The 57,671-nt window shown below is 70.0% G+C and carries 43 protein-coding genes and 4 pseudogenes (1 of these 47 running past the window's edge); 30 read left to right on the forward strand and 17 right to left on the reverse strand.

Annotated elements, in window-relative coordinates; all coding sequences use genetic code 11:
- Positions 1–220 precede the first annotated feature (220 nt).
- Entirely contained in the window at positions 221–1,036 is an 816-nt protein-coding gene (locus B085_RS0103950; RefSeq protein WP_018557260.1) for a DEAD/DEAH box helicase family protein, read from the reverse strand.
- 131 nt (positions 1,037–1,167) lie between these two features.
- On the opposite strand from B085_RS0103950, the pseudogene B085_RS47995 reads away from it, so the two are divergent.
- From B085_RS47995 to B085_RS0103975, 5 genes and pseudogenes are all read left to right on the forward strand, one after another.
- Positions 1,168–2,523 (forward strand): annotated as a pseudogene (locus B085_RS47995) (RHS repeat-associated core domain-containing protein); the annotation flags it as partial.
- Positions 2,524–3,698: 1,175 nt separating this feature from the next.
- Complete coding sequence (locus B085_RS41110; protein WP_158689646.1) at positions 3,699–4,370, forward strand: hypothetical protein; 672 nt, start codon at positions 3,699–3,701, stop codon at positions 4,368–4,370.
- Between the two features lie 758 nt (positions 4,371–5,128).
- Positions 5,129–5,548 carry a hypothetical protein gene (locus B085_RS48000; RefSeq protein ID WP_158689647.1) on the forward strand — a complete coding sequence of 140 codons (420 nt, stop codon included), beginning with the start codon at positions 5,129–5,131 and terminating at the stop codon, positions 5,546–5,548.
- Positions 5,549–5,795: 247 nt separating this feature from the next.
- Positions 5,796–6,320 carry a hypothetical protein gene (locus B085_RS49090; RefSeq protein WP_018557264.1) on the forward strand — a complete coding sequence of 175 codons (525 nt, stop codon included), beginning with the start codon at positions 5,796–5,798 and terminating at the stop codon, positions 6,318–6,320.
- 170 nt (positions 6,321–6,490) lie between these two features.
- Positions 6,491–7,066 carry a hypothetical protein gene (locus B085_RS0103975; RefSeq protein WP_018557265.1) on the forward strand — a complete coding sequence of 192 codons (576 nt, stop codon included), beginning with the start codon at positions 6,491–6,493 and terminating at the stop codon, positions 7,064–7,066.
- A 157-nt stretch (positions 7,067–7,223) separates the two neighbouring features.
- Here B085_RS0103975 and B085_RS41115 read toward each other — a convergent pair whose 3' ends face one another.
- Together B085_RS41115 and B085_RS49095 are read right to left on the reverse strand one after the other, a co-directional pair.
- Positions 7,224–7,523: a hypothetical protein gene (locus B085_RS41115; RefSeq protein WP_234018487.1), complete on the reverse strand. Its 300-nt coding sequence runs from the start codon at positions 7,521–7,523 to the stop codon at positions 7,224–7,226.
- 268 nt (positions 7,524–7,791) lie between these two features.
- Positions 7,792–7,959 carry a hypothetical protein gene (locus B085_RS49095; RefSeq protein ID WP_158689648.1) on the reverse strand — a complete coding sequence of 56 codons (168 nt, stop codon included), beginning with the start codon at positions 7,957–7,959 and terminating at the stop codon, positions 7,792–7,794.
- 281 nt (positions 7,960–8,240) lie between these two features.
- On the opposite strand from B085_RS49095, the gene B085_RS46470 reads away from it, so the two are divergent.
- Positions 8,241–8,486, forward strand: coding sequence for a hypothetical protein (locus B085_RS46470; RefSeq protein ID WP_078619742.1), 246 nt, complete (start codon positions 8,241–8,243; stop codon positions 8,484–8,486).
- A 286-nt stretch (positions 8,487–8,772) separates the two neighbouring features.
- Here the strand turns inward: B085_RS46470 and B085_RS0103990 are convergent, their stop codons facing one another.
- The 3 genes and pseudogenes from B085_RS0103990 to B085_RS45410 form a co-directional block, all read right to left on the reverse strand.
- Complete coding sequence (locus tag B085_RS0103990) at positions 8,773–9,291, reverse strand: YfbM family protein (RefSeq protein WP_018557267.1); 519 nt, start codon at positions 9,289–9,291, stop codon at positions 8,773–8,775.
- Between the two features lie 198 nt (positions 9,292–9,489).
- A pseudogene (locus B085_RS41120) lies at positions 9,490–9,774 on the reverse strand (transposase); the annotation flags it as partial.
- A gap of 179 nt (positions 9,775–9,953) precedes the next feature.
- Positions 9,954–11,411: a toll/interleukin-1 receptor domain-containing protein gene (locus B085_RS45410; protein ID WP_158689649.1), complete on the reverse strand. Its 1,458-nt coding sequence runs from the start codon at positions 11,409–11,411 to the stop codon at positions 9,954–9,956.
- Between the two features lie 92 nt (positions 11,412–11,503).
- On the opposite strand from B085_RS45410, the gene B085_RS0104005 reads away from it, so the two are divergent.
- Positions 11,504–11,947 (forward strand): HIT family protein, encoded by a 444-nt coding sequence (locus B085_RS0104005; RefSeq protein ID WP_037731272.1) that lies wholly within the window; start codon positions 11,504–11,506, stop codon positions 11,945–11,947.
- 1 nt (position 11,948) lies between these two features.
- Here the strand turns inward: B085_RS0104005 and B085_RS0104010 are convergent, their stop codons facing one another.
- The 3 genes from B085_RS0104010 to B085_RS45415 form a co-directional block, all read right to left on the reverse strand.
- Positions 11,949–12,413, reverse strand: a complete 465-nt coding sequence (locus B085_RS0104010; protein WP_234018489.1) for a hypothetical protein — start codon at positions 12,411–12,413, stop codon at positions 11,949–11,951.
- A 35-nt stretch (positions 12,414–12,448) separates the two neighbouring features.
- The gene (locus B085_RS0104015) at positions 12,449–13,246 is read right to left on the reverse strand and encodes a hypothetical protein (protein ID WP_158689650.1); all 798 of its coding nucleotides are present in this window, start codon (positions 13,244–13,246) and stop codon (positions 12,449–12,451) included.
- Between the two features lie 313 nt (positions 13,247–13,559).
- The gene (locus tag B085_RS45415) at positions 13,560–15,338 is read right to left on the reverse strand and encodes a serine/threonine protein kinase (RefSeq protein ID WP_051101946.1); all 1,779 of its coding nucleotides are present in this window, start codon (positions 15,336–15,338) and stop codon (positions 13,560–13,562) included.
- Between the two features lie 535 nt (positions 15,339–15,873).
- Here B085_RS45415 and B085_RS0104030 point away from each other — a divergent pair.
- From B085_RS0104030 to B085_RS0104045, 4 genes are all read left to right on the forward strand, one after another.
- On the forward strand, positions 15,874–17,016 hold the full coding sequence (locus B085_RS0104030) for a peptidoglycan-binding protein (protein ID WP_234018490.1): 1,143 nt from the start codon (positions 15,874–15,876) through the stop codon (positions 17,014–17,016).
- 267 nt (positions 17,017–17,283) lie between these two features.
- Positions 17,284–17,634, forward strand: coding sequence for a hypothetical protein (locus B085_RS0104035; protein WP_018557272.1), 351 nt, complete (start codon positions 17,284–17,286; stop codon positions 17,632–17,634).
- A 149-nt stretch (positions 17,635–17,783) separates the two neighbouring features.
- Complete coding sequence (locus B085_RS0104040; RefSeq protein WP_018557273.1) at positions 17,784–18,377, forward strand: L,D-transpeptidase family protein; 594 nt, start codon at positions 17,784–17,786, stop codon at positions 18,375–18,377.
- A 380-nt stretch (positions 18,378–18,757) separates the two neighbouring features.
- Positions 18,758–21,466 (forward strand): DEAD/DEAH box helicase, encoded by a 2,709-nt coding sequence (locus B085_RS0104045; protein WP_018557274.1) that lies wholly within the window; start codon positions 18,758–18,760, stop codon positions 21,464–21,466.
- Here B085_RS0104045 and B085_RS46475 read toward each other — a convergent pair.
- A pseudogene (locus tag B085_RS46475) lies at positions 21,391–22,800 on the reverse strand (acyl-CoA mutase large subunit family protein); the annotation flags it as partial. The gene B085_RS0104045 and the pseudogene B085_RS46475 overlap by 76 nt on opposite strands.
- A 303-nt stretch (positions 22,801–23,103) precedes the next feature.
- Here B085_RS46475 and B085_RS41135 point away from each other — a divergent pair.
- Both B085_RS41135 and B085_RS41140 read left to right on the forward strand, forming a co-directional pair.
- Entirely contained in the window at positions 23,104–26,025 is a 2,922-nt protein-coding gene (locus tag B085_RS41135; RefSeq protein ID WP_158689651.1) for a hypothetical protein, read from the forward strand.
- 26 nt (positions 26,026–26,051) lie between these two features.
- A complete protein-coding gene (locus B085_RS41140; protein ID WP_018557280.1) occupies positions 26,052–26,435 on the forward strand; it encodes a hypothetical protein in 384 nt (127 codons plus the stop codon).
- Positions 26,436–26,446: 11 nt separating this feature from the next.
- Here the strand turns inward: B085_RS41140 and B085_RS0104075 are convergent, their stop codons facing one another.
- Entirely contained in the window at positions 26,447–26,815 is a 369-nt protein-coding gene (locus B085_RS0104075; protein ID WP_026250652.1) for an ArsR/SmtB family transcription factor, read from the reverse strand.
- A gap of 85 nt (positions 26,816–26,900) precedes the next feature.
- Here B085_RS0104075 and B085_RS0104080 point away from each other — a divergent pair, with 85 nt between their 5' ends.
- The gene (locus B085_RS0104080; RefSeq protein WP_018557282.1) at positions 26,901–27,668 is read left to right on the forward strand and encodes an SDR family NAD(P)-dependent oxidoreductase; all 768 of its coding nucleotides are present in this window, start codon (positions 26,901–26,903) and stop codon (positions 27,666–27,668) included.
- Positions 27,669–28,312: 644 nt separating this feature from the next.
- Positions 28,313–28,921 carry a hypothetical protein gene (locus B085_RS0104085; protein ID WP_018557283.1) on the forward strand — a complete coding sequence of 203 codons (609 nt, stop codon included), beginning with the start codon at positions 28,313–28,315 and terminating at the stop codon, positions 28,919–28,921.
- Positions 28,922–29,036: 115 nt separating this feature from the next.
- Here the strand turns inward: B085_RS0104085 and B085_RS0104090 are convergent, their stop codons facing one another.
- Together B085_RS0104090 and B085_RS49100 are read right to left on the reverse strand one after the other, a co-directional pair.
- Positions 29,037–30,518 carry an NAD(P)-binding domain-containing protein gene (locus B085_RS0104090; protein WP_018557284.1) on the reverse strand — a complete coding sequence of 494 codons (1,482 nt, stop codon included), beginning with the start codon at positions 30,516–30,518 and terminating at the stop codon, positions 29,037–29,039.
- A 43-nt stretch (positions 30,519–30,561) separates the two neighbouring features.
- Positions 30,562–30,738 carry a hypothetical protein gene (locus B085_RS49100; protein ID WP_018557285.1) on the reverse strand — a complete coding sequence of 59 codons (177 nt, stop codon included), beginning with the start codon at positions 30,736–30,738 and terminating at the stop codon, positions 30,562–30,564.
- Positions 30,739–31,236: 498 nt separating this feature from the next.
- Between B085_RS49100 and B085_RS0104100 the strand changes: the two genes are divergently transcribed.
- From B085_RS0104100 to aepY, 4 genes are all read left to right on the forward strand, one after another.
- Positions 31,237–38,283, forward strand: coding sequence for a type I polyketide synthase (locus tag B085_RS0104100; RefSeq protein ID WP_026250653.1), 7,047 nt, complete (start codon positions 31,237–31,239; stop codon positions 38,281–38,283).
- 22 nt (positions 38,284–38,305) lie between these two features.
- Positions 38,306–39,346 (forward strand): ketoacyl-ACP synthase III family protein, encoded by a 1,041-nt coding sequence (locus tag B085_RS0104105; RefSeq protein WP_018557287.1) that lies wholly within the window; start codon positions 38,306–38,308, stop codon positions 39,344–39,346.
- A 91-nt stretch (positions 39,347–39,437) separates the two neighbouring features.
- A complete protein-coding gene (locus tag B085_RS0104110; protein ID WP_026250654.1) occupies positions 39,438–40,118 on the forward strand; it encodes a DedA family protein in 681 nt (226 codons plus the stop codon).
- On the forward strand, positions 40,115–41,218 hold the full coding sequence (aepY, locus tag B085_RS0104115; protein WP_018557289.1) for a phosphonopyruvate decarboxylase: 1,104 nt from the start codon (positions 40,115–40,117) through the stop codon (positions 41,216–41,218). Before B085_RS0104110 ends, aepY begins: the two co-directional genes overlap by 4 nt.
- A 78-nt stretch (positions 41,219–41,296) precedes the next feature.
- Here the strand turns inward: aepY and B085_RS0104120 are convergent, their stop codons facing one another.
- Both B085_RS0104120 and B085_RS0104125 read right to left on the reverse strand, forming a co-directional pair.
- The gene (locus B085_RS0104120) at positions 41,297–41,698 is read right to left on the reverse strand and encodes an ArsR/SmtB family transcription factor (RefSeq protein WP_018557290.1); all 402 of its coding nucleotides are present in this window, start codon (positions 41,696–41,698) and stop codon (positions 41,297–41,299) included.
- A 111-nt stretch (positions 41,699–41,809) separates the two neighbouring features.
- The gene (locus tag B085_RS0104125; protein ID WP_018557291.1) at positions 41,810–43,375 is read right to left on the reverse strand and encodes an MFS transporter; all 1,566 of its coding nucleotides are present in this window, start codon (positions 43,373–43,375) and stop codon (positions 41,810–41,812) included.
- 830 nt (positions 43,376–44,205) lie between these two features.
- Here B085_RS0104125 and B085_RS0104130 point away from each other — a divergent pair.
- The 6 genes from B085_RS0104130 to B085_RS0104155 all read left to right on the forward strand — a co-directional run bounded on the left by B085_RS0104130 (position 44,206) and on the right by B085_RS0104155 (position 52,143).
- Positions 44,206–44,925, forward strand: coding sequence for a glutamine amidotransferase-related protein (locus B085_RS0104130; protein ID WP_037731208.1), 720 nt, complete (start codon positions 44,206–44,208; stop codon positions 44,923–44,925).
- A gap of 112 nt (positions 44,926–45,037) precedes the next feature.
- The gene (locus tag B085_RS0104135; RefSeq protein WP_018557293.1) at positions 45,038–47,584 is read left to right on the forward strand and encodes a molybdopterin-containing oxidoreductase family protein; all 2,547 of its coding nucleotides are present in this window, start codon (positions 45,038–45,040) and stop codon (positions 47,582–47,584) included.
- 51 nt (positions 47,585–47,635) lie between these two features.
- Positions 47,636–48,958, forward strand: coding sequence for a 3-phosphoshikimate 1-carboxyvinyltransferase (gene aroA / locus B085_RS0104140; RefSeq protein ID WP_018557294.1), 1,323 nt, complete (start codon positions 47,636–47,638; stop codon positions 48,956–48,958).
- Positions 48,955–50,490 (forward strand): 2,3-bisphosphoglycerate-independent phosphoglycerate mutase, encoded by a 1,536-nt coding sequence (gene gpmI, locus B085_RS0104145; protein ID WP_018557295.1) that lies wholly within the window; start codon positions 48,955–48,957, stop codon positions 50,488–50,490. The genes aroA and gpmI overlap by 4 nt, the downstream gene beginning before the upstream one ends.
- Complete coding sequence (locus B085_RS0104150) at positions 50,487–50,894, forward strand: hypothetical protein (RefSeq protein WP_018557296.1); 408 nt, start codon at positions 50,487–50,489, stop codon at positions 50,892–50,894. The genes gpmI and B085_RS0104150 overlap by 4 nt, the downstream gene beginning before the upstream one ends.
- A 187-nt stretch (positions 50,895–51,081) precedes the next feature.
- The gene (locus B085_RS0104155) at positions 51,082–52,143 is read left to right on the forward strand and encodes an inorganic phosphate transporter (RefSeq protein WP_018557297.1); all 1,062 of its coding nucleotides are present in this window, start codon (positions 51,082–51,084) and stop codon (positions 52,141–52,143) included.
- Positions 52,144–52,320: 177 nt separating this feature from the next.
- Here B085_RS0104155 and B085_RS46480 read toward each other — a convergent pair.
- A pseudogene (locus tag B085_RS46480) lies at positions 52,321–52,611 on the reverse strand (ArsR/SmtB family transcription factor); the annotation flags it as partial.
- A gap of 97 nt (positions 52,612–52,708) precedes the next feature.
- Positions 52,709–53,065 carry an ArsR/SmtB family transcription factor gene (locus B085_RS0104160; protein ID WP_018557298.1) on the reverse strand — a complete coding sequence of 119 codons (357 nt, stop codon included), beginning with the start codon at positions 53,063–53,065 and terminating at the stop codon, positions 52,709–52,711.
- 152 nt (positions 53,066–53,217) lie between these two features.
- Between B085_RS0104160 and B085_RS0104165 the strand changes: the two genes are divergently transcribed.
- From B085_RS0104165 to B085_RS41145, 5 genes are all read left to right on the forward strand, one after another.
- A complete protein-coding gene (locus B085_RS0104165) occupies positions 53,218–54,618 on the forward strand; it encodes an NAD(P)-binding domain-containing protein (protein ID WP_018557299.1) in 1,401 nt (466 codons plus the stop codon).
- 73 nt (positions 54,619–54,691) lie between these two features.
- Entirely contained in the window at positions 54,692–55,138 is a 447-nt protein-coding gene (locus tag B085_RS0104170; protein ID WP_018557300.1) for an ArsI/CadI family heavy metal resistance metalloenzyme, read from the forward strand.
- 7 nt (positions 55,139–55,145) lie between these two features.
- Positions 55,146–56,372, forward strand: coding sequence for an MFS transporter (locus B085_RS0104175; protein ID WP_018557301.1), 1,227 nt, complete (start codon positions 55,146–55,148; stop codon positions 56,370–56,372).
- Between the two features lie 69 nt (positions 56,373–56,441).
- On the forward strand, positions 56,442–56,807 hold the full coding sequence (locus B085_RS0104180) for an ArsR/SmtB family transcription factor (protein WP_026250657.1): 366 nt from the start codon (positions 56,442–56,444) through the stop codon (positions 56,805–56,807).
- Between the two features lie 474 nt (positions 56,808–57,281).
- A protein-coding gene (locus B085_RS41145) for an FAD-dependent oxidoreductase (protein ID WP_018557303.1) crosses the window boundary here: on the forward strand, positions 57,282–57,671 show its 5' portion. The gene runs 1,008 nt beyond the window's last position; 390 of the gene's 1,398 nt are visible here — the first part of the coding sequence; it begins with the start codon at positions 57,282–57,284; its stop codon lies beyond the right edge, outside the window.

Raw genomic sequence — 57,671 nt, forward strand, 5'->3', positions numbered from 1 at the left:
CGAGTACCACCGGCCCCGCCGGGAGCGCGGGTCGGGCACCGAGTCGAAGTAGGGACGCAGGTCGGCGATCCGACCGGCATCCAGTGGCCCCAGCTTCACCAGCACGGCAGGGATGGGAGAAGATACAGCGGCAGGCACGGGCCACCTCGTGATCATCGGGCTTAGACACCACAATGATCACGAAGCCCGTGCCTGTCCTGCTATGCACCCCAACCGGTCACTACCCGACCAGCCGCACTACCCCGGAACTTGCAACAGCCCTGTCGGCAACCGCCTGAGCGAGCGGATACTCGAAGATCTTCTTCCCGTAGACCGGCTCGGAGTCCATCGAATTCGCCGACGCCTCCACATCCGGCTCCGCAGACCGGCGGCGGCGCGGGCGGCGTACGTCCGCCGACTCCGCCAAATCCGGACCGCCAAAAATGCGTGGAGTGGCGGTCATGTAGAGACGACGATCAGCCTTGATGCGGGCGTTGTCATTGATCACCGCCCACTTCTTGTCCGCGCGGCCGGCGATCCGGTGGGCCTCGTCCATGACCGCCAGATCGAACGGCGGCACCGAGCGGCCGGTACGCTGCGCCGCCTCGACCTTGTCCAGAGAGTCATAGGTACAGAACACCGTCACGGCGTCCAGGACACCGGTGCCGGCCGCGGAGAGGACGGCTGCCAGGCCGGTGGCGTCGCCGGTGGAGCCGACATTCGCCTCGGCCAGACCTGGGTGAGCCCGGGTATCCATCGAACACACCGCCACCATCGCCTCGGCCCGGCCGTCCCTCCGCCACGCCAGCGCCGTCTGCGCAATCAGATCCAGCGTCGGCACCACCACCAAGGTGAGCCGGGATGCGAGCGTCCCGGCCAGGCGGATGCCAACCAGGGTTTTACCCGTACCGCACGCCGAGACGTACAAGCCCCGCGTGCCCAAGCGGTGGAGATGCCGCACCGCACGATCCAGGCCAGCCTGCTGATCCGGGCGCAACACAACCCGCCTGGTCGGGTCGGCAGCAGGATCGGGAACGGCGGAGGCCACGGTGCTCATAGGGGGCATTCTCCCGGGTCCAAGAGCGGGGTGTCCGCGTACCCGTTGAGATATTCCTGCGGCGGCATCCCCTAGCCATCAGGCCTGCCGATCAGTTGATGGCCGCTCCGCGCAGCCGTTGGAGGGCTGCCAGCGCCTTCTCGCGCACATACGCGTCCGGGTCCTCGCCGAGCCGCTCGAGGACCGCCACCGTCCCGCGATCGGACGGTCAGGTCACCACGCACTCAGGCTGGTCCGACCAGACCTACCGCTACGACGCCATCGGCCGTCTCACCACCGTCGAAGACACCGCAGAGACCATCTGCACCCGCCGGTCCTACGGCTTCACCAGCCGATCCAACCGGCAGACCCTGACCACCGCCACCGCGGCCCCAGGCCTGGACTGCCCCACCAGCGGCGGCACCACTACCACCTCCACCTACGACAGTGCTGATCGCATCATCGCAACCGGCTACACCTACGATGCCTTCGGCCGTACCACCGCAGCCCCCAGCAATGGCACCATCGGCTACTACACCAACGACCTTGCCTACCAGCAGACCAGCGGGACTACTCGTCAGACCTGGCAGCTCGACGCCGGCCTGCGGTTCCGCTCCTGGAAGGTCGAAACCGGCAGCGGTAGCACCTGGACCCAGACACAGTCAAAGCTCAACCACTACGACAGCGACAGCGACAACCCCCGATGGATCACCGAAGACACCGTCACCGGCACGCTGACCCGCAATGTCGAATCCGCCAGCGGTGACCTTGCCGCCACAACCGGCAAGACCGGCGCCACCATCCTGCAGCTCACCACGATCCACGGTGATGTCGCCCTCCAACTCCCGCTGGACACAAGCAAGGCCCCCGTCGCCCTCGACAGCGACGAATACGGCAACCCCCGTGCCGGCCAAGCAGCAACTCGCTACAACTGGCTGGGCGCCAAACAGCGCTCCACCGAGACCCTCACCGGCCTCACCCTCATGGGCGTCCGCCTCTACAGCTCCACCACCGGGCGATTCCTCAGCCTCGACCCGGTCCACGGGGGAAACGCCAACGCGTACGAATACGTACACGGTGACCCCATCAACAACTACGATGTCGATGGGAAGCGATGCTGGAACCCATGGAGTGAAAGCTGTCGAAGCAAGAACAACACCGTCAGCTACCTCTATTCGGTCGGCTCCATCTGCTTCTCGTGGTGCCCGTACGCTGGCGTGGTTGGCCGTACGGTCCGCGCGTACCGTCACGGCAAGCGCGCATGGCACTACGGCCGCGCGGCTTGGCGGATCCACAAGCGGGTGGGAACCCGAGGGCTTTGGAACCACTCCAAGAGCTGGGCGCAGCGACAGGGCTGTGTCCGTAATGCTGGCGGTTTTGGAGCCTGCGCCTGGTTGGCAGTTGGCGGGGTCACTGGCATCACGGAGGGCTGGGGCCACGCCAAAAATGTGTGGAAACTCGGGCGAGGTAAATACAGGGCAATCAGAAGCGGGCGATGGTGGAGATAAGCTGAAATAACCTCCAGCATGTAGATTCGCCCGCCTGGGCGGGGGGTGCCGTATCGTCATCCGGCACCCCCATCCAGGCGCATTCAACACCAGCCAAGTACGTGAGATTGGAAAAATATGTCTACTGTCCGTCGAGGAGTCTCTTGGAAGCTCCTGGCAATATGCGCCGCGGGTGCCGTGTGGAAGTTCCTTGAGGAAATTTTTCGCGACGGCGCGATCTCGCCTCTCGCTACGGCCGCTTACTTTGCCGCCTTCTCATTCCTTGCCGGCGCCTCAGCTTTCGAGTTTCGGCGCCGTAATTCCTCGGCTGGTGCACCGCACCGGAAAAATGACAGCGACAACTGACGCTGGCCCCGCAGCACTGGCCCGGCATACCCGCGCGGCAGCGCAGGGCGCAAGCCGACCGAACTGCAGTCTGCTTCTCTAACCAACTGGGGGCCTCAGGCGTGGAATCGGCGACGAAGACGACGCCCGCCCAGGCCGTCGACCCGGTCAGCTGGTACACCACGACCGGCGTCACGTACGCCGCGACCGACGTGGCCAGCCCGTCGCACGCCCGCAGGGCGTGCACCCGGGCCACCACCGAACTCCACCTCGTCGCGCGATGCGCCCTCGGGGCCGCGGTCGCCATTTGCGTTGTGCGCCATGACCGCCGCTCTCAGGCCGCTACCGGCACGGGAGCGGCGGGCTGGCGGGTGCGGGTGCAGGTCACCGGGATCGACGTCCTTCAGGCCGGCGAAGCAGAGGCGGGGCGGAGCCCAATGTGCCGCCCGGGCGGTGAGCGTGGTCAGGTCACGGGCCGCCCGGCGCGACGCCCGCCGCCCGGTACCAGGGCCCGGCACGGCATTCGACGCCCGCGTCCCGCCACAAGAAACGCCCCCCGGCACCGCATTGCCAGCGTCGATCGTGCCTCGAGACGGCACCGTCACCGATGTCGGCACGGGCCCTGTCAGAGGGGCGCTCTCGCCAGTGAAGGGGTGACGCGATATGCGCGGGCTTCAGCGATCGGTGACGGCTAGGTTGTCGCCGTGCATCCCATCCGGTTCGAGGCCGTCCCACGCCACGGCATCCACATCTTCCACTACCTCCCGGGCGACGACATACCTGTGTCCAGGCACTGGCCAGGGCTGTTCGGAGAATGGCCGCAGAGGCAGACACCGTTCTCCGAATGGGCGGTGAACAACAACAACATGGAGGAAGTCGCCGTCTACGTGGGTCTGATCTGGCGCCTCACGGACGGGCTGGCCCGCTATGCGATTCCGAGGTACTACCGCGACGACGCCACACAGACGCTGGGACGCGAGCCGATCATGGTGGATTGGGAGTACGACGTCGACGCCGAGCAACTGACCCCCCTGTCGCGGGACAACGGCTTCGTTCCCGGGCGCTCCGCGCTCACGATCTGCCCTCAGCCCACCGCGTGGGAGGTGGAGAACGCCAGTCGCGCGGGCCTGTTCCCGCTGGCGACCCTGCGGGACCTGGTGTCCGCGCTGCACGCCGTGCTCTTCGACGCCTCCTCGGAGATGACCGTGTTCGCCATTCCCCCAGGCGCCGAACGCCTCGAGCGCCTCACCGCCGCGTTGCGGGGCCCAGTACGCCCGGCCCTAGGCGACGTCCTCGAAGACGACGGGATCTTCCTCGACCTCACGATCGGCTCCGATCTCGGCAACTACGACTCGATCATCGTCGCGTCGAGTACTGATCTGCTGAGCCCGCTGACCAACCTTGCTGCGGACTGCGCGCAGCGTGTCGAGTCGTACGAACAGCGGCTGGATGAACTCCGCAGTGTCCCTGATTTTCTGCGGGCGATGCCCCAGCTCGCGGGTGTGGATCTGGACGCTTCCTGAGCACGACCCTCTCCTGCAGCGGCGGCGAGCGCTGAGCTGTCCGCCCCGCCGCAGGAGCGGACGCTTACTGCCGAGAAGGCTCGGCGGCATACCGGAACGTTGCGGGCCCTGTACCGGTTGGTGCGGGGCCCACGGACGGTCCGGTGGGGCGTCAGAACGCGCCCAAGCCGGATAGAGCCCAGCTCCCTTCGTACGGCGGCCGCCCAGGAGCCATAGCGGCATCTCCACGGCGGGCCCCCGGGGCGAAGACGCCGGACCCCGTGCACCGCATCGTGTTCTGGCCCGCCGCCGCCGTGGTTGGACCAGGGCGTACCGCGCGAAGCCGCTCGGATCGCGTTGCCCGCACCGTCCCACGGGACAGCGCGGCACCGTCGCGACCGTCCCGTCCTGTCTGTCGGTGCGGCCCGGCCTTTGTCGGAGCCGCCCGATACGGTCACCGACGTGAGCAGACACCAGGCCTTCGGTGCCGACCGGCGCCTCGCGTGCCGCAATCCACGACCATCTGGCAGGGCAACCGCATGAGCATCGTTCCCGCACGTGACGTCGCCCGGCCGACACCTGCGTCGCGGCGGCCGAAGAACTCGACCGTTCGCCATGGGCAACCGTCGTGCGCGGACTACGGCTGCCGCCTGGTCGTATGCCGGCAAGCGGCGCGACGAGCGCGCCGTCAGCGGGACGCGGAGCTGCGCGAGCGAGGAAGCGCCCGGGTGGCCCCCGGGCCGGCCATCGCGTGGGCGCAGCGACTGCAGGTGCGGGGCATGTCAGCCCAGGACATCGCCGACCGTTCCGGAGTCTCGGTTACCTTGGTCCGTCGTCTGCTGCGCGCGGTCAGCCGACCGATCGCCCGCACCACCGCCGACGCCGTGCTGGGGGTGACCCTGCCGCCGCGGCATCTGCCGACCACACCGGGCCTGACCAGTGCTGGCGAGGCGTCACGGCTGCTGGCCGATCTGGAACGCGCCGGATGGCCCGCCACGTTGCTCGCCCGGCGTCTTGCCGTGCATCCGCGCACCATCGCCGAGATCCGCTTCGCACGCCGCACACGGATCCACCTCGACCTCGACGTCCGCATCCGCGAGCTCCACCGGCACCTGATCCCCCTCGATCCGGTCAGTGAGGGCGTACGCGCCGTCGACGCCGCCCGCATCCGCACCCTGGCGCAGCGCCGCGCCGCGTAACCGCCCAAGACGTCCGCTGCGGGCTGCTGCCAACGATGGCCGGAGTACGTCTGCGAGGCCCGGAGCCAGCCGCGATCCGGCTGGGTGCCGCTCACCGGGGGCGTGCCGCAAGGCGGCACGCATACGGGGATTGCCCGCCGTCGGCTCCCGCCTGGCGGACCGGGCTGCGATGCCAGGGCCGCCAGAAGCGGCTGGGGCGATAGACGGAAGCACACCATCACCGTGCCGAACGCCCTGTGGAGCCCCCGTGAGAGCGAGCGTCGTACCCGTCCCCACCATCGCGGACCTGGCCATCCGGGCGCTGCCCTGGGACCCGGCCGAGCACCTGAACCAGGCAGCCCGCCGCATGCGCGGGCGGCAGAGCCGGACGCTGGGCTTCCCCGGCAACGCCAACGTCGACCTGAGCGCCTACGGTTCGCGGCTGAGTGTGCTGTTCAACAACGTGGGCGACCCGCAGTCCACCGACGCCTCCAACATCGGCGCCAAGACGTACGAGCTCGCCGTGTTGGAGTACTTCGCGCACGTCGCCGGTGCCGACCCCGCCCAGGTCTCGCGCGTGAAGCGCCAGGGACCACTGTCCTCGGCCTTGAGGAACTCGGCGCACCAACCGGCGATCTGCCAGCCGAGCGTGCGCTCTGGCAGCTTCCAGGAGCCGTCAGGCTCCTTCAGCCACGTCGGGCCGAGGAAGCTCGGTTCGAGGGCATCGATCTCTTTTGCTGTGAGGGCTGGAATGGGGCTCACCTCCCCTCGACGCCAGTGCCCCGGGGCCTAGGCCCGTGTGTCTTCTGTGAAGGCATCACCACAGAGACCGCTTCATGGCATCCTCGCCCGCGTGAACACCCCACCTGGTTCGCAGGCAACGCGAGGTTAGCCGTCGACTCTCGCGGGGCAGGACTTTTGTCATGTCCCCCGAAGGAACGGGGGCGAGAAGCACACCAAGCCATGATCGGAGAGAATCGCATGCCCATAGCAAAGCGGATCAGGGCCGCAGCAGTGACGTCCAAGCGCGTTCGCCCGCGGATGGTAGGTCTCTCTGCGGGCGTGACCATAGCAACGGCTGCCCTGCTCGGCACGGTGGTCGCACCCGCCCAGGCGTATTCGCCCAACCCGTCGGCTTCTATCAGTTATCGCGACACGGACAACTGTACGTGTACGCTCAGCGACCCGTTCGACGGGACGTACTTCCAGTACGACGCTGGAGGTTACGCCGCGAAGATTGAACTGCGCGACGCCTCCGGCTCGTATATCAGCAAGGTAGAGTTCCATCCCTACGACGAGAAACTCTGGGTGTACGACACCAAGAACGACGGAGACTCGGTCTACGTGAGCGTTTATTGGTGGGATGCGAGCGGCAACCCCCACGCGGTCGGCCCCAACATAACTCCGACTGGCACCGACGCCGTGGTGGACTACGTGGTTTACAACCTCGACATCGCTGAAGGCACACCGGTGTCGATCGATGTGTACGACGGCAGCGGGTACTCGGACTACATTACGTCCGCCGAGGTCGTAGCCTGATGGTTGGGCCGCCCGAAGGGCGGCTCACCTATTCGGCGAGTCCGAGATCCTTCTTGTAGTCGGCAATCGCGAGCACGGCCGCGGACTGCTCCTCCGGCTCGGGCTCATGCAGTTCGATGCGCACACGGCGTCGATCGCCCTCGGCGACGAGGAGTCGCTAGAAGGCTGAGTAGATGGTCTGGAGCATCTGACCCGACCGCTTCCCCGACTTCTTGTAAACGGAGAGGTCTTCGCACAGGGAGTAGGCGAGAGCCCAGTCCGACTGCTGGTAGAAGTCGGCCTGCCCGGACTCCTTCAGGGAGTCCCACAGGCGCTTCGCGATCGGGTGCCAAGTGCGGTCAGCGTTCGGCACCTTCGTAGGCCGGGCGACGCCTCGCGTCACCGGCTGGACATCACTGCCCTTGCGTTCGCGTGGGCGGGCGAGGTCGGCCTCGCGGTTCGGTACTGGTCCAGGCACGGTCACCTCCCGTCCGCTTTACTACTGCTGTGGACCAAGGCATAACCGGACTGGCCGGCGCCGCGATCGGTGGACCTATCGGAGTCCTCGGCACACTCGGAGCTGCTCGGCCTTCCGGCCGCTCTCAGCACGAACAGTGGCGTCGTCAACAGCGGGCAGGTCCACAGACCGCCCGAGTCGCCGCAAGCTTACGGGCCCCGATCTCTCGCCCCATGGCAGCTCCCGCCCAAAGCCGCTCCCCCGGCCCTCGCTATTCAGCTGCCTCCGCTTATCTCCCGCCACGCCGCTTTTTGACCTGTCTGCGGATCACACATATCACGACAATGGTGAGGACAAACACCAGCACCCATGTGTCGAAACAGTTCCACTCGCTGTTGCCGTAGACGTGAAATCCTCCACCGGGACGGTGGATTGCGGCTTCGAACATGGTGTTCATCAAGGTCATGATCAGGGACCTTAGATCAGGCCAGAGTGCCGCACCAGGGCGAGGACGCCGATCGCGCATGTGGTTGCTGTACAGCAGTGACGTACAGCAACCACCGCAGCCGAAGGCGACCGGCAACAGCCGCAAGCAACCGGCTGACATGCCTGGCAGACCTCAGCGACCGTCGCGCCCATAGTTCGCATCGAGGGGGTCGTGCGGTCGGGCTGCGCATGGCACGGTGCGGCCATTGCGCTGCGTGCGTCGGGCATCCGCGTTAAGGGGACACTGATCCTATGGCCCTACCCAAAACGCATCATTGCGCTTCCTGCTCGGTCGGTGGCGCGCAGGAAGAGGTCATCCACGAAGACCTCGTCGTCGGAGCACCGCTGTCCATGGAGGATCTCACCGAGGCGCAGCGCCTCGACCGGTTCGCCCGCAAGTACGCCCACGACGGTTGCGAGGTCAGAGAAGTCCGACGAGTCCCGCACGACTGCTTGAGCGGCTACGCGTGGTCCGTCCTCTTCGTCGAGAGTTCCTGACTAAGGCATCACCGGGTAGCCCCGGAAAGATGCCTGGCAGGAGGAGCCGGCCCGATGGACAGCTTCGGACTTTCTCGCAGCGGCCGGCGATGCCGCGCCCTCCCTGGGTGTGGCAGAGCCTTGACCGTGCCCGTTGTGCGCCCGATCGAGCAGTGAACCGGGGTCAGTCGGGGTCAGCCTCGGGCCGCACCAAGGAAACACAAGCCGCCGTTTTGCCAGTTCAGCAACGGTTCTACGCCCGCCTACCGGTGATTCCCAAGCTCAGCGTCCCGAATGAGCGTATCTTTCAGTCGAGCCACACGAGCATTGCATCATCCGCCACAGCGGCAGACTCGAAGAACTGCGTCAGGCCGTCGTACCAGTGACGCCCCCACTCAAGCGCTCCGGGCTCATCCCATCCGTGGGGATACGCCCCGGCCAGGGGATACACATCAGCCTTGGCCAGGTCGGCCGGAGTGACGCCGTTAACGAGCTGGTCGTACGTGGTGGCACGCAGCGCCCGCGCTGCAAGACGCACCCGCTCCGAGGGCAGGTACCTCGGCGGCCCGTAACCCCAGTCCTCATCCTCGGCAAACGGCTCCTCACCATGGATGACGTCCACCGGGAAGTCGGCACGCGTCAAGAGGAAGCCCAGCATGTCCCAGGTCTTGGACGTGCTGAAATGGCGCGCCTCGGTCGGCGCAGGTTCTGCCTCCTCCTCGGCGTCCTGAACCTTTTCGGCGAAATCCAGCGCCCAGTAAGGGTCCTGAATTGCCCGGTCGAGCTCAACAGCCGTAACGCGCAGGTACTCACCGATCTTGCTCATGGCCGGAGACTAACGGTGGCAGGACACGAGCAGCAGCCACCAGTGCGGTAAGACTTTCTCTACTTCATCAAGCACCCGGCGTCGCTCACGCTCCGCCGGGCGCGCGGCCCGCGTCCGGCCGTGCCCACGCTCCTAATGGGGACGTAAGTGTTGGGGATGACCGGCACGTGGTGAGCCGTATTCGCTCCTGAGGCGCCGACGCTTGCGCTCGCCTGTAGCGTCGTCGACGCGGCGGTCGTTCACCCGCGGGGCCCGCACCTCGACCGGGCCGGCCGCGGTCACCACAGTGCGGGACCGGTGGTGGCCGTTGCGGACCACCAGCCGATGCCCGCGCTCGTCGGTCTCGGCAGCCAACTCAGCTATGTACTGGTTGACTTCCGCCTCCAGTGCGGCGGCGAGCATGCGGCGGGCGCCCTCGCGGACGATCTCGTCGATCAGGGAGCCGGACTGTGTGGAGCCTTCTTCGGTGACTACGCTGAGCACGGGCGTGCCTTCCCGACCCGCGCTGCGAACGCGGGCCTACTCGGAGACCTTACGGATCATCGGGAAGGTACGCCTTCTGCATGCCCTCCCGCGACCGATCCACAAGTCCTGAGCATTGCTCGGGAGCTGCAAGACTGGTTCTCATTGGGGAAGCGGAGTGTCCCCGATGCCCCTTACCCCTAGCGTTTCCTCGCCGTCACCAGCCGCGTACGGGACGGGGAAGTCAGCGTGTCGACCCGCGCCGCTACCAGTGCGAGTCGGCGCACCGCCTCTGCGTGGAACCTCCGGCGCTGCCACCGCTGGTAGCGGTACGCGCACTCCATGGTCGTCCAAGCCAGCGCGAACCCCACGATCCCGGCCGCCACGGGCGCCGCGTGCAGCCGTACTCCGCCCCCGTCTTCGAGTCCGCTTCCGAGGGGCACAGTCCAGGCGAGTGTGAGGGCGACGGTGAGCGCCAACCACAGGACGTACCCGCTGAAAACCCAGGGCTGCGCCTCACGCAGCCATTGCAACCGCCCATACTTCGCCGTCCGCCCTTGAGTCGCTACCGCCGCCTGCAGCTCTCCGAGCGCGAAGGATGCCCGGTCCCGCTGCTCTCGCCTGATTGGCGCGCTCCACTCTTGCGTACGCACGTCGAGCCGAGCGATCTCCCGCCGGACCGTAGCCACCGGTGCTGTCGCGGGCATCGCCTCCGGCCACGACATCCACCGTTCACGGTCCTTCTTGAGGGAGCGCATGATGTGGGCTGCCATCGGGCCGACAGCGATGCACATGCCCAGCATCAATACGACGGCGAAGCTGGGACTCTGCCCCCACACCTGGCTCAGGATTAGCGTCGCGAAGAACAGGAGGAAGACCGGTATCGGATAGGTCGCCCGGAGGTAGTTCTTCTGCGTTGCGTCCTGCAGGTCCCGTTCCCACGCCTGGACGGGGCGACGCATGAGGCCGCAGGACAGCAGCACAGCGACCAGGACGACGCCCATCAGTCCAAGGGACGCCAGGGCCAACCGCAGGGAGACCGGATCGCGGCCCGGTTCTTTCGACAGCCCTCCGGCCGTCGCAGCCCACGGCATGAGGACACAGAGCGCGGCGGAGATGAGGCCGGTGGCCCAGCCGAGCAGCCGGCCGGGCCGTCGTGGCGGCCGCTCTTCGGAGCGGATCGGCGTCCACTCCGGTGCCACCAGCCTCTCCAGCTTGACGATCAGCTTCTCTACGGCAGCGTCCCAGTCATCCGAGGTGACGCGATGCGCCTGCCGTAGGGAGAGTTCGCGGATCGACAGGGGAAGCAGCTCGGGCGGTGGTGGCTCCGCAGCGTCGAGGAGCAGGGGGATCACGGTCTTCTCGGCGGCGAGCGCCAGTTCGATCTCGTGCCGCACCCAGTCGCCGGCGCGGTCGAGGCATCGCTCGCCCGCCGAGTCCCGCGCCTCCAGCCAGCCCTCCGAAATGGTGACGAGCAGAACTTCGCAGTCATGCACTCCGCGTCTGAGGTCATCTGGGTAGCGATTACCGGGCGGCATCGACGAGGTGTCGAGGAAGACCTGCGTGGCGCCGAAGTGACGGCTGAGCCGTTCATGCAGCCGGTGCACCGCATCTGTGGCACGCGGACCTCTGCGGTAGTTGATGAAGACGCCTCCCACGGCGATGTCGCCCCTCCTCGTCCGTTTCTTCTGCCAGGGTGATGACCGGGGACTGCTTCGAAGAACTCCGAACCTCGAAGGCGAGGACGTCCATGCACCCGTGCCCGTTCTGTTCCATCGCAGTCGGCTGCGGCCCGGCGCGGTTGATCTTCGAAGACGAGCACACTGTGGTGTTCTTCCCGCTGGTCCCGGCGACCCTCGGCCATACGCTTGTGGTGCCCCGCATCCATGCGCCGGACCTGTGGGCCATGGCGTCGACGGAAGCAGAACAGCTGCTTGCGACCGCGCTCCATGTCGGAGGCGCCTTGCGTGACCACCTCGCCCCCGAGGGCATGAATGTTATCCATTCCGCCGGTTCCGCGGCTTCTCAAACGGTGTTCCACGCCCATGTCCATCTCGTTCCACGGTGGCGAGGTGATGCCATTGGCCCGCTGTGGCCGGAAGAGGGGGCGGGGGTCCGGGACGCGGACGTGCTCGACGTATTGGCCGGCGAGGTGGCCGCACTGCTGCGTCCGCCCACGCCACCAAGGGTGTGATTCAGCGGGCTATGAGGACGATAGCGAAATGGGCGATCAGCAGGGAACCGTAGAGCAGCACCAGTGTCTGAGAGAAGGCAGCCTTTGCGAGTGTCACCCTCGCCAGGTACGGTCCGACGTTCAGCGACAGCATCTCCACGGTGCTCTCGGGCGTGCGGGCGTCTTCGTACAGCGCCCGGAACAGTCGTTCTTGACGCAGGAAGTACGAGTCGAGATACCAGAAGCCCAGCAGAGGAACAACTCCGCCCAGCGCAATCTGCCAGCTGAGCCGCCCAGCTGACAGTGCCAGGATGGCCGCAGTGAGCGTCATCGCCCAGCCTTTGAGCAGGAACGAGTTGTTGCCCAGCCTGGTGACGATGGCCTGGATGAACTCCAGGTGCTTGATCCGGTCTGCGCTCAGCGGAGAGCCGCTGGTGGCGGTGGTGGCACTGACATCCGCTTCGTCGCTGCCGATGCTCACTGACACGGTCCCCCTCCATCGGACATGCCCACGTCGAAAGACTATCGCGGGGCCGGCGCCCCGGACTCCGTCCCGCCAATGAGGGTTCGGCCCGACTCTCCGGCCGGTTCTGCGTCCCACGTAAGGCCATGGCCGCGTCCTCTGAGCCGGACCAACTCGACGGCGCTTAGGGTCACGGTGATCACGAGCCCAGTGAGCGCAAACGGGTCCTTGAGGTTGTCGGGGGTGGCAACGATGCCTCCGGAGAACCGGTCCACGACGATCGCACCCACTGCCACAAACGGCGCTGCGAGAGAGGGGAGGGCTGGATGGGCGTTGCCCGCGTTGAAAATCGTGCCCGCGACGCTGAAAGGAGCGAGCAATAGGAAGGTCCCTGCGGGAACCAGGACCAGGATCGCGGTGACGAGGCTCACGAATGCGTTGCCGTATCCCTCGATCGCGTTCATCGACCAGGCCACCACACCAGTAGTCGCGCCCGCCAGGGCAAGGACAGAGAGCGGGCCAGGGACCGTGACCTCCCCGCCGTCAATGAAAATCAGGCGGACCAGCCGGGGTCGACGTCTGCCAGGCGGGCCGATGAGGACATACACGCCTGCCAGGACGACCAGGACGATGCTCGCGACGATCGCCAACAGCCCGTACTTGACGATGACGGCGTCCACCCACTCGAAGAACCCACCGGTGGCAAGCCCATAGCGATAAGTCAGGGTCAGCACGACGGCAGCAGTAACGATCGTGCGCGCAAGCGCGAACCCAGAAAAGGACGTTCGGAGGAGCAGAGTCACGATGGTGAGCCCCACGAGCAACCATGTGCCCACGATCTGAATCAGCCACAGCACGATGGCCCCTAACGCTCCGAGCATGGAGCACCTTCCTATGAGTTGATTGCTTCGGCGACCGTATCGGAAAGGTCAGACCAGTGACCTGCTCGACGAAGGTCGCAGGACGGGTACTCGGACACCTCACAGATGGGCAGGGAACGGACTCGGCAGCTATGAGGCTGGCGGAGCGGCAGCGTCGACCGCAGCGGGATGACGCTTGCCGCGCCTTCGGGTGGAGGCGGCGGTCTCTGCCTTGGCGCGGGTTTGGAATCCGACCTTGTGGGTCAGGGCCTGTGGTTCGCGGGGCAGCGGCACGAGGGCGGACGATCAGTCAGGAGGGCATGTCGGACAGGTGCTGGCCGTCGAAGTACATGGCGTTGCTGTTGGCGCCATCCAGGCTGCCCTTGGTATCGGACACTCCGGCATGGACTTCGCCGACGGACGGCCGGGACGTGCGGACCGGGCACTGCTGCACCACGTTGGGCACCATGTGCAGGGTGCATTCCTGCACGTAGCTGAGGGTGATGTCATCCCGGCTCCCGTCCTCTGGGTTCCGGCCGAGCCAGTAGTAGAAAGTAAGGGTCTGCGCGGTAGGGGACTTCGCCTGGATCTTGTAGGCGATGCTGTTGCCGGTGTCATCGGCGATACAGGGAAGCACCCAGTAGCCGTCGGCGTTGTCGGCGACATACGAGTTGCGGCACTTCCAGTCCAGGCCGAGGGCGGGCTCGGATGGCGGCTTGGTCGTTGCCGACGATTTCGCAGACCGGGTCGGCGTCGTGGAGGAACCGCGGGTGCCCGATGTTTTGGCGGGTGACTTGGCCGAGGGCGAACCGGAGGGCCGACCGGGTATGGAGGCACTCGGGGAGGGCGACGGTGTTTTGACCGCGCCGGAGGCCTTGGACGCGCCTTCCGAAGGGGTTCCTGTCGCCTCGTCCATGTGCTGGGACCACCACCATCCTCCCGTGGCCACGAGGACGAGGGCGGTGGCCCCGGCGGTGACCAGTGGGGCCACGCGACGGGCGCGGCGTTGGACCGTGCGGTCCGCGGTTCGTCGCGCGGCGCGGGAGCCGGGCTGGGTCGGGGTGTTCGCGACGGCCACTTCGGCGGGAAAAGCGACTGCAGGGTCGGTAACCTGCTGGGCAGGGTTGTCGGGCTCCGTGGGGTGCGCGATCGCTTTGTCCCCGGCTGCATCGTTCTGGCCTGCGTCGGCTTGGCGCAGGCCGACCGTGTCTTCGGCCTCGCGCAGGGCGGTCATGGCGGCGACAGCCGGCGGCAGCCACGCCGCCGTACCCAGGACGGTGACCAGGTCGTCGACCGGCTCGATCAGCTGATGCAGCAGCTCGCCCAGGCGGGGCCTGAGGGCCGGGTCCTTGGCGAGGCATGGCTCGATGATGGCGCGTAGTTCGGGCGGCAGGCGGTCCATATCGGGCTGTTCGTGCACCACGCGGTAGTTGAGGACGGAGCCGGAGGCGGCCTCGCCGAACGGGTACCGGCCCGTGGCGGTCCTGGTGAGGAGGACTCCCAGAGAGAAAACGTCCGAGGCCGTACCGACGGCTTGGCCCTTGATCTGTTCGGGTGAGCTGAAACCGGCGGTACCCAGGTAGCTTCCGTGCTCGGTCAGGCGGGTGGCGTCCATGACGGCGGATATGCCGAAGTCGATGACGCGGGGGCCGTTCGACGTCAGGATGACGTTCGACGGCTTGAGGTCACGGTGGATGACTCCGGCCTCGTGGATGGCGCTCAGGGCCTCCACCAGTCCCGCGCCCAGGGCTCGTACCGAGTCGCTGGGCCAGGGGCCGTGACGGAGAGCCTTGTCCAGGGGCACTCCCTGGACATAGGCGGTGGCCAGCCACGGCGGGTCTGCCTCAGCGTCGGCGCCGACCACGGCGGCGGTGTAGGCACTGTTCACCTGGCGGGCAGCCTGGGCTTCACGGGCGAAGCGGCGGCGGAACTCGTCGTCCTCCGCGATGTCCGGCCGGATCACCTTCACGGCGACCTTCATGCCGCCAGGGCTTCGGCCCAGGAACACCTGGCCCATACCGCCCTGACCGAGCCTGGCAACGATCCGGTACGAACCGATCCACTGCGGCTGCGGCGCGTTCCACTCCACGGGTTCCCTCGTTGATCGTCCTGCGGCCGGATTCATCCACACCGCGTGTGCTGATGATGCGTCGGAAACGGCAGTCTGCCAGATGAAACCTGGATGCCCATGACAATCGCGCAACGGTTCCACACTCGAGGGTTTGCCCTATGTCCGCCCGCTGACGTTGACTTCGCGATGTCACTGGGGGCTGACGCGTCGTAATGCTTGAGGTGGCCGCAGGGGAACTACCGAGCGATGTACGTTCCGGTGTTCTTTGCCGCGGGTCCGTCCTGCGGGTGAGCCGTCGTCCCTGCACCCAGATGTCCCATGCACTCGTCAGGGTGAATCCGGTCCACTGCCGCAGGACGCCGGTTCGTCTCGCTCACGGCGCAGTCGCATGGCCAACGATCAGGTGGAGCCGTGCCCGGGGCGCGCACAGCCTGCAAGCGGTTGTGCCTGATGCCGCGACCACGTCGTTACGATCAGCGCCGCTGAGGCCGATGCACCGATGCTTGCCGCCATGCATGGATCTGACCTGCTGTTATGCCGTCATGCAGGCGGTGTGGAGGCCCGGCTGTTCCGCACAACGACGGGGAGAGACACGCACATGACCCAGGAGCCAGGTGGCCAGGACCAGGAAAGCGCAGGGGTGCAGCTGTCGCGGCTGCTGCGCCGTTGGTGGGAGGAAGCCGGCAGCCCGACCGGCGGCACCAGGCCGACGCAGCAGGCGCTGGCCGCGAGGCTGGGGGTCGATCAGACGACGCTGTCGCGGTACCTGAACCCGAAGCACCTGTCGACCGCTCCCCTGCGGGTGGTCGAGGCGCTGCACGCCCAGTTGCGTGCCCCGGCAATGGAGCTCGAACGGGCTCGCAGTCTGTGCCAGGCCGCTCTGCGGGAGAACGCCCGCCCACGGGTTGCCGACAGCGGCGAGGCACACACCACGCCCACTGACAGCACGGGCGGATCCGCGGCAACTGCCGAGCCCGATCTCGCCCCAGGAAAGCACGGGGCCGCCACTGTCCACGGCCCCGTTGGCGCGTACGGTTCGCCGGGCCAGGGTGCAGCGGGGTTGCGTCGTTCTCGGTGGCTGCGGTCGGGCCTGGTCGCAGCGGCGGTGGTCGTGACGTTCACCGCCGGAGCGGTCTTCCACGAACGGCTGTCCGCCAGGGATGGCGTGGCCACGGCCGACGGTGCGGCCGGTGCCGCCTCCGTCGGCGAGGCTCGGTACGAGTGGCCCTTGCTGTACATGAGCAAGGCCGACCAGTTCACCCGCGCCCGCGCTCTGCAGAACCTGCTGAACGCACACGGCTACAAGGTCCGGGCCGACGGATTCTTCACGGAAGACACCAGGGACGCTGTGATGGACTTCCAGAAACGGGAGGAACTGCCGACCGACGGCAAGGTCGGCAACCTCACCTGGCCGGCGCTGGTGAAGGGGCAGGTCGGTCCCGGGTCCAACGCCTTCGCCGTGCGGGCCGTGCAGGAACTCCTGAACAACGTGGGCCAGGGCGGCACCCCGGTGACGGGGAGATTCACTGCGGCCACCGCCGAAGACGTGAGCTACTTCCAGCGCACACATGGCCTGCGCGAGACAGGCCGGGTCGAGGAGAGCACCTGGCTGGCCCTGCTGGTGAAGCAGGCCCGGCCGGTCGACACACCGGCCTACCAGAGGACCACAAGCCCGCCGTCCTCAGCTTCCGGGTGACAAGCACGGCACACCCGCTCGCAGGCATGGCGTCTGCATGACACGCCCCGCATGCATTGGTCCATAGCAGCAGGTCAGAGGCCTTGCATGTGGGGCGCATCGATGTGCCTCGGCAAGCAGCCGGAATCGTGTTCTCTCACCCGGTCGTCGCGGCAATGCTGATTCTGCGACCGGCACTCCTGGACGGCCCGCCTCGTCGACGAGGCAGCAGATTCAGGCTCTCCGTCGGTCCGCTTCCTGTCAGCACGCTGCCCGAAGGGGGCACTCATGTCCGCTGTCCGCAAGATCATCACCTCCGCCGCGTCGGCCGTCATCATCGCCAGTGGGCTGGCGGTCGCCGCCGCCGGTCCGGCCGGCGCGGCCACCTGCGCGTCCTCCGCGTCCCCGGTGATCGACGGCGCTTCGGCCAGCTGGACCCTGCGCTGCTCCGGCGGCAGCGTCACGGTGGCCGGCTGGCTCCAGGACACCCGCAGGGACGCCAAGTGCGCCGTGGTCCGCATCAACGCCGGCAACGGCGCCTACCGCACGAAGTCCGCATGCGCCTCCGGGGTCCGCGAGCAGTTCTCCTTCACCTTCACCGGCACGACGACCGCACAGGCCCGCCTCGCCATCGCCTGACCCCGGACCAGGGGCGGTCCACGCCGCCCGCCCCGGCCCGCAGGTGCACTCGTACCCGGACTACGGGGCTCGCGAGCGCCCACCACACATCACGACCCCACACATGCGCGGCCGGAACCGTCAAGCCGTGCGGGAGAACGAGGAAACACATGAACAGCAACGGACGCCGCCTGCGCAGCACCCTCATCGCCGCAGCCGCAGCAACCACCCTGACCCTGACCGTAGCGCCGGCGCTCTCACCGGCCGCCGCCACACAAGGACCCGCCAAGACTCCATCGGCGGTAACGACAACCAGCCTGGTCTACGACAAGAACCCCGGCAGCCCCACGAACTCGAAGCTCAAGGTCTACCAGGGCACGAAGCTCCTGGCTTCCTACCGGGCCGGATCAGGCCTCGGCAGCAAGAACGACTGCGCAGTCGGCGAGGGCTGGATCCCGAACGGCAACTGGAAGATCAAGCTCAAGGACCCCAAGTACAACGGCCAGTACATCAAGGGCTACGCCGTCTACCTCGAGGACATGGGGTGCTCCAAGAACCCCCACAAAAAGATCCGTACGCAGATGTTCATCCACTCCGAGATGAACCGTGACGGCAGCCAGGGCCGCAGCGAGCAGCGCAGCTGGCAAGACTCCAAGGACTACAGGTCCGCCGGCTGCGTGAAGCTGCACCCGGACCACATCACGCACATGTTCAAGCTCCTCAACCGCATCGGCTGGCCGACTCACCTGCGCGTCGTGTCCTGACCCCATGGGCGGTGGAGGGTGGAGGGCACACTCCCCCGCCGGCGACCAAAGCGGTGATCCGTGCGCGGCCGCGGCAGCCCCCACCGGGCCTGCCGCTGCCGCACGGGGATCCGGACGTTCACATCGGGCACGCGAGGTCATCCGTTCACGGTGCAGCAGGACACCACAGGGGGTCCGGGTACGTTCCCGTGCCGCTTCCCGAACGCGCGCAACGCCCGAGAGCGGCGGACGGGCTGCAGGCCGGCCCGTGGCCGGAGACTGGCCGGTACGGTGTCACACCGGACGCCTTGGCTCTCGCCACCTGCAAGAGCAGCGCGTGCGGGCAGGAACAGGGCGCAGGCGGCGGTGGCTGTCCCACCGGCCCAGGAGGAGGAGCAGGTGTGAAGAGCGTCCGGCTGCGCGAGCACCAGGTCGAAGCGAACGCGCGGATCCGGCAGTGGGCGGGATTCCCCGCACGCTCCCCCGTCCCCGACGACGGGGCGCGGGCGACGCTGGTGTCCGCCACCGGGTCCGGGAAAACAATCACCGCGGCTGTGGCTGCGCTGGACCTGTTCCGGGACGGCCGGATCCTGGTCATGGTGCCCACGCTGGACCTGCTGGTACAGACCGCGCAGGCGTGGCGCCGGGTCGGGCACCGGGGGCCTATGGTCGGCGTGTGCTCGCTGGAGGGCGACGAGGTCCTGGAGCAGCTGCGGGTGCGGACCACCACGAACCCGATCCAGTTGGCGTTGTGGGCCGGAACCGGGCCGGTCGTCGTGTTCGCCACCTACGCCTCCCTGGTGGATCGCGAGGATCCCGAAAACGCCACAGGTCGTGGACGGGTGCGAGGGCCGCTCGAGGCGGCACTGGCCGGCGGGGAGCGGCTGTACGGGCAGCAGCTGGCCCCGTTCGACCTCGCGATCCTCGACGAGGCGCACGGCGTTGCCGGGGACCTGGGTCGGCCGTGGGCCGCGATCCACGACAACACCCGCATCCCTGTCGCTTGCCGGCCGTACCTAACCGCCACGCCCCGGATCCTGGCCGCGCCGCGGCCGCCGAAGGGCAAGGACGGGACCGAGCTGGAGATCGCCTCGATGGTCTCCGACCCGGCCGGCCCTTACGGGGAGTGGATCTTCGAGCTGGGGCTGTCAGAGGCGGTCGAGCGGGGCATCCTCGCCGGCTTCGAGATCGACGTCCTGGAGATCCAGGACCCCGACCTCACCCTGGGAGGCTCCGAGGAGGCAATGCGGGGCCGGCGCCTCGCGCTGCTGCAGGCCGCCCTGCTGGAACACGCCGCCGCCCACAACCTCCGCACGGTCATGACGTTCCACCAGCGCGTCGAGGAAGCCGCCGCGTTCGCCGCCAAGCTCCCGGAAACCGCAGCCGAGCTGTTCACGTCGGAAGTCTCCGAGTACGCCCTGGCCGAAGCCGGCACTTTGCCGGCGTCGCCGATCGACGCCGACTTCTACGACCTCGCCGCGCACCGGCACGTCCCCCCTGACCGGGTCTGGGCGCAGTGGCTGTGCGGCGACCACCTCGTGGCGGAGCGACGTGAAGTACTCCAGCAGTTCGCGAACGGCACCGACGCTCAGGGCAGGCGGGTCCACCGGGCTTTCCTCGCTTCGGTTCGCGTTCTCGGCGAGGGTGTCGACATCACCGGGGAGCGGGGCGTCGAAGCCGTCTGCTTCGCCGACACCCGCGGTTCGCAGGTCGAGATCGTGCAGAACATCGGCCGCGCTTTGCGGCCGAAGGCGGACGGCACGACGAAGGTTGCCCGGATCATCGTGCCAGTCTTCCTGCAGCCGGGTGAAGACCCGGACAACATGATCGCCTCAGCGTCGTTCCGGCCCCTGGTAGCGGTACTTCAGGGACTGCGCAGTCACGACGAACGACTCGTGGAGCAGCTCGCTTCGCGTGCGCTGAGCAGCGGAGCGCGCACCGTCCACGTCCTGCGGGACGCGGACGGCCGCATCATCGGCACCACCAGTGGTGGCGCGGCAGCAGGCGGATCCGGCGGCGGGGACCAGGAACAGGGCGCGGAGAGTGCGGGCGCGGAGTCGGCGCTGCTGCACTTCTCCACCCCCCGCGACCCCGCCACCATCGCCGCGTTCCTGCGCACACGCGTCTACCGCCCCGAGTCCCTGGTCTGGCTCGAGGGCTACCAAGCCCTCCGACGCTGGCGCCAGGACAACGACATCACCGGGCTGTATGCCGTGCCCTATGAGACCGAGGTGAAGCTGGGGGTGACCCGGTTCCCGCTCGGACGCTGGGTGCACCAGCAGCGGCGCGCACTGCGAGCCGGAGAGCTGGAAGAACGCCGCAGAAAGCTCCTCGATGAGCCGGAGGCCGGCATGGTCTGGGAACCCGGCGACCGGGCCTGGGAGACCAAGCTCGCTGTGTTGCGCTCGTTCTTCAGGGCTCACGGGCACCTGGCCCCAAGGCAGGACGCGGTCTGGAGCGACGGCCCCGACGGCCAGGCCCGCCCCGTACCGATCGGACAACACCTGGCCAACCTCCGCCGCAAGGACGGCCTCGGCAAAGACCCCGAACGGGCTGCGGCCCGGGCAGCGCAGCTGGCCGCGATCGACCCCGACTGGGACTGCCCGTGGCCCCTGGACTGGCAACGCCACTACGCCATCCTCCGCGACCTCGCAAAGACCGAGCCCGACCACTCGGTGGCCGGCATCGAACCCGGAGTGCGGTACGAAGGCGATGATCTTGGGGCGTGGCTGGAACGGCAGTCCAAGAGCTGGGCGCAGCCTTCCGGAGAACAACAGCACCGACTCACCGCACTCGGCATCACGCCCGCCGAGCGGCCCGCCCCGGCGCCAGTCGGGCAGAGCATCGGAAAGCCTGCGGGCAAGGCCCAGCAGGCGTTTGCGCGAGGCGTAGCGGCCCTCGCGCAATGGATCGAACGCGAAGGCCCACACCGGCCCGTCCCACGCGGACACAACGAAACGGTCGTGGTCGAAGGCGAGGCAGAACCGGTGGCTGTGCGGCTGGGCGTGTGGATCACCAACACCAAAACCAGGCAGCGCCAGGCCCGCAGCTTGGCTATGCGTTCGATCTGCTGTGTCTCGATGGCTGGGTCGACGCGTAGCGGCTGGTAGGGCTCTTCCTGCTCGAGCTGGAAGCGGTTGACGCCGACGACGATGTGTTCGGCGGCGTCGGTTTCCTGGGCGATGCGGTAGGCGTTGTGTTCGATCTCGGACTTTTGGAAGCCGTGTTCGATGGCGGCTACGGCGCCGCAGAGTTGTTCGATTTGGGTCATGAGGGCGGTGGCGGCGGCCTCGATGTCGTTGGTCATGGCTTCGATGGCGTAGGAGCCGGCGAAGGGGTCGACGGTCGCTGTGACGTCTGTTTCGTGGGCGAGGACCTGCTGGGTGCGCAGTGCCAGGCGTGCGCTTTTGTCGGTGGGGAGGGCGAGGGCTTCGTCGAAGGAGTTGGTGTGTAGGGACTGGGTGCCGCCGAGGACGGCGGCGAGGGCTTGGATGGTGACGCGGACGAGGTTGACTTCGGGTTGCTGGGCGGTGAGCTGGACGCCTGCGGTCTGGGTGTGGAAGCGCAGCATGTGCGACTTGGGGTTTTTCGCGCCGAACTGGACTTTCATGGTGTGGGCCCAGATGCGGCGGGCGGCGCGGAACTTGGCGACTTCTTCGAGGATCGTGGTGCGGGCGACGAAGAAGAAGGACAGGCGGGGTGCGAAGTCGTCGATGTCCATGCCTGCGGCGATGGCGGTGCGGACGTATTCGATGCCGTTGGCGAGGGTGAAGGCGATTTCCTGGGTGGGTGAGGCGCCGGCTTCGGCCATGTGGTAGCCGGAGATGGAGATGGTGTTCCATTTCGGGAGTTCGGCTTTGCAGTACTGGAAGATGTCTGCGGTCAGGCGCAGCGAGGGTGTGGGCGGGAATATGTAGGTGCCGCGGGCGATGTATTCCTTGAGGACGTCGTTTTGGATGGTGCCGGTGAGGTGGTCGGGGCTGGCGCCTTGTTCTTCGGCGACGAGTTGGTAGAGCAGGAGGAGTACGGCGGCGGGGGCGTTGCTGGTCATGGAGGTGGAGACCTGGTTCAGGGGGATGCCGTGGAAGAGGACGCGCATGTCGTCTATGGAGTCGATGGCGACGCCGACTTTTCCGACTTCGCCGTGGGCGAGGGGGGCGTTGGAGTCGTGGCCCATTTGGGTGGGCAGGTCGAAGGCGACGGACAGGCCGGTGGTGCCGTGGGCGATGAGTTGCTGGTAGCGGGCGTTGGATTCGGCGGCGGTGCCGAAGCCGGCGTATTGGCGCATGGTCCAGGGGCGGGCGGTGTACATGGTGGGGTACACGCCGCGGGTGTAGGGGAAGGTGCCGGGGGCGTTGAGGTGTTGGGCCGGGTCCCAGTCGTGCAGGGCGGTGGGGTCGTAGACGTCGTGGATGGGCAGTCCGGATTCGGATGGGCGCGTCATGGTGGGTGTCTCCGTTCCGGCTGGATCGGCGCATGGTGGGCTGCCTGCGTTGGGTGGTTGGGGTTGCTCGTCATCAGCGTGTGCTCGTCGCGTGGCGGCGGGGCCTTGGGCTGGGCTGCTGGTGGGTTTTCGGTTGCCGTTGTGTGCGCGGCGCAGGGAGTCATGCCGCTCGCGTGGGGACTATGACTAGCCTGTATCGACATTTACCGAAGCAAGGTCAGCATGGCGTTCGCCGTTGCGGGATGTCAACGGCTTCCTGAGGCTCGCGTGCCTGCGGGATGCCGGGCCCTTACCGGAAGCAACGTGCGTATTCGGGGCATCTGTGTGCTTAAGCCGGGCTACCATCCGGGCATCGGCGCGAGCCGAGGGGCAGGCATCGGGGGGCACATGGATCAAGAGGTGCTGTTCGGCCAGCGGGCGTATACCGACCCGTGGGGAACGCTGCGGGAGCTGCAGCAGGCGGACATGCGCCGGCCGTCGGCGGGCAGGAAGGCCCGCATGGCGGCGCTGCACGCCGTTGTGGGGGACCTGGTGGAGTCCGTCATGCTGGCCGGTGCTGTCGTCGAGGCCTCGGAGCCTGTCGCGCCTTTGGAGCGGGCTCGTGCCCATGTCTCGCTGGCCGCATCGTGGGCCGCGGCGGGCGGCCTGAACGTGGCCGTGCGTGGCATGACGCCACGGCAGCACATCGCGGCGGGTCTGCGGATCCTGGCTGAGGCCGATCCCGGCGGCGGGTATCTGACGGCGGCCTCACTCATCAACGCCGCCACCGCGGAGTACACCATCGGGGACCTGGACGCTGCGTACCGGCACCTTGGAAGGGCGCGTGGCCTGGTCTCCTCCTGGGGGAAGAGTGCGCCCATGCGCGGCCCCTACCTGGGGCTCATCGAGTTCAACACCGTTGTCATGGCGGACCTCGACGAGCGGGGCATGGTGGCGGCGTTGCTCGGTGTGCACGACCAGGCGCGCAGGGAGGGAGTCCTGCGCACGTGCGGCCTGGTGGACCAGCATCTGGCCGGGCGTTTCGCCGCGGCCCATCTCTACACGCCCGCTCTCATCCACGGCGAGCGGGCCCGGGAGATCTGGCAGAGGTGCCGGCGGCCGGAGCGGGTGGCCAGCATCGACTACACCTTGCTGGAGATCTACAAGAATCTGGGCGCCGAGGAGGAGCGGGGGCGCCTGGAGCGGCAGTTGATCGGCATCACCCGGCCGGAGTCGGTCTTCCGGGGCATCGTCACGCAGGCGAAGGCGAAGGTGTCGGAGCATTATCACGACCTGGCTGACTACCGCAGGTCGGAGCAGTACGAGGAGAGCGCCTGGAAGACCATTGAGCCGGTCCTGAAAGCCGAGGGCGGGCATGTGTCGTCGGGGGGCGCCCTGGGGCTGGTGTTCGGCGGGGTCAGGACCGCCCGCAAGCTGGGTGACGACAAGCTGGTTGCCAAGTGGCGGGCCAGGGCCGCTTTCATGGCGCGCGGGATCGATGCCTACCTGGAGTCGTCCACGGGGTGGGGGGCCTCCTTCGGCCGGTACCTGGAAGCGATCATTGATGGTGACCGGCAGGCCGTCGCCGCTCTGCAGCAGGAAATCGTCCGCAAGACGCTGGAGGTCAACGTCTACGGCAAGGCGGCCCTGCCGGCGGTCATAGGCTTGCAGGAGCACCTCGACACCGTGGAGCCGGGCGAGGATCTCGATACCGACCTGCGGGAGTACTGGCAGCACCTGAGGAGCCTGGCGTCGGAGGACGCCGAAGAGATCCGCTCCCGTTTCCGGAGCGCCAACGTCGTCCCGGTGCTCAACCGGATCCTGGGCAGCAACCCCGATCTGGACCCGTGGATCCAGTTCGAGACCGTGGAACTGGCCCGGACAGGCAGTGTCACCGGCCCGCAGGCAGTGGGCCTGCCCGACACCGATCAGCGCGGCCACATCCGGCGGATCGCCCTGGCCGACTACAAGAACCGCGGCATCATCTTCCCGGCCGCCATTGGTGAAGCATGCGGCATAGCCCTGCACCCGGTGGCCGCCAGCCGCTTCGGGGAAACGGACCGGGACCTGGGGCGGCTGCTGCGGTCCGGCTCCTTCTCCCAGGACCCCGACGTGCTGCAGCTGTATCTGCGCGGGGATGTGCTGCACTGGGCGTACGTGCGCACCGGCGGGGCGAGCGTCGCCGCGGGATCGTTCACCGACTCCGACGCCGTGCGGGCGGTCGCCGCGGTCTACGACTGGGCGTCGCCGCGGGTGACGCGGGCCGACATCCAGACCGCCGCGCTGCTCGGGCTGCCCGAGGCCAGCCTGCCGATGGTGGCGGCCATCCGTTGCGCCGTCGGGCCCTTCGTGGAGCAGCCGGCGTTGGCGGAGGACTTCGCCATGGTCCTGCCCCGTCGTGCCCGCGGCGCCGTCCTCGATCACTTCCGTGCCGTGACCCCGCCGGCCGTGGACGACATCTGCCGATGGATCGGGCGCCTGCTGCCGGACTTGCCGGAGGTCTGGGACGGCACGGCCGCGCTGGCGTTGTCGCTGCAGGGCAATCTGGCGCAGATCCCCTTCGCGCTCGCCCGGCACCCGCGTGAGGGCCGGCACCTGGGCACGACCCGGCCGGTGGTGAGCCTGGCCCCCATGAACACGCTCGCCCACATGCCTGAACCGGCCGCCGTACCGGCGGGCGGGCCCGTGCCGTGGCAGCTGACCGTGGTCGGGAACTGCATGGGAGATCTGGGCTATTCGGGCGCCACGTCGTCGGCGGCGGACATTCGCAACGCGCTGCTGCTGCCGCCTGAGGACGCGTGGTCTTCGGCGGTGCTGTACAAGGGGCATTTCCTGCGCTCGAAGAGCGGGCGTCCGAGTCTGGCGGGGCTGCCGTCAGGAGCTCCGGGACAGGTGTTCCGGGCGGCCGACATCCTGCTGGAGTCCGGGAAGGTCGCCGGTCCGGCACGGCTGGCGATCATGGCGTGTGAGGCGTCCGGGTGGGGGCTGGCCGAGGAGTGGGGCGGCACGGCCTCGGCGCTGATGCTGCGGGGCGTGCGCGAGGTCATCGCCCCGCACTGGCCGCTGATCGACAGCCCCGCCTCGCAAGTCCTCGACGGGCGGGTCGCGGGCATCCTCACCTGCCCCGGCGATCTGGCGGCCGCCTACGCCGACATGATCGGCGGCCTTCTCAGCGACTGGCTGGACGGCCGTGGCACTGCCCTGGGCCCGCACTGGTGGGCCGGACTGGCCCTGATCAAAGCCTGACCCTTCAATCCCCAAGGAGCGTATCTGTGAGCACCGACGACTTCGTGGTCCTGGCCGTCGACAAGGAAGCCTGGGAGGAGATCGCTGCCGGCACGCCGAGCGATCTGGCACGGCCCGCCCCGGGGGTGCGCAGCTTCGATCTGAACACCTTCCAGGAGGGCGTCACGATCCTCAAGGACGTCACTTCCATCGCCGTGCCGATCATCGTTTCCCGCACCCACCTGGCCCGGTTCGGGCGGCAGATCGCGGGGTGGCTGACGCGGAACAAGAGCAGCGAGGTGCAGCTGACGTTGCGCCTGGAGGGGCGTACGCACTCCAGCGTGGTGGTCGGCGACGCGGACGAGGAGGCCATCTTCCAGGCGCTGCTGGAGATCCTGAAGGAGATGGAGGCCCAGCAGGAGGAGGAGTAACTGCCCTGCGGTCAGGCGGCCTTGGCTGCGGTGGGGGTGAGCAGGTGTCCCATCGCGGCCAGGACGGACGGCTCCACGCGGTAGTAGACCCAGGTGCCGCGGCGCTCGGCAACGAGCAGGCCTGCCTCGCGGAGCTTTTTCAGGTGGTGGGAGATGGTCGGCTGCGAGACGCCCACGTCGGAGATGTCGCAGACGCAGGCCTCGTTGTCGGGGTGTGAGGCGACCTTGGAGAACAGGCGCAGCCTGACCGGGTCGCCGAGGGCTTTGAACATGGCGGCGGTGAGTTCGGCCTCTTCTATGGTCAACTCACGCTCGGTCAGGGCGGGGCAGCACGGCATGACCGGGAGCGCGGCGGCCGCCGACTCCTGAAGCTTTGACATGTGTCTATGTTGACACCGATAGAACCCTGGTGCCAAGATCACGTAATTAGATGTATGTCTAATCAAGGCTTGGGGGAAGCGGTTCATGGCAACACTCACGCAGCAGCGCACAGCGGTGGTGACGGGGGCGAGCAGCGGTATCGGGGCGGCCACCGCGCGTGAGCTGGCCCGGGCCGGCTTCGCCGTGGTTCTCACCGCCCGGCGGACCGACCGCCTGGAGGCGCTCGCCAAGGAAATCCAGGCCGACGGCGGAACGGCACGCCCGTACACCCTCGATGTCACCGACCGCGACGCCGTCGCCGCCTTCGCCGCCGGGCTGGAAGCCTGCGATGTGCTGGTGAACGTCGCCGGCGGCGCGTTCGGCGTCGAGGAGGTCGCCACCGCCGATCCCACGGACTGGCGGCACATGTTCGAGGTGAACGTGGTAGGCGCGCTGCAGATGACGCAGGCGCTGCTGCCGAAGCTGGTGGCCGGCGGTGACGGGGTGGTGGTCGTGCTGACCTCGACGGCCTCCTTCACCGTCTACGAGGGCGGCGGCGGTTACAGCGCGGCCAAGCACGGCGCGCACGTGCTCGCGCAGACACTGCGGCTGGAGGCAGTCGGGCAGCCGCTGCGGGTGATCGAGATCGCGCCCGGGATGGTGCACACCGAGGAGTTCTCCCTCAACCGCTACCGCGGCAACGCCGACAAGGCCGACGCGGTGTATGCGGGTGTGCCGGGCCCGCTGGTGGCCGAGGACGTCGCGGAGGTGGTGACGTGGGCGGTGACGCGGCCGCCGCACGTCAACGTCGACCTTCTGGTGGTGCGGCCGCTGGCGCAGGCGGCGCAGCACAAGGTGCACCGCACATCCTGAGCCGGCTCGCCCACCCTCGTGACGGGTGGCCAGTTTTCGCCCCGGCCATACACGCCCGAACTCCCCCGCCGTGCCGAGGGCCGCCTGGGTGGACAGCGGCCGGCACGCAAGAGCAGGCCCTCACCTCGAGCATTGACGGTTCGACCGATGCACGGCCGTGTGACACGTGTTGGTCCGATCGACCTACGTCCCGTGTGGTGTCCGCGGCTTTGCCCAGCGGCGGCGCCACAGTGGCCCCGACCCGTTGCACGTTCGAGAGGCGAACCTATGACCGTCGGGCAGATGCGGTACGGAGCGGCGAACTACGCGGAGGACGGCAGGACTGAACTCCATTCATCGAATCCTCTCCGCACCCTGGAGATCTGGTGCACCTCCCCCAACGGAATGGCGCTCTACGCGCTCGGGAATGCCCGCGGAGTGACCGGGTTCGCCGGCGACAACAACGCCATCGCGGTGTACGGGAGCACTTCCAGTGCACTGAATCACTGGGGCACGGGGGTGCACGGCTTCGCGCCGTACGGCATCGGGGTGGACGGCCTGTCCAATGAGGGCATCGGGGTCCGGGGCGTGATGACCGCGGACGGAGCCGGCAGGTACGGGATCTCCGGTGCCGGTCTGGGACTCAATAACATCGCAGTTGCCGCGTGGCCGACAACGGCCCGGGAGCCAAGGGAATCTGGGGAAAAGCCGAAAAAGGCTACGCCGGCTGGTTCTCCGGTCGCGTCTACGTCACCGGATGGCTGTACAAGGCCGGCGGCGGCTTCCAGATCGGTCACCCGCTCGACCCGGAGAACCGCTACCTGCGGCACTCCTACGTCGAATCGGACCAGCAGCTCAACGTCTACAGCGGCACCGTCGTCACCGGCTCGGACGGGACGGCCGTGGTGGAACTGCCCGACTACTTCGAGGAACTGAACCACGACTTCAGGTACCAGCTCACGGTGATCGGACCGGAGTTCGCGCAGGCCATCGTGAGTCAGGAAGTGAGCGACAACCGGTTCACGGTCAAGACGGACCGCCCCGAGGTGAAGGTGTCGTGGCAGGTCAGCGGTGTCCGGCAGGACCGCTACGCGCGGGCGAACCCGTTCTCGACGGAGGAGGAGAAGCCGGAAGACGAGCGCGGTAAGTACCTGCACCCCCAGGCGTGGGACCAGCCCGAAGAGAACGGGATCGACTACGAGCAGTGGGCAGCGCTCCGCGACTACAACGAGCACCCCACTCCTGTCCCACCCGATCTGCCCGACAAAAAGTGACCCCAGCCGCCCCTCCGACGGCCCGGCAGTCGGGCAGACGGTCGAGTAGACGCCCTTCGCGTTGCTGCCTGCGCCCGGGTTCCGGGCGCAGGCAGCAACGAGTGGCGGGGCGGGTTCAGCAGCCGGTGGCGCCGGGGGCGTCGAACAGTTCGGCGGCGTAGGCGGCCAGTTGCAGGGCGGCGGTCTGGTCGACGCCGAGCTCGGCCGCCGCGGCCAGCACGGCGTCCGCCGCGCTGGAGGCGGTGCCCAGGTGCCGGGCGGTGACGTGCAGCAACTGCTCGTGCTGCTCCGGGGACAGGCCCAGGCGCAGGGCGAGGGCCTCGCCGCCGACGGTGGCCGAGCAGACGCCGGTCTCGGGCAGTTGCAGTTCGACGGACTGGGCGGCGTCCATGTCGCCGGCCAGGGCCGCGGCGATGGAGCGGACCTGCTCGTAGCCGGTGAGCATCAGGAAGGTGGGGGCGCGGCCGTAGCTCTTCATGCCCACGGCCCAGTAGCCGGGCTCGGGGTGGGCCAGTTCGCGGTAGCCGTGGGGGGTGACGGTGCCGCAGGAGTGCTGGTTGGGGTCGATCAGGGGTGCAAGGGCACGGGGGGCGGCCATGATCGGGTCGAGTTCCAGGCGCAGTTCGCTGCTGATGCCGTGGTCGGGGCGGAAGCCGGTGGCAGCCACGATGCGGTCTGCGGTGACGGTCTGCTCGGTGCCGTCGGGGCCGCGGGAGATCAGCTGGACCTGGTCCCGGGCGGGGTCGTCGCCCAGGCGACGGATGGTGTGGGTGCGGAAGTTGGCGGCGAGGGTGACGCGGCCGGTGTCGACGAGCATCTTCAGGCCGGAGCCGAGGGCGCCGCGGGCGGGCAGTTCGTCGTCGCTGCCGCCGCCGAAGGAGGCGGCCGGGTCGGTGGCGCGGATGGCCCAGGTGATGGTGGTGCCGTCTTCGGCGTCCGCGAGCTCGGCCAGGGCGAGCAGGGTGTTGGCGGCGGAGTGCCCGGCGCCGACGACGACGGTGTGGCGGCCGGCGTGCTGGGCGCGGTCGGCGCCGAAGACGTCGGGCAGGCCGTGGGTGATCCAGGCGGCGGCGTCCGGCTCGCCGAGGGCGGGCAGGCCGTTGGCGCCGACGTGGTTGGGCTGGCGCCAGGTGCCGGAGGCGTCGATGACGGCGCGGGCCAGCAGTTCCTCGCCGTCGGCCAGGCGCAGCACGAACGGGGCGTCCTCGCGGCCGGCGGTGCGCAGCCGGTCGATGCCCAGGCGGCTGATGGCGGTGACGGTGGCGTTGAAGCGGATGTGCGGGGCCAGGGTGGGGAGTTCGGCCAGGGGCTGCAGGTACTGCTTGACCAGGTCGCCGCCGGTGGGGAGTTCGGTGGCGTCGGGTTCCTGCCAGCCGGTGTCGGCCAGCAGGCGGCGGGCGGCCGGGTCGGTGTTGTACTCCCAGGGGCTGAACAGCTGGATGTGGGACCAGGCCCGGACGGCTGCCGCGGGGGTGTCACCGGCTTCCACGACGGTGAAGGGAACGCCGCGTTCGAAAAGATGCGCGGCGGCCGCCAGGCCGATGGGGCCGGCTCCGATCACGGCGACGGGAAGCTGGTCGAGGCTGTGGTCAACCACGGTGTGGTGTCCTTTCAGGCACTGGGGCAGGCAGCGATGGGGGTCAGGCGCCGGGCGCGGGTTCGTGCGAGGCAGGGCCGGCGGCTGCGGCCTCTGCCTGCGCGCGCTCGGCGGCGCGCTGCTGGACCCGGCGCTGTAATTCGGCGATGGCCGCGCAGCAGGGGCTGGCGCCGTCCGCGGGGGCGTCGGCCGGGGCCTGCGGCGGTATCTGTTCGCTCAACGAGGTCGGCTCCTGTCGCGACGGGCCCGGCGGCTGCCGGGAAGGGTCCCGCATCACAACCGCCTATATAGATAAACGACGAATCAACTTCCAGAGTCGCCGCTGATTCGATGAATGTCAACCTGGCGGCGCGACATCGCCGACTGTGACGAGGGTCACTTTGAGCCTCGTTGCGTCTGGCCCCCTGAGGAGCCAATCTCGACACATGTCGAAACAACGGGGGGAGTTCGGCACGGGCAACCAGCCCGCGCCGTAACGCCATTGGGAACCGGCGGCTGATGCCGAAACGCCGCCTTCGGCCCGTGAACCGCACGACGCGCTCGCCACGCGCCGCGCGGTCCGCCTGACGGGACCGGCCGTTCCCTCACCCCTCGCACACCCTTTCGGGTGCACGCCCGCCACCGGGCCCGGCACTGTCGCCGGCCCGCCCGCGTGCACGCCATGGGCCTTCCCGTGCTGCGCACCGTGAACGGCTTCGCCATGCCCGGAAGGACACCCATGCCCCACGACCCCACCACCACGGCCGCAGCCGGTGAGCCGATCGCCATCGTCGGCATGGCCGGACGGTTCGCCGACGCCACCAGCCCGCAAGAGCTCTGGGACATGCTGCTGCAGGGCCGCGACGCCATCACCGAGATACCTCCCGATCGCTACGACATCGACGCCGTCTACGACCCGGCGCCCCGCACGCCCGGCCGCACCGTCAGCCGGTGGGGCGGCCTGCTGCGCGACATCGACGCCTTCGACGCGGAGTTCTTCGGCATATCCCCCCGCGAGGCCGACCGGATGGACCCCCAGCAGCGCCTGCTGCTGGAGACCGCCTACGAGGCCCTCGAAGACGCCGGCCAGCCGCTGGGCCGTATCTCCGGCACCGACACCGGCGTGTTCATCGGGCAACTCGGCGGCGACTACTGGCACCTGCAGTACGCCGACCGTGACCAGCTCGACCTGTACGCCATGACCGGCGCCGCCTCACGCGCCATCACCTCCGGCCGCCTGTCCCACGCCTTCGACCTGCGCGGCCCCAGCTTCACCGTCGACACCGCCTGCTCCTCCGCGCTGGTCGCCGTCCACAACGCTGTCCAGGCGCTGCGCCTGGGCGAATGCCCCCTGGCCATCGCCGGCGGCGTCAACATCGTGCTGCTCCCCGAGGAAGGCGTCGTCTACTCCGGCGCCGGCATGCTCGCCTCCGACGGCCGCTGCAAGTTCGCCGACGCCTCCGGCGACGGCTTCGTGCGCAGCGACGGCATCGGCGTGGTGGTCCTCAAGCCGCTGTCCGCGGCGCTCGCCGACGGCGACCGCATCCGCGCCGTCATCCGCGGCTCGGCCGTCGGCAACGACGGCCAAAGCAGCGGCTACCTCGTCACCCCGGCCGTCGAAGGCCAGCGCGACGTGCTGCGCCGCGCCTACGCCAACGCCGGCGTCGACCCGGCCGACGCCGACTACGTCGAGGCCCACGGCACCGGCACCAGCGTCGGCGACCCCGTCGAACTGCAAGCCCTGGCCGACGTCCTCGGCCCCCGCGAAGACGGCCACCACTGCCTGGTCGGCTCGGTCAAGACCAACATCGGGCACGCCGAAGCCGCCGCCGGCATCGCCGGCCTCATCAAGGCGGTGCTGTGCCTGGAACACCGCACCGTGCCGCCCAACCTGCACCTGAACAACCCCAACCCGGCCGTCGCCTGGGACACCCTGCCGCTGACCGTCCCCACCCAGGCCACCGCGCTGCCCGACCGGGGCCGGCCCGCCATCGCGGGCGTGAGCAGCTTCGGCTTCTCCGGCACCAACGCCCACCTGGTCATCGAAGCCACCCCGCAGCCCATCCCCGCCACCACCCCCGCGGCCGACGAGCGCACCGAGCTGCTGGCCCTGTCCGCGTTCAGCCCCGAAGCCCTCGCCGATCTGGCCCGCCGCACCGCCGACCACCTCGACGGCGACGGCGCGGGCCACAACCTGCGCGACATCTGCCACTCCGCGGCGCTGCGCCGCACCACCCATGACGCCCGCCTGGCGCTGCCGGTCGACAACCACACCGACGCGGCCGCGGCGCTACGCGCGTTCGCCGACGGCCAGGACGAGCCGGGCCTGTCGTTCAGTGACTACACCGACCCCACAAGCCGTCCCCGGATCGCGTTCGTCTTCCCCGGCCAGGGCTCCCAGTGGCCCGGCATGGGCCGCGAACTGCTGGAGAGCCAGCCAATCTTCCGGCAGGCCATGGAGGCCTGCGACGCGGCGATCAAGAACGAGACCGGGTGGTCGGTCATCGAGCTGCTGCGCTCCGCCGACGAGGAGCGCATGAAGGAACTCGACGTCATCCAGCCCACCTTGTGGGCCATGGAGATCGCACTGGCGCAGCTGTGGCGGTCCTGGGGCGTGGAGCCCGACGTCGTCATCGGGCACAGCATGGGCGAGTCCGCGGCCGCCTACATCTGCGGCGCGCTGTCCCTGGCCGACGCCGCCGCGGTCATCTGCCGCCGCAGCCGGCTCGCCAAGCGCCTGTCCGGGCGCGGCACCATGGCCTGGGTCGCGCTGCCCGCCGACGAGGCCGCCGCGGCCCTGGCCGGCCACGAGGACCTGGTGGCCGTCGCCGCCGCCAACAGCCCCACCTCCACCCTGCTGTCCGGGGACGGGGACGCCCTGGCCAAGGTCCTGGCCGCGCTCGACGCTCGCGGCGTCGACACCCGCAAGGTCAACGTCGACTTCGCCTCGCACTGCCCGCAGATGGACGCCCTGCGCGAGGACCTGCTCGCCGAGCTCGCCCACCTCACCCCCAAGGCCGGCAGCATCCCGCTGCACTCCACCCTGCTCAACCAGGTGATCGACGGCTCCGGGATGGACGCCGAGTACTGGGTGCGCAACATCCGCCAGCCGGTCGACTTCGTCGGCGCCGTCCGCGGCCAGCTCGACCTGGGCGAGACCGTGTTCGTCGAAGTCAGCCCGCACCCGCTGCTCGTGGCCGGTATCCGCGAGACCAGCCGGGCCCACACCGGCAGCGACACCACCGCGGTCGGCAGCCTGCGCCGTCACACCGGCGAACGCGCCTGCCTGCTCACCCACGCCGGCGCCCTGCACACCGCCGGCACCGCCCTTGACTGGAACGCGATCACCGACGGCGGCCGCTTCGTGCCGCTGCCCGCCTACCCCTGGCAGCGCACCCGCCACTGGATCAGCCCTGTGCCGGCTGCTGCGGCCGAGGCCAAAACGGCCGCCGCACCCACGCAGGCCACACCGACCGCGGATCAGCGGGCCGTGCACCCGCTGCTGGGACGCCCGATGCCCGCGCAGGGCACCACCTTGGTCTGGCAGGGCCCGCTCGACCTGGCCGCCAACGCCTACCTGCGCGACCACCGCATTCAGGACACCATCATCCTGCCGGGCACCGCCCACCTCGAGCTCGTCGCCGCGGCCGCCCGCACCGTCCTGGCCAGCGGCCCGCTGTCGGTGACCGACGTGCACTACCACCGCGCGCTGTTCCTCGACGACCACGGGCCCGCGCCCGAGGTCAAGGTCACCCTCACCCCGCGCCCGGACGGATCGCTGCACTGCCGCATCCACAGCCGGCAAAACGACGAGAGCGGTGAGGACGGCGAGTGGCTCCTGCACACCGAGGCCACCGCCCGCACCTCCCACTCCCCCTCCCCCGCCGCGCCCGAGCCGCTGGAGGACATCCGCGGCCGCTTGGGCCAGCACCAGGACGCCGCCGGCTTCTACCCCTGGAACGCCGAACGCGGCAACCAGTGGAACGGCACCTTCCAAGGCATCCGGGAACTGTGGCGCACCGACGGCGAGGTCCTGGCCCGCCTGGCCTGCCCCGCCCCGCTCACCGACGCCCTGGCACGTCACCACTTCCACCCGGCCCTGCTGGACGCCAGCGGCCACGCCATGGCCGCCGCCCGGCCGCTGACCGTCCCCGGCGAGGAGGGCGTCTTCGTCCTCGGCGGCATCGACGAGGTCGTCTTCCACCAGCAGCCGCCCGCCTCGCTGTGGAGCCACGCCAGGCTGCTGCCCGCCCCGCGTGAGGACTCCTTCAGCGCCGACATCGACATCCGCGCCGATGACGGGCGCCTGATCGCCCAGATGCGCGGCCTGCGCCTGCAGTACCTGGCCGGGCACGCCCCCGACCCCCTCGCCTCCCGCCCCAAGGACACGCCCGTGACCGACCCGACCCCCGCACCCGAGCCCGCCGCTGCAGGCGGCAGCGGCATGGACAGCTGGCTGCACACCCTCACCTGGGACAGCGCCCCGCTGCCCACCCCCGACGGGTCTTCCGGCGCGGACGGCTTCTGGCTGGTGCTCACCGACAGCGGCCCCACCGGCCGCGCCCTGGTACGGGAGATGACCGGCCGCGGGCAGCGCGTCGTGGCCCTCACCACCGGATCCGGCCGCACCGCCGGGGCCGGGGACCGCTACCGCATCGACCCGGCGCGCGAAGACCAGTACGCCCACGTCCTGAAGGACATCGCCCGCGACGGCACCTGCCGCGGCGTCATCCACCTGTGGGCGCTGGACGCGCACGCCAGCCTGGACGCCACCGACACCGAGATCCGCCGCGCCCAGCTGCTGGCCGCCCACAGCGTCCTGCACCTGACGCGCGCCCTGGAGCAGCAGGACCTGGGCTGGCCGCCGCTGTGGCTGGTCACCCAGCTCGCGCAGGACACCGGCAACGGCGACGGCGTCCGCAACCCCTTCCAGGCCGTGCTGTGGGGCCTGGGCCGGACCCTGGCCGCCGAAGCGCCCGCGCTGGCATGCCGCTTGGTCGACCTGGACCGCTCCGCCGCCAGCATCACGGCCCTGGCCGACCTGCTGCACCGCCCCGACGCCGAGGACCAGATGGCCCTGCGCGACGGCCACCGCTACGCCGCCCGGCTGCGCCCGGCCCCAAGCCTGGCGGCCGCCCCGCGTGCCCTGTCGCTGCCGGCCCCCGGCGTGATCGACGACCTGCAACTGCTCGAGGTGCCCCGGCGGGACGTCGCCGCCGACGAGGTACGGATCCAGGTCAGCCACGCCGGCATCAACTACCGGGACGTGCTGCTGAGCCTGGGCATGTATCCCGGCCAGGACGACCGGCCGCCCGTCATGGGCTGGGAGTGCTCCGGCACGGTCACCGAGACCGGGCCCGCCGTCACCGGTGTCGCCGTGGGCGACGAGGTCGTCGCCTTCGCCGAGGGCGCCCTGGCCGGGGAGGTCGTCACCCGCGCCTGCCTGACCGCTCCCAAGCCCGCCCGCCTGACCTTCGCGCAGGCCGCGACAGTGCCCGCCGCCTACCTCACCGCCTACCACGCCCTTGCCGACCTGGCCGGCCTGCGGAAGGGCCAGAAGATCCTCATCCACTCCGCGACCGGCGGAACCGGGCAGGCCGCACTCAACATCGCCCGCTGGAAGGGCGCCCGCATCTTCGCCACCGCCGGCAGCGACGCCAAACGCGACCTGCTCAGGCAGCTGGGGGCCGAGCAGGTCGCCGACTCCCGCTCCCTGCAGTTCGCCGACGCCTTCCGGCCCACCGGTGGCGACGCCGGCTTCGACGTCATCGTCAACACCCTGGCCGGCGAGGCCATCGAGGCCAACCTCGCCCTCATGGCGCCCTACGGGCACTACCTGGAGCTGAGCAAGCGGGACATCCTCGACAACAACCCGCTCCCGCTCGGCCCGTTCGCCCGCAACCTGTCCTTCCACGCGGTCGACGTCGTCCACATGATCCAGCACGCGCCCGAGCGGGCCGGGCGGGTCCTGCGTGACGCCGCCGCCCTGATCGACCAGGGCGCCCTTCAGGCCCTGCCGCACACCGCGTTCCCCGCCGAACAGGCCGCCGACGCCTTCCGCCTGATGGCCCAATCCCGCCACACCGGGAAGATCGTCCTGTCGTTCGACGGCGCCGCCGCCACCGGCGCGGCGGCCCCTGCCCCGGCCCGCACCCGGCCCGCGGCCATCCACGCCGACGGCACCTACCTGGTCACCGGCGGCGCGGGCGGCATCGGCGGCCGCCTGGCGCTGTGGCTGGCCGACCAGGGAGCCCGCCACCTGCTGCTGACCGGCCGCAGCGCCCTGCCCGACCCCGGCACTCCCCTGCCCGAAAGCCACCCGCAGGCCGGCTCCCTGGCCGTGATCAAGGAACTGTCCGACCGCGGCGTGCACGTCACCTACGCGGCCGTCGACGTCGCCGACCAGCACGCCATGCGCGACCTGCTGCAGTCCCGCAGCACGCAGGGCCTGCCGCCCGTGCGGGGGGTGTTCCACGCGGCAGGCGTCATCGACTACGCCCCGCTCACCGACCTGGACCCGGCCGGCCTGGAGCAGGTCCTGGCCGCCAAGGTCTCCGGCGCCTGGAACCTCCACCGGCTCCTGAACGGCCACGCCCTGGACGCGTTCGTGCTGTTCTCCTCCGGCTCCGCGCTGCTCAGCTCCCCCATGCTCGGCGGGTACGCGGCCGGGAACGCGTTCCTGGACGCCCTGGCCCACCACCGGCACGCCCACGGCCTGCCGGCGACCGTGGTCAACTGGGGCTTCTGGGACAGCGTCGGCATGGTCGCCCGCAAGGAACAGCAGGAAGAGCGCACCCTGCTGCCGCAGGGCATGAACTCCTTCAGCCCTCAGGACGGACTAGCCGTTCTGGGCCGGATCCTTGGCGAGGGCCGGCTGCACACCGCGGTGCTGCGCGCCGACTGGCTGGCCTGGGCCGCCGCCTACCCGTCGGCTGCGACCGCTCCCCTGCTCACGCTGCTGACCACCGCCCGGCCCGCAGCCAAGCCCGCTCCCGCCACTACGGCGGTGCCGGCGCCCGCCCCCGCACCGGCGGTGGCCGACGAGCCGGCCGCACCGGCGGCTCCCACTCCCGCTACTGCGGCGGCCGCGCCTGCGCCTGTGGCGGCCCGGCCCGACACCGCCGCCGACGAGGACGTCCTGGCGTTCGTCAAGCAGGAAGTCGCCCTCGTCATCGGACTGCGCCCCGAACGCCTCAACCTCAGCCGACCCCTCAACCGGCTCGGCATGGACTCCCTCATGGCCGTCGAGCTCCGCAACCGCATCGAACGCCGCTACCACGTCAAGCTGCCCATGGTGCAGCTCCTCAAGGACGGCACCATCACCACCGTCGCCCAGGCCCTGACCACCGCACTCGCCCCCGCACCGCAGCCCGCCGCAGCGGCGCCGGCTCCCGCACCGGCCGCCGAGTCCTCCCCCGCTCCTGTACCGGCGGTGGCCGAACCGGTGGCGGCCGACGCAGCAGGCGAGACCGAAGCACCGGCCCCCGGCGCCCCGGCGCCTGCGCCTGTGGCGGCCCGGCCCGACACCGCCGCCGACGAGGACGTCCTGGCGTTCGTCAAGCAGGAAGTCGCCCTCGTCATCGGACTGCGCCCCGAACGCCTCAACCTCAGCCGACCCCTCAACCGGCTCGGCATGGACTCCCTCATGGCCGTCGAGCTCCGCAACCGCATCGAACGCCGCTACCACGTCAAGCTGCCCATGGTGCAGCTCCTCAAGGACGGCACCATCACCACCGTCGCCCAGGCCCTGACCACCGCACTCGCCCCCGCCGACACCACGGCCTGACCCGACGAGGACCTCGCAGCCCATGAAGACCACCGACATCCGCATCGCCGGACTCGGCACCTACATCCCCGACATCGTCGACGCCCGCAAGGCCGTCGCCCTGGGCCTGTACGACGCTGACGACTACGAGTTCTACGGCTGGACCGGAGCCGCCGTCGCCGACGACATGCCCGCCCCCGACATGGCCATCGCCGCCGCCCGTCAGGCCATGGAACGCTCCCGGCTCCACCCGCACGACATCGACCTGCACATCCACGCCTGCGGCCACGAGCAGGGCCCCGAAGGCTGGTCGCCGCAGCACTACATCCTGCGGCACATCACCGACCGCGACGTGCCCTCCTTCCGGGTCTGGCAGGCCTGCAGCGGCTTGATCGGCTCCCTGGAGATGGCCGCCTGCTACCTCATGGCCGTCCCCGAACGCACCACCGCACTGCTGACCGGCGCCGACAACGTCGGCACCCCCAACTTCAACCGGTGGGCATTCGGCATCCAAAACGGCGTCCTGGGCGACGGCGCCAGCTCGGTCCTGCTGTCCAAGACCGACGGCTTCGCCAGCCTCCTGTCGATCAACACCGGGTCCACCGCCGAAGTCGAGGAGCAGTACCGCGGCTCGGAGCCGCTGTTCCCGCCGTCCCTGACCGTCGGCCGCGGCATGGACTTCAAGGAACGCCTGGCCGCCACCGGCGGGCTGGAGGAGACCGTCGCCGAAGTCGTGCGCCGCCAGGGCGAGCTGCGCACCGAGATCGCGCTGCGCACAATGGCCGAGGCCGGCCTGGAACCGGGCGACGTCACCCGCGTCGCCCACGTCTTCACCGGCCAGGAGAGCTACCTGAAGGTCATCCTCGACCCGATGGGCCTGTCCCCGCAGCAGGGCCTGCTCGACTTCGGCCGGAACCTGGGCCACATGACGGTCAACGACCAGATCGTGGGCCTGACTCACCTGGTCGAGACCGGCCAGGTCGGGCCCGGCGACCACGTCCTGATCGTCGCTCACGGCGGGGGTGTCTCCATCACCTGCGCCGTCGTCCGCATCGACCAGCGGCCCGTCTGGGCCGCCGGCTGAGCACCCCCGCACCGTGTGCCGGCCCCGTCACGGGGCCGGCACACGGGCATGACCACCCGCTGGCACCACCACATCCCAGGGATTGACGTCCATGCTGACCACTGCCGCATCACCCTTGCTCAACGCCGAGGCGCTGATATCCACCTTCGGCCTGCTCGGCATCATGGCCACCGTCTTCGCCGAGTCCGGGCTGATCGTCTGCTTCTTCCTGCCCGGCGACTCGCTGCTGTTCACCGCGGGCCTGCTGGTCGCCAACGACCAGATCCTGCACCAGCCGCTGTGGCTGGTCATGCTCGCCATCGCCGTCGCCGCCGTGCTGGGCGACCAGTTCGGCTACGCCTTCGGCCGCAAGATCGGGCCGACGCTGTTCCGGCGGCCCAACTCGCGGTTCTTCAAGCAGGAAAACGCCCAGCGCGCCCAGGAGTTCATGCTCAAGCACGGCCCCAAGGCGCTGGTGATGGCCCGCTTCATCCCGGTCTTCCGCACCTTCATCCCGATCACGGCCGGCGTCGGACGGATGGCGTACCGCACGTTCTTCCTCTTCAACGTCCTCGGCGCCGTGCTGTGGTCGGTCAGCCTCACCCTGGTCGGCTACTACCTCGGCCAGGTCGCGTTCGTCCGCGACAACATCGAGGGCATCGTCATCGGCATCGTCCTGGTCTCCGGAATCCCGATCATCATCGAGGGCATCCGGATGCGGCGCCGTGCCCGCGCCGCAAAGACCGAGCAGACCCCCGCCGCCAGCCCGGAAACGGAGATGCCCCGCGCATGATTTCCGCTGAAGACTTCTGCGACATCCTCGCCGACCGCGGCTTCACCACCGCCAGCGGTGTGCCCTGCTCCCACTTCGGCGGACCGATCGCCCACCTGAGCACACAGCCCGGCCGGTACGTGCCGGCCCCGAACGAGGGCAGTGCCCTCGCAGTGGCGGCCGGCGCCGCCCTGGCTGGCCGGCGCGCCTACGTCATGCTGCAGAACTCCGGGCTGGGCAACCTCATCAACCCGCTCACCTCGCTGGTGATGACCTACCAGCTGCCGATCCTGACCTTCACCAGCCTGCGCGGCTGGCCCGACCCGGCCACCGACGAACCCCAGCACGCCGTGATGGGCCCGGCCACCCCCGCCCTCCTGGACAGCGTGGGCAGCCCCCACTACACGCTGCACGCGGCCGACACCGCCGAGGAGTTCCAGGCGATCCTCGACGCCGCGGAGAAGGATCTGGCCGCCCAGCGGGCGCCGTTCGTACTCGTCGAGCGCGGCGCCATCGGCAAGGCCACAGCTTCGGCCGAGCCCGCTGCCCAAGGCCTGGAGGCGGCCGTGGCCATCGGTGTGGTCACCGCCGCCGCACCGCAGGCCGCGGTCATCGCCACCACCGGCTACACCGGACGGGACACCTTCGCCGTCGCCGACCGGCCCGGCAACTTCTACATGCAAGGCTCCATGGGGCACGCCGGCTCCCTCGGCCTGGGCGTGGCGTTGTCCCAGCCGGAGCGGACCGTGGTCGTGCTGGACGGGGACGGGGCGGTGCTGATGCACCTGGGGGCGCTGTCGATGATCGGGCACGAGGCTCCGGCGAACCTGATCCACGTGGTGCTCGACAACCGGGTGCACGAGTCGACCGGCGGGCAGGCGACGACGTCGGCGACCACCTCCTTCCCGCAGGTGGCGCTGGCGGCCGGCTACGCCAGCGCGGTGGCGTGTGACAGCAGCGACGCACTGGCCGAGGCCATGGGGCGCGCGCAGGCCGTCCCGGGTCCGCACCTGATCAGTGTGCGGACGCTGCCGCGGACCGGGGCGATCCCGCCGCGGGCGACCAACGCGCTCAGCACGCTGGACATCCGCGACCGCTTCCAGGCCAGCCTCACGCAGTAACCAGGGGCCTGCCCCATCACATGCCAAGGGCCGTACCCCGCAGGTCGGGGGTACGGCCCTTGGCATGTGGAGTTCGGGTCAGCTGCCGGCGGCCGCCAAAGGCGTGTCGGCCTCGGGGTGCAGGCACGCCGCCACCGTCTGCGGGTCCAGTGCGGCCAGGCTGGCGATCATCCGCAGCGGCTCGGCCAGAGTCTGGCAGCACATCACGTACTGGTTGCTGCGGCCCTGGGGGATGGCCTCCACCAGCTGCTGCTCCCGCAGCGGGGCCAGGTGGTGGCTGACCAGGGTCTGGCTCAGGCCGGTCGCTTCCTGCAGCTCCTTGACCGTGCGGGGCCGCTGGGCGATGAGCAGGATCAGCGTCAGCCGTGTCTCGTCGGCCAGTGCCCGCAGCTTGGGCGCCAGCATCTGGGCCCGCTCGCGTTCACTGAGCCACTGGGCGGGATCACTGACCGCGACCTTGAGCTTCGACGGCCGGGCCATCGCCACCTCCTCGTCACCCCCGGGCGAGCCGGCTGGCCCTCCCGCTACGGGAACGCACCGGGCAGGCCGGGCGGTGCCTTCGATCCTACGCACGGCGTTCCTCCCGGTCAGTTACGAGGTGGCGTGAACGTCGGCGCTGCCGGGCTGGGTTGCCGGCTCGGCCTGCGCGGTGCCGTCGTCGTCGGTGGTGCGGGCGCGGGGCAGGACGATCGCCGAGGCGACCGCGCCGGCCAGGGCGATGCACACCGCGATCAGCAAGGTGGTGGTGAAGCCGCCGACGAAGGCGTCCTGGGCGGCCTGCAGCACTCGCTGCCCGGCCGCTCCGCCGACTTCCTGGGCGACCGCCGAGGCGCCGGCCAGGGACTCGCGTACGGCCTCGCCTGCCTCGCCGGGCAGTTGGGCGGCCTGCGGGAGGTCATCGCGGTACAGGGTGGCGATCACACTGCCGCTCACCGCGATGCCGAGCGCGCCGCCGACCTGCATGCCGACGTCGGCCACCGCGGATCCGGCGCCGGCCTGGCGGGCGGCGGAGACCACCAAGATGGCGTCCACGGCGGCCGGCAGCGCGATGCCCATGCCCAGCCCGAACACCGCCAGCCCCCACAGTGCCTGGGCCTGGTCGTCGACCTGGAGTCCGGCCAGCAGGCCCAGGCCTGCCGCGCACAGCAGCAGCCCGATGACCACGGTGGCCTTCAGCCCGGCGCGCTCCACGAGCTTGGCCGACAGCGGGGCGCCGACCATCATGGTGCCGATCGCGAGCATCCGCAGGCCCGCGCCGAGCGGGTCCAGCTCGAGCACCGACTGCAGGTACTGCGTCAGCAGGTACAGGCCGCTGTAGAGGCCGAAGGAGGTGCAGGCGATGGCCAGTGCGCCGCCGCCGTAGCGGGCGTTGACGAACAGACCGATGTCGATCATGGGGTGAGCGGTGCGACGTTCCCAGACCACGAAGGCGACCATGAGCGCGACACCGATCGCGAGCGAGCCGAGGGTGACGACGTCGCCCCAGCCGTAGTGCGGGGCTTCGACCAGGCCGTAGACGATCGCGACGAGGCCGGCCACCGACAGCAGGGCTCCGGTCAGGTCCAGGCCGGGGTGGCCTTCGGCCTTGGACTCGGGGATCAGCTTGGCGCCGCCGATCAGGGCGATCGCGGCCAGGGGGACGTTGATGAGGAACATCGAGCCCCACCAGAAGTGCTCCAGCAGCACGCCGCTGACCAGCGGGCCCAGCGGCACGCCGACGGCTGCGGCACCGGACCAGATGCCGATGGCCTTGCCCTGCTCCTCGGGCGGGAAGACGTCCTTGATGATCGCGAGGGTGGCGGGCATCATCAACGCCGCCGCGATGCCCATCAGGGCCCGGAAGGTGATCAGCAGTTCGGGGCTGGAGGCGAAGGCCGCGCCCAGGCTGGTCACCGCGAACGCGGCCAGTCCGATGGCCAGCAGCCGCTTGCGGCCGAACCGGTCGGACAGGCCGCCGGCCATCAGCAGCAGGCCGCCGAAGGCCAGCGCGTAGGAGTCGACCGTCCACTGCAGCTGGCTGCTGGTGGCGTCCAGGTCCTTTTGGATGCTGGGCAGGGCCAGGTTCAGGATCAGGGTGTCGAGCCCGATGAGGACCAGGCTCAGGCACAAGATGGCCAGGATCTGCCATCGGCGCGGGTGTCCGGCGGGGCGGTTCACTAACAGGTCTCCCTCAACGGTGCGGAAATAGCAGCGCTGGTGCGGTGGTTGTGCACGCGCGGGAAGGGCGGGCGCTGCTCGATCGGAGTGGCCGGGGACTGCCCGATGACCGCGGGGTGTTGGCGCCGGCCAGTCCCGGCCACCCCACAGAGGTAGCAGCAGATCCTGCTATCAACAGCAAACGCTGTTGAAAATGGGCGCCCGATCCCATGCGTTCCGGCCATCTACCCCACTCCCCCCTACCCGTTGGTAGACCGGCAGGTCTCACCGCGTTGACGTGGTCGAACGTAAATTCACCAGCGCGGGAGCGCTCCCACGAACCAACCGGTCGGAATCTTGAGCCTCCCGGCACGGTCGACGGCCCGTCATATGCCAAGGCCGCAGATCAGCTTCGGTTCGCCGGGCGGCGGGGCCGCCGACGACACGCCCGGGGAGCCGGCCTTGCGGGTATGGCGCAAAACGCTCACCGTCCGACGGCCGATCCTCGAACACTTTGACTGTCATCGATAAATTGAGCGTGAAGCAGCACGAGGGGGGCCTGTGCGGGTTCTCTTCCGGATGCACAGGGGGGGGGCTGAAAACGTGCGCGCAACAACCGGCAGGCCGTCGCTTTGTGCGGTCACCTCCGGCCCGGCCGCAGGCAGCCCCGCCGCATCCTCGCATTCTCCGGGCCCGCGCGTGGCGGCGCGGTCCCTGACATCTCCCCAGACACCAACCACGGCAGCGGCCCACGCGGTCGGCACGCGCACCGCTGCCCTCCCGAGGGTGGAACCGTCAACGGCGACGGCTGCGTTCCAGGCCCTCTGAACCCTGTTCCGAAAGGGAAAACGATGTCAGTCTCTACGCAGCCGCGCCTTGCCCTGGTGGGAGACCGAGGCAATCACAGCGAGCCCTCCCACCCCAAGATCGACGCAATGCGTGAGCAGTGGGACCTGGCCACGGAGTGGATCCCGACCGTGGACATCCACGACGCGTCCCTGCTGGAGGGCTTCGACGGCATCTGGGTGGTTCCCGGGGCGCCGTACTTCAACCAGAAGGGCGTGCACATCGCCGTGCGGCACGCCCGCGAGAACCAGCTGCCGTTCCTGGGCACCTGCGGCGGCTTCTTCAGCGCCCTGATCGAGCACGCCCAGAACGTGCTGCACCTGCCGGCAGCCGAGGGCGTGGACGAGGACCCGGAAAAGCTGATGCCGCTGGTCACGCCGCTGTCGTGCTCCTTCCGCGGGGAGAAGGCCCCGCTGACGGTCCGGGAGGACTCCCTGCTCGCCTCGATCTACGGCACGACCGAGGTCGACGAGATCTTCCACTGCGACTACGGGCTGACCGACGAGTTCATGGACGACGCCAGCCAGGGCGCCCTGCTCATCAGCGCCTGGGACCGTGACGGCGCGCCCCGCGCGCTGGAGATCACCGGCCACCCCTTCTTCATGGGCAGCCTCTTCCAGCCGGAGCTGTCCTCCGAGCCCGGCGCCGAACACAAGATCCTGCAAGCCTTCCTGGCGGCCGTGCGCACCAAGGCCGCCGCCCTGCAGGCCAAGACGGTGGCCTGACCTCCTACAACTTCAGCAGTTCACGCGGCCGTGCGCCCCAGTGGCGCACGGTCCCGGGCACCGCCATGCCCGCCTCGTTCTCCCACGCCAGGCGGAAGGATCCCTCACCTTCATGAAGCACGATCACAGCGGCCTGTCCCGGCGCAGTTTCGTTCGCGGCAGCGTCGTCGGCAGTGCAGGCATCGGCGGCCCGCTTCTGCTGCCGGTGGTGTCCGCAAACGCTTCCGGAACCTCGAGCGCCGGTTCCGGCACAGGCGCTCATGGCGCCGGTTCGGGCCAGGCGGGCGCCGGCGGTGTGCCGGCGGCGTTCACCGACCAGTCCGCGGCCCTGACCCCGGACCGCACGGTGGCCACGGCCTGCCAGTTCTGCAACTCCAACTGCCGGCTCAACGTCGATCTCAAGGCCGGCCGGGTGCTCGCGGTCCGCGGTGAGGACGACGACCCGGTGCAGCAGGGGCAGATCTGCGTCAAGGCCGAGATGATGCCCCAGCTCGTGTACAACACCGAGCGCCTGACCACGCCGCTGCGCCGGGTGTCGGGCAAGAAGGGCTCCTCCCACTCCACGTTCGAGGCCATCAGCTGGGAGGAGGCGCTGCGCACCATCGCCGCCAAGCTGCTGAAGCTGCGCGACGCCGGGCAGGCCCACACCATCGCCAACCGCACCACCGGGCGGCTGCCCCGCGGCACCGGATCGCTGGTGGCGCGGCTGTTCGCGATGCTCGGCAGCCCCAACAACACCGATGTCGGCCCGGTGTGCAACGACGCCGGCGGCAACGCGCTGGCGGCGACGTTCGGGCTGGGCAACTTCACCAACGGGTACGGCGTCGACGGCGCCACCGGCAAGGACGACCTCGGCTCGGCGCGCCACTACCTGTTCCTGGGCACCAACCAGGCCGAGACCCACCCGGTGACCTTCGACTACCTGCTGCGCGGGCGGGCCAAGACCAAGGCCACGCTCACCGTCGTCGACCCGCGGCTGACCCCCACCGGGGCGGCGGCCGACCGGTGGGTGGCGCCCAAGCCGCACACCGACCTGGCGCTGCTGCTGGCCATGCTCCACCACATCCTCGAGCAGGGCCTGTTCGACCGGCAGTTCGTCAAGCGGTGGGTGATCGGCTTCGAGGAGCTGCGCGCCCACCTGAACAAGCACCAGTACACCCCGGCGTGGGCGGCGAAGGTCACCGGCGTGCCCGCCGCGACGATCACAGCCATGGCCGAGGAGTACGCGTCGGCGAAACCGGCGGCGATCTTCTGCAATGCCGGGATCTCGCACCAGCTCGGCGCCTTCGACACCTACCGGGTGGCGACCTTCCTGGCCGCGGTGACCGGCAACATCGGCCGACCGGGCGGCGGCTGCAACTTCATGCACAACACCTGGCCCGGTGATCTGCACCTACCGCCGCTGGAGGCAGCGGTGCCCGAGCGGCGCGAGGCGCTGCCGGTCGGCCCGGACTACTTCGCCCAGTCCATCCTGACCGGTGAGCCGTACGGGCTGCGCGCCATCATCACCCAGGGCAACCCGCTGGTGTCGTCCGCCAACACCAGCAAGGTCCGCAAGGCCTTCGAGCAGCTCGACTTCTACGTCTACACCGGGCTGTTCATGGAGGAGGCCGCCTACTACGCCGACATCATCCTGCCGGTGTGCAGCGGCCTGGAGATGGGCGGCGTCTACATGCGGCGCGACGACCGGGCCATCCGCTGGCAGGAGCAGGTCGTCGACCGGGTCGGGGAATCCCGCCCGGACTGGGAGATCTGGATCGGCCTGGCGCACGCGCTGGCCGAGCTGGACACCCGCCGGCCCGCCCACGAGTGGCGCGAGGCCTTCCCGAAGCGGTGGATGGACTACCGGCAGCTGTGGGACGACTTCGTCGCCCACACCCCCGGCATGGGCGGCATGACCCGCGAGCGCATGGCACAGCGCACCGAACCGCTGCGCTGGCCGTGCCCCACCACCGACCACCCCGGGGTCAGCACCCTGTATCTGGACCACCCCAGCTGGTACGAGGCGGTCGAGTCGCTGGATGCGGCCCATCGCGGCAAACGCTTCCTGACCCCCAGCGGCAAGGTCGAGCTGACCACCCCCGAGCTGGACAAGCAGCTCGCCGTGACCGGGCACAGCGCTCTTCCGATCTTCTACACGCACCCGGAAGTCACCGGCGCTCACCCCACCCTCGCCTACAGCCGCAAGCTGGTCACCAACCCCATCAACCCGCAGGCGGTCACCCACCCGGTGCGGCTGGGCGTGCCCGGCAGCGACGAGGTGCACCGGCGTTTCCCGCTGATGGGCATGACCGGGCGTCCCAGCGTCGTCCACTTCGCCGAGGTCACCCACTGGACGGCCACCGGCAAGCAGCTCAACGGCATCCGCTTCGTGCAGATCCACCCCGACACCGCCCGCCGGTCCGGCATCGCCGACGGCGACGAGGTCCGCGTCGAAAGCCCCCGCGGCGCGGTGACCGGCACCGCGTTGCTGTGGGAGGGGATCCGGCCGGACACGGTGTTCGTGCCCAACACCTTCGGCCCGGCGCAGAAGGTCGGCGACGTCTTCGACGACCCGCGCTACGAGGCGGCCAACACCCTGCCCGACGACCAGTACTACGACAACCTCTCCGGCCAGCAGGCCTACAAGTGCTTCGCCTGCCGGGTCGTCAAAGCCTGACCCGGCAGACGAAACCGTGCGTCACCCGTCCCCCAACCATGGAGGCAGCCCATGACCACCACTCCTGACCCCCGTCTGAAAGCCGAGACCCTCACGGTTGTGCCTCTGGCCGCCTTCGACGAGACCGTGCGCGTCCTGGGTTCCAAGAGCTACACCAACCGGTACCTGGCCATCGCCTCCCTGTCCGGGCAGGAGACGGTCATCGACAACGCGCTGCTGTCCGACGACACCGTCTACCTCGCCCGCGCCATCGAGGCGTTCGGTCACGTCACCTGCGACATCGATCACGACGCGGCGCGGATCCGGGTCACCCCCACCCGGCAGCCCATGCGCGCTCCGGACCAGGACATCTTCGTCGGCGGCGCCGGCACCCCGCTGCGGTTCCTGATCTCCATGGCCGGGCACGCCGAGGGCACCACGGTCATCACGGGCAACGCCCGTATGCAGGAACGCCCCATGGGTGACCTCCTCAAGGCCCTGCCGGCCCTCGGTGTGGACGCCACCGCGGTCCGCGGCAACGGCAGCCCGCCGATCCGCGTGGTCGGCGGCTCCTTCAAGGGCGGCGCCACCAGCATCAGCGGCGCGGTGTCCAGCCAGTTCACCTCCAGCCTGATCATCAACGCGCTGCGCGCGGATAACGACACCGAGATCACCATCAGCGACGAGCTGATCTCCAAGCCGTATGTGGAGATGACCCTGGCCGCGCTGAAGGAGATGGGCGTGTCCGTCGAACGCGACGGCTACCGGCGCTTCACCGTCCCGGCCGGGCAGCAGGCACGCGGCGGGCAGGTCACCGTGGAACCGGACGCCTCCGGCATGTCGTACTTCCTGGCCGCCGCGGCCATCCTCCAGTCGCGGGTGACCATCCCCGGGATCGGCGCCGGATCCCACCAGGGCGACGTGCACCTGGTGGAGGCGCTGGAGCGGATGGGCTGCCACACCCAGGTCTCCGACAACGAGATCACCCTGAGCGGCGGCCGGTTGCGCGGCATCGACATCGACATGGAGGCCATGCCCGACGTCGTCCCGTCGCTGGCCATCGCCGCCGCCTACGCCGAGGGCGTCACCCGCATCACCAACATCGCCTCGCTGCGCGTGAAGGAGTGCGACCGCATCGCCGCGGTCACCACCGAGCTCCGCAAGATGGGCATCGAGGTCGAGGAGCACCCCGACGCGATGTACATCACCGGCGGCACCCCGCACGGCGCGGTCATCGACACCTACGACGACCACCGCATCGCCATGACCTTCGCCATCGGCGGCCTGCGCACCGAAGGCGTGGTCATCAAGGACCCCGGCTGCGTCGCCAAGTCCTTCCCCACCTTCTGGCAGGCCCTCGACACCCTGCACCCCACCCTGGAGAGCACCAAGTGAGCGCTGGCGGTGCTGAGGTCGCCGGGCCGGGCATCCTGCTGGTGCTGGACGGCTGGGGGCACGCGCCCCCGGCCGCCGACAACGCCCTGTCCGCCGCGCACACCCCCGTCCTGGACGAACTGGTGGCGCAGGGTGCGAGCACGTTCGCCGACGCGTCCGGCGAGGCGGTCGGTCTGCTGCCGGACACGGTCGGCAACTCCGAGATCGGGCACATGGTCATCGGGGCCGGCCGGCCCCTGCCCTACGACAGTCTCCTGGTCCAGCAGGCCATCGACTCCGGCGCCCTGCGCACCCACCCCGAGCTGGGCACGGTCCTGGAGGACGTGGCCGCCTCCGGCGGCGCCCTGCACCTGATCGGCCTGTGCTCCGACGGGCAGATCCACGCCCATGTCGAGCACCTCGGCGACCTCCTGGCCGCCGCGGCCGCCCACCGGGTGGGGCGTGTGTTCATCCACGCGATCACCGACGGCCGGGACGTCGCCGACCACACGGCCGGGGCCTACCTGCAGCGCGTGGCCGGCCTGGCCGACCAGGCCGGGACGGGACAGGTCGCCACGGTCATCGGCCGCGGCTACGCCCTGGACAAGGCCGGCAAGCTCGAGCTGACCGAGCAGGCGGTCGCGCTGGTCGCCGACGGCGTCGGCGCCCGCGTCGGCTCCGCGCACGAGGCGGTGACCGGCTCGGAGCGCGGTGATGAGTGGGTGCCACCGAGCGTGGTTTCCGCAGCCGGTGACGCGCGCGTCGCCGACGGGGACGCGGTGGTGTGGTTCAACTTCCGCAGCGACCGCATCCAGCAGTTCGCCGACGTCCTGGTGGAGCACCTGGCCGCGACCGGCCGCACGGTGGGCATGCTCAGCCTCGCCCAGTACGACACCCGCGCCGCGATTCCCGCCCTGGTCAAGCGCGCGGACGCCTCCGGCGGGCTGGGAGATGAACTCGCCGCGGCCGGGCTGCGCAGTGTCCGCATCGCCGAGGCGGAGAAGTTCGAGCACGTCACCTACTACATCAACGGCCGTGACAGCACCGTGCGGGACGTCGAGGAGCACGTGCGGATCACCGGCGACCAGGCGCCGGACTACCTGACGCGGCCGCAGATGAACCTGGACCGGGTCACCGACGCGGTCGCCAAGGCCGCGGCCCGCGACGACGTCGACCTGGTGATCGCGAACCTGGCCAACATCGACGTCGTCGGTCACACCGGCGACTACCAGGCCACCGTGACCGCGTGCGAGCACACCGATGCCGCGGTGGCCCGCATCCTCGATACGGCCCGCGGCAGCGGCCGCTGGGTGCTGCTGGTCGGCGACCACGGCAACGCCGAGAAGATGACCAAGCAGGCTCCCGATGGCACCACCCGCCCCTACGGCGGGCACACCACCAATCCGGTGCCGCTCGTGCTCGTGCCCGCCGCTGCGGGCACCGCGCCGGCCGTGCTGCCGCAGCAGGCCACGCTCGCCGACGTCGCCCCCACCGTGCTGCACCTGCTGGGACACAAACCCGGATCCGCCATGACAGGAAGGCCTCTACTGTGAGCCCGCTTCCCACCACCACTGCCCCCGCCCCGGCCGGCAGTACGCTGCCCGATCTGCTGGCGTCCTTGCACACCACCCTGCAGCCCGCGCCGGGCCTCACCGGCTGCCTGGCCTCCTCGCCGGTCGCCGCCGCTTTCGCCGAGGACTCCGTCGTCCGCCCGCTCACCCTCGCCGACGGGGTGTGGGCCGTGCTGCGGGAGACCGCCGACCGCTCCCGCGCCGTGCTGTGCCTGCACAATCCGTCCGCCGGCGCCGTCCGCGTCCCTCTCGACGCGGTCCTGCCCGGCCGGTCCGGTGAGCAGCTGCACTTCGTCAGCGGCGCCATGCACACCACCCAGGAGGGCGACCAGCACTACGTCCACCTGGACGCGTTCGGCCACGTCTGGCTGACCTACACCCCGTAAAGGAGGAGCCACCGGCAAGCCCCGGGCCTCAAGGTCCGGTTACCGCAACGTGTCGCCGACGGCCCCTTGCTGGCCGCCGGCCCGACTGTGGTCCAGATCCACTTGCAGCCTGCGCAGGCAGCCGCCGCCTTCCCGGTGGTGCTGCCCGCGTTTCTTTCAGGGCACCGCCAACCCCGAAGGATCTGACATGGACATACTCGTACTCGTCTTGGTGCTGGCGTTAGCCGCCGCCAACGGAGCCAATGACGTCCCCAAGGGCGTCGCCACCCTCGCCGGCGCCGGCGAGGCAAAGATCAAGACAGCCATCGCCTGGGGAACCGTCACCACAGCCCTCGGCTGCCTGGTCTCCCTGCACTTCGCGAACAAGATGACCGCCCTGTTCTCCAAGGGCATCGTCTCCGCCTCCCCCACCACCTCCTTCGCCGCCGCCGTGCTGCTGGGCACCGCCGCCTGGATTGCGCTGGCCACCTGGCGCGGCCTGCCGGTGTCGACCACGCACGCCCTGACCGGGTCGCTCCTGGGCGCCGGCGCCCTGTTCGCCAGCAGCGCGGTGCAGTGGAATGTCCTGCTGGTCAAGGTGGTGCAACCGCTGCTGCTGAGCGTCCTGATCGCGTATGCGATCTCCGCGGCCCTGTCCGCGCTGGGGCGCGTCGCCGGCCGGCGCCGCGCCGCCCGCCGCCTTCCGCAGCCCGACCCGGAGCCGGCACTGGTGGGCACCGGCGGGACCGGACAGCAGACGCAGCGTGCCGCCGAGCCCGCCGCGAAGCCGCAGGAGGCCGGTGCCGGGCGGATGAGCCCGGTCAGCATCGCCCACTGGGCGACCAGTGGCCTGACCAGCTTCGCGCGCGGCATGAACGACGCCCCCAAGATCGTGGCGATCGGTTCGTTCGCTCTGGTCTCCGGCATGACGACCACGCATCTGCTGGTCGCGGTCACGCTCGCCATGGCCGTGGGCGGTCTGCTGGTGGGGCGCCGGGTCGCGGAGCGGATGGCCAACGACGTCATCAAGATGACGCACGTCGAAGGGTTCACGGCCAACCTGACCACCGCCGCCCTGGTGGGCGTCGGCGCGTTCCAGGGGCTGCCGATGTCGACCACGCAGGTGTCCATCGGTGCCATCTCCGGCACCGCGGGCACCGACCTGTCCCGCATCAAGAAGAAGACGGTGCGTGACTTCGCGGTCGCCTGGCTGGTCACACCGCCGTTCTCGGCCGCTGTGGCTGCCGTGGCGTATCTGCTGCTGCGCTGACCGGGGCCCTGAGCAGGCAGTGCCCAGGGCCCCCGGCCCCTTATCCGGCCCCGTACCGCGGTGATTGGCCCACTGCGGTGCGGGGCCGGAGCCTTGCTCCCCGCCAGGTCCGTGCACCTGGTCGAGCGGCCGCGAGGGCGGGCCGGGCAGGTGTGCGATGCGCAGCAGCGCGGCGTGGGCCTCCTCGCTCATGCGGTAGAACACCACGCGTCCTTCGCGCCGGCCCTGGATCAGGCCGGCGCAGCGCAGGCGCTTGAGGTGGTGGCTGATGGTCGACAACGACACCCCGACGTCGCCGAGTTCGTGGACGGGGAGCTCGGCGCCGTGCTGCGCGGCGAGTTGGGCGAGCAGTTGCAGGCGTACCGGGTCGCCGAGGGTTTTGAACAGGTCGGCCCACCACAGGGCGTCGGCGGCGCTCAGTTGCGGGCATTGTCCGGTGCAGGCGGCGTCACCGGCCTGGTGGCACATGGTGTCTCCTCGCCCCAGCGTCCCTCTGGGAGATGTGGATGGCAGGCATGTCCCACTGGTCTCCGGCCGTGTTGTGCGCGCGTGCTCCTGTGCGAGTTCAGGCTGCCGGTGACAGCAAGGCCGCGATGCTGGGGAGAACGCCGGGCGCCACCCGGTAGTACACCCAGCTGGCCCGCCGCTCGGACACCAGGAGTCCGGCTTCGCGGAGTTTGCGCAGGTGGTGGCTGACGGTGGGCTGCGAGACGCCGACGTCCTGGATGTCGCAGACGCAGGCTTCCCCGCCGGGTTGGGCGGCGACCCTGGAGAACAGCCGCAGCCTGACCGGATCGGATAGCGCCTTGAACATGGCGGCGATCCGTTCCGCGTCGGGGGCGGAGAGTTCTTCTCGTCCCAGCGGCTGGCAGCACTCCAACGACGCGGTGATGTCCAGAACGCCGGAGTCCAGATTAGACATGCCTCTATGTTGACACTCATCTAATCACTTGCCAACCCCGCAAGGAAGGAGGGATTCCCCCTCCCTGATTCGACGCACCTCTATGTTGACGGATGTCTATTCAGGGTCCATGCTGAGTGGCATAGACGCACATCGAAACCGAGGAGCGCTCCGTGACCCCGCCCGCTACTGCCGAGCTGCCCGTCGCCGTCATCGGGGCCGGACCCATCGGTCTGGCCGCCGCCGCCCACCTGGTGGAGCGCGGTCTTGTTCCCCTCGTCCTGGAGGCCGGACCGGCCGCGGGCGCCGCGCTGCGCCAGTGGTCGCACGTGCGGCTGTTCTCCACCTGGTCCGAGCTCACCGACGAGGCCGCCGAGAAGCTGCTCGCGCCCACCGGATGGACCAAGCCCGACGGCGCCTCCTACCCCACCGGCGGTGACTGGGCCGAGCAGTATCTGGAGCCCCTGGCCGGCGTTCTCAGCGACAAGGTCCGCTACGGCGCCACCGTCACCGGTGTCTCCCGTGCCGGGCGTGACCGCATCGTCGACGCCGACCGCGACTCCCAGCCGTTCGTGCTGCACGTGAGCTACGCCGACGGCCGCGAGGAGCGCGTGGTCGCGCGCGCCGTGATCGACGCCTCCGGCACCTGGACCACGCCCAGCCCGGCCGGCGGCAACGGCCTGCCCGCGCTGGGTGAGAAGGCCGCGGCCGACCGCGTCACCTACCGCGTCCCGGACCTGAAGGACCCCGCCGTGCGGGCCCGTTACGCGGGCAGGCGCACCGCCGTCATCGGTTCCGGCGCCTCCGCCTTCACCGCCCTCGCCCTGCTCGCCGACCTGGCCAAGGCCGAGGACGGCAGCGGCACGCACGCGGTGTGGGTCCTTCGCCGCGGGATCTCCGGCGCCACCTTCGGTGGCGGCACGGCCGACCAGCTGCCCGCCCGCGGCGCACTGGGCCTGGCCGCCAAGGCCGCCGTCGACGACGGTCACGCCGACGCCGTCACGGGCTTCCGCACCGAGGCGATCGAGCGCGACAGCGACGGGCGTCCGGTGCTGGTCGGCGATGACGGCCGGCGGCTGGAGCCGGTGGACGAGGTGATCGTGCTGACCGGGTTCCGGCCCGACCTGTCGTTCCTGTCGGAGATCCGCCTCGGCCTGGACGAGCGCCTGCAGGCCCCCGTGGAGCTGGCCCCGCTGATCGACCCCAACGTGCACTCCTGCGGCACCGTCTACCCGCACGGCCGCAAGGAGCTCTCCCACCCCGAAGGGGGCATCTACCTGGTCGGCATGAAGTCCTACGGCCGTGCCCCCACGTTCCTGGCCATGACCGGCTACGAGCAGGCCCGCTCCGTGGTCGCCGCCATCGCCGGTGACCTGGAGGCCGCCGACCGGGTCGAGCTGGTGCTGCCGGAGTCCGGCGTGTGTGGCGGTGCCGGCCTGTTCGACACCCCCGACGCGCAGCAGGACGCCGCGGGCGGCTGCTGCTCGGCCCCCGCTCCGCAGCTGATCCAGGTCGCGCCCGGCACCCTGACCCTCCCGGTCGCCGGCACCACGGGATCCGGTAACTGCTGCTGACCCCGCGCCGTTTCCGGGGCCGGTGAGCCGGCCCCGGGCACCGGTCCCCTTCCCACCCTCTGGAGGAACGACGATGTCCCGGCTCCAGCTCGCCCTGCGCGTCCCCGACCTCGACGCGGCCATCGCCTTCTACAGCAAGCTGTTCGCCACCGAGCCCGCCAAGCTCCGCGACGGCTACGCCAACTTCGCCATCGCCGAGCCCCCGCTCAAGCTCGTCCTCTTCCAGGGCGAGCCCGGCGAGGACACGGCCATGGACCACCTCGGCGTGGAGGTCGCCTCCACCGACGAGGTCACCGCCGCCGCCACCCGCCTGTCCCAGGCGGGCCTGGCCACCTTCGAGGAGAACGACACCACCTGCTGCTACGCCCTGCAGGACAAGGTCTGGGTCCACGGCCCCGGCAAGGAACCCTGGGAGGTCTACGTCGTCAAGGCCGACGCCCCCGCCAAGGAGCCCGCCGGCGCCTGCTGCGCCACGACCGAGCCCGCCACCAGCCAGACGGCTGCGGCCGGTTGCTGCTGACCCGGACGTGAACCTGCCCGCCCGCACGCGCGCGGCCGCACCCGTCACCGGTCAGCCACCGCGGCCGCGCGCCGCCCTGCCGGCACTGTGCCTGACGCAGATCACCGGCTGGGGCATCGTCTACTACGCCTTCCCCGTCCTGAACCCGCAGATCACCGCCGCCACCGGCTGGTCCCCCGCCGCGACCACCGCGGCGTTCTCCGCCGCCCTGCTCGTCTCCGCGCTCTGCGGCATCCGCGTCGGACGCATCCTGGACGCCCACGGCCCGCGCACCGTCATGACCGCCGGATCCGCCCTGGCCACCCTCGCCCTGATCGTCATCGCCACCGCCCCCAGCCTGCCCGTCTTCATCGCCGGCTGGCTGCTGGCCGGACCGGCCATGGCCGCCACCTTCTACCAGCCCGCATTCGCCGCCGTCACCCGCTGGTGGGCCCCCGACCACATGCGCGCCCTCACCGTCGTCACCCTGGCCGGCGGACTGGCCTCCACCGTCTTCGCCCCCCTGACCGCCCAACTGTCCGGCCACCTCACCTGGCGCGGCACCTACCTGGTCCTGGCCGCGATGCTGGCCGCCATCACCATCCCCGCCCATGCCCTGGCCCTGCGCGCTCCCTGGCCGCCCGCGCCCCGCCCGGCCGCCGGGACGCCGCACCCGACCACCGCCGTGGCGCGCAGCCCCGTCTTCTGGCTCCTGGCCACCGCGCTGACCCTGTCCTCGTTCGCGATGTACGCCGTGGTCGTCACGCTCGTCCCGCTGCTGCTGCACCGCGGCTTCTCCACCGCCCAGGCCGCCTGGCTGCTGGGTCTGGGCGGAGCCGGGCAGACCCTCGGCCGCACCCTGTACGCCGCGCTCGCCCGGCGCACCTCCCCCGCCGTGCGCACCACGACCCTGATCGGCCTGGGCAGCCTGACCACCGCCGCCCTCGCGGTCACCCCCGGCCCCTATGCGCTGCTGGCCGCCCTGTCCGTCCTGGCCGGTACCGTCCGTGGCAATCTCACCCTGCTCCAGGCGACCGCCATCACCGACCGCTGGGGCACCACGCACTACGGGCGGCTGTCCGGACTGCTGGCCGCCCCGGCCACCACGGCCTCCGCTCTCGCCCCGTTCGCCGGCACCGCCCTGGCCGCGCCCCTGGGCGGCTACCCGCATCTGTTCGCCGTCCTGGCCCTCATCTCCGCCGGCGCCGCACTCATCGCGTGGCGCACCGCTCCACCCCCCGGTCCAAGCCCCTGACCGCACGGCCGGTAGGTACTGGTCAGAACAGCCAGACCCTTATGGTTCGACATGTGTAAACATAGATGCATGTCGAAAGTCAAAGGTCTGCCGGTACTCGACCTCGAGTCTGTGGCGCCGTGCTGCCCGCCGCTGACCGAGCGCGCACTGAACGTGGAGGAGGCCGAGGTGGCCGCCCGGATGTTCAAGGCGCTGGGTGACCCGGTCCGGCTCCGCCTGTTCTCCGCGGTCGCCTCCCACGAGGGCGGCGAGGCCTGCGTCTGCGACATCTCCGACGTCGGCGTCACGCAGCCGACCGTCTCCCACCACCTGAAGAAGCTCAAGGAAGCCGGCCTGCTCACCTCCGAGCGGCGCGGCACCTGGGTCTACTACCGCGTCGAGCCGTCCGTGCTGGCCGCGATGGGCCGCTTGCTGGCCAGCGCCGCGGCGGTATGACCCGCAGCCGCCAGGGCTCTCCGGCAGGGCCCCCGGCGGACTCGCACCCTCATGCCGTCTCACCGTCGGTCATGCGGATGCCCGTCACGTGACAGGCGATGTTCCCCGGCACGTCACCCTCACCCGCGCTGCATCGGCAACCATCTATATCTCAGTCGGTGAAATCAGCCGATCCAGCCACTCTTGCCCGTCCTCGGCATGGCAGGGGACCCGGGAGGGACACGTGCGTCAGCATCCAAGGCTCCCCGCCTCCTGGTCGGGGCCCAAGCGGCCATGGGTGCGGTCACCCTCGCGGCATGTGGCGAAGTAGCGGCGGCCGAGCCGACAAGGCCGCGAGGACCCTGAACGCGCTCTGAAGTCCTTCCTGGCCTCCACCGCCAGTGAGGGAAGGCCAGCAAGGCCTGCCCAGCGCTCTTGCCGCCCGGCATCGCCGCCACCGGCCCATCACCCCCACCTTGTCCTGAAGGGATTCCCATGACGCGTCTGCTCGTGATCGGCGGCAGTGATGCCGGGATCAGCGCCGGGCTCCGGGCCCACGAACTGGACCCCTCCGTCCGGCCGCTGGTCGTCGTCGCCGACTCCTACCCGAACTTCTCCATCTGCGGGATCCCGTACCACGTCTCCGGCGAGGTGGCCGACTGGCGGGCGCTGGCCCACCGCACCCGCGCCGACCTGGATGCCGCGGGCCTGGACCTGCAGCTGAACACGCGGGCGGTATCGATCGACGCGCAGCGGCGCACCGTCACCGTCCAGCACGCCGAGGACGGCACCCACGACGAACTGGGCTACGACCGGCTGGTGATCGGCACCGGTGCCGTGCCGGTACGCCCGCCGATCGACGGTCTGGACCGTCTCGGACCGGCC

The sequence above is a fragment of the Streptomyces sp. BoleA5 genome (assembly GCF_000373665.1).
In the GTDB taxonomy this organism is placed as follows: domain Bacteria; phylum Actinomycetota; class Actinomycetes; order Streptomycetales; family Streptomycetaceae; genus Actinacidiphila.

Bases quoted from the DNA above. Each gene is read 5' to 3' on its own strand.
- B085_RS0104110 (WP_026250654.1), top strand. From the start codon at position 39,438: ATGCTGACCACTGCCGCATCACCCTTGCTCAACGCCGAGGCGCTGATA.
- B085_RS0104035 (WP_018557272.1), top strand. From the start codon at position 17,284: ATGTCCGCTGTCCGCAAGATCATCACCTCCGCCGCGTCGGCCGTCATC.
- B085_RS0104180 (WP_026250657.1), top strand. From the start codon at position 56,442: ATGTCGAAAGTCAAAGGTCTGCCGGTACTCGACCTCGAGTCTGTGGCG.
- B085_RS0104105 (WP_018557287.1), top strand. From the start codon at position 38,306: ATGAAGACCACCGACATCCGCATCGCCGGACTCGGCACCTACATCCCC.
- aepY (WP_018557289.1), top strand. From the start codon at position 40,115: ATGATTTCCGCTGAAGACTTCTGCGACATCCTCGCCGACCGCGGCTTC.
- B085_RS0104155 (WP_018557297.1), top strand. From the start codon at position 51,082: ATGGACATACTCGTACTCGTCTTGGTGCTGGCGTTAGCCGCCGCCAAC.
- B085_RS0104170 (WP_018557300.1), top strand. From the start codon at position 54,692: ATGTCCCGGCTCCAGCTCGCCCTGCGCGTCCCCGACCTCGACGCGGCC.
- B085_RS0104075 (WP_026250652.1), bottom strand. From the start codon at position 26,815: ATGTCAAAGCTTCAGGAGTCGGCGGCCGCCGCGCTCCCGGTCATGCCG.
- B085_RS0103950 (WP_018557260.1), bottom strand. From the start codon at position 1,036: ATGAGCACCGTGGCCTCCGCCGTTCCCGATCCTGCTGCCGACCCGACC.
- B085_RS0104080 (WP_018557282.1), top strand. From the start codon at position 26,901: ATGGCAACACTCACGCAGCAGCGCACAGCGGTGGTGACGGGGGCGAGC.
- B085_RS0104100 (WP_026250653.1), top strand. From the start codon at position 31,237: ATGCCCCACGACCCCACCACCACGGCCGCAGCCGGTGAGCCGATCGCC.
- B085_RS0103990 (WP_018557267.1), bottom strand. From the start codon at position 9,291: ATGAGCAAGATCGGTGAGTACCTGCGCGTTACGGCTGTTGAGCTCGAC.
- B085_RS48000 (WP_158689647.1), top strand. From the start codon at position 5,129: ATGTCAGCCCAGGACATCGCCGACCGTTCCGGAGTCTCGGTTACCTTG.
- B085_RS0103975 (WP_018557265.1), top strand. From the start codon at position 6,491: ATGATCGGAGAGAATCGCATGCCCATAGCAAAGCGGATCAGGGCCGCA.
- aroA (WP_018557294.1), top strand. From the start codon at position 47,636: ATGACCACCACTCCTGACCCCCGTCTGAAAGCCGAGACCCTCACGGTT.
- B085_RS0104120 (WP_018557290.1), bottom strand. From the start codon at position 41,698: ATGGCCCGGCCGTCGAAGCTCAAGGTCGCGGTCAGTGATCCCGCCCAG.
- B085_RS49095 (WP_158689648.1), bottom strand. From the start codon at position 7,959: ATGAACACCATGTTCGAAGCCGCAATCCACCGTCCCGGTGGAGGATTT.
- B085_RS0104135 (WP_018557293.1), top strand. From the start codon at position 45,038: ATGAAGCACGATCACAGCGGCCTGTCCCGGCGCAGTTTCGTTCGCGGC.
- B085_RS46470 (WP_078619742.1), top strand. From the start codon at position 8,241: ATGGCCCTACCCAAAACGCATCATTGCGCTTCCTGCTCGGTCGGTGGC.
- B085_RS0104005 (WP_037731272.1), top strand. From the start codon at position 11,504: ATGCACCCGTGCCCGTTCTGTTCCATCGCAGTCGGCTGCGGCCCGGCG.
- B085_RS0104040 (WP_018557273.1), top strand. From the start codon at position 17,784: ATGAACAGCAACGGACGCCGCCTGCGCAGCACCCTCATCGCCGCAGCC.
- B085_RS0104160 (WP_018557298.1), bottom strand. From the start codon at position 53,065: ATGTCTAATCTGGACTCCGGCGTTCTGGACATCACCGCGTCGTTGGAG.
- B085_RS0104130 (WP_037731208.1), top strand. From the start codon at position 44,206: ATGTCAGTCTCTACGCAGCCGCGCCTTGCCCTGGTGGGAGACCGAGGC.